General features: G+C 68.2%; 54 protein-coding genes and 1 pseudogene (1 of these 55 only partly in view). 20 read left to right on the top strand and 35 right to left on the bottom strand.

Annotation, left to right across the window (positions count from 1 at the left end; translation table 11 throughout):
* Nucleotides 1–182 (bottom strand): transposase (locus AC1DYD_RS23785; protein ID WP_478175218.1); only part of this gene is annotated, 182 nt, incomplete at its 3' end.
* A gap of 283 nt (nt 183–465) precedes the next feature.
* Between AC1DYD_RS23785 and AC1DYD_RS23790 the strand changes: the two genes are divergently transcribed.
* On the top strand, nt 466–1,029 hold the full coding sequence (locus AC1DYD_RS23790) for a methyltransferase family protein (protein ID WP_478175219.1): 564 nt from the start codon (nt 466–468) through the stop codon (nt 1,027–1,029).
* Between the two features lie 221 nt (nt 1,030–1,250).
* Here the strand turns inward: AC1DYD_RS23790 and AC1DYD_RS23795 are convergent, their stop codons facing one another.
* A complete protein-coding gene (locus tag AC1DYD_RS23795) occupies nt 1,251–1,829 on the bottom strand; it encodes an NnrU family protein (protein ID WP_478175220.1) in 579 nt (192 codons plus the stop codon).
* Between the two features lie 161 nt (nt 1,830–1,990).
* Between AC1DYD_RS23795 and AC1DYD_RS23800 the strand changes: the two genes are divergently transcribed.
* On the top strand, nt 1,991–2,944 hold the full coding sequence (locus AC1DYD_RS23800) for a nucleoside hydrolase (protein WP_478175221.1): 954 nt from the start codon (nt 1,991–1,993) through the stop codon (nt 2,942–2,944).
* Here AC1DYD_RS23800 and AC1DYD_RS23805 read toward each other — a convergent pair whose 3' ends face one another.
* The 6 genes from AC1DYD_RS23805 to AC1DYD_RS23830 all read right to left on the bottom strand — a co-directional run bounded on the left by AC1DYD_RS23805 (nt 2,945) and on the right by AC1DYD_RS23830 (nt 9,025).
* On the bottom strand, nt 2,945–3,640 hold the full coding sequence (locus AC1DYD_RS23805) for a phosphoribosyltransferase (RefSeq protein WP_478175222.1): 696 nt from the start codon (nt 3,638–3,640) through the stop codon (nt 2,945–2,947).
* A 2-nt stretch (nt 3,641–3,642) separates the two neighbouring features.
* Complete coding sequence (locus AC1DYD_RS23810; RefSeq protein ID WP_478175223.1) at nt 3,643–4,482, bottom strand: ATP-binding cassette domain-containing protein; 840 nt, start codon at nt 4,480–4,482, stop codon at nt 3,643–3,645.
* Nucleotides 4,479–5,495, bottom strand: coding sequence for an ABC transporter ATP-binding protein (locus tag AC1DYD_RS23815; RefSeq protein WP_478175224.1), 1,017 nt, complete (start codon nt 5,493–5,495; stop codon nt 4,479–4,481). Before AC1DYD_RS23815 ends, AC1DYD_RS23810 begins: the two co-directional genes overlap by 4 nt.
* On the bottom strand, nt 5,492–6,376 hold the full coding sequence (locus AC1DYD_RS23820) for an ABC transporter permease (protein ID WP_478175225.1): 885 nt from the start codon (nt 6,374–6,376) through the stop codon (nt 5,492–5,494). Before AC1DYD_RS23820 ends, AC1DYD_RS23815 begins: the two co-directional genes overlap by 4 nt.
* Nucleotides 6,377–6,437: 61 nt before the next feature.
* The gene (locus AC1DYD_RS23825; protein ID WP_478175226.1) at nt 6,438–7,415 is read right to left on the bottom strand and encodes an ABC transporter permease; all 978 of its coding nucleotides are present in this window, start codon (nt 7,413–7,415) and stop codon (nt 6,438–6,440) included.
* A gap of 5 nt (nt 7,416–7,420) precedes the next feature.
* A complete protein-coding gene (locus AC1DYD_RS23830) occupies nt 7,421–9,025 on the bottom strand; it encodes an ABC transporter substrate-binding protein (protein WP_478175227.1) in 1,605 nt (534 codons plus the stop codon).
* A 113-nt stretch (nt 9,026–9,138) separates the two neighbouring features.
* Here AC1DYD_RS23830 and AC1DYD_RS23835 point away from each other — a divergent pair, with 113 nt between their 5' ends.
* A complete protein-coding gene (locus tag AC1DYD_RS23835; protein WP_478175228.1) occupies nt 9,139–10,323 on the top strand; it encodes a M20 aminoacylase family protein in 1,185 nt (394 codons plus the stop codon).
* A 128-nt stretch (nt 10,324–10,451) separates the two neighbouring features.
* Here AC1DYD_RS23835 and AC1DYD_RS23840 read toward each other — a convergent pair whose 3' ends face one another.
* The gene (locus AC1DYD_RS23840; RefSeq protein ID WP_478175229.1) at nt 10,452–10,964 is read right to left on the bottom strand and encodes a DUF2306 domain-containing protein; all 513 of its coding nucleotides are present in this window, start codon (nt 10,962–10,964) and stop codon (nt 10,452–10,454) included.
* A 190-nt stretch (nt 10,965–11,154) separates the two neighbouring features.
* Nucleotides 11,155–11,364 carry a putative periplasmic lipoprotein gene (locus AC1DYD_RS23845; protein WP_478175230.1) on the bottom strand — a complete coding sequence of 70 codons (210 nt, stop codon included), beginning with the start codon at nt 11,362–11,364 and terminating at the stop codon, nt 11,155–11,157.
* 84 nt (nt 11,365–11,448) lie between these two features.
* Between AC1DYD_RS23845 and AC1DYD_RS23850 the strand changes: the two genes are divergently transcribed.
* From AC1DYD_RS23850 to AC1DYD_RS23875, 6 genes are all read left to right on the top strand, one after another.
* Complete coding sequence (locus AC1DYD_RS23850) at nt 11,449–11,892, top strand: hypothetical protein (RefSeq protein WP_478175231.1); 444 nt, start codon at nt 11,449–11,451, stop codon at nt 11,890–11,892.
* Nucleotides 11,893–12,010: 118 nt separating this feature from the next.
* The gene (locus tag AC1DYD_RS23855) at nt 12,011–12,310 is read left to right on the top strand and encodes a hypothetical protein (protein ID WP_478175232.1); all 300 of its coding nucleotides are present in this window, start codon (nt 12,011–12,013) and stop codon (nt 12,308–12,310) included.
* Nucleotides 12,307–13,728: a TolC family protein gene (locus tag AC1DYD_RS23860; RefSeq protein ID WP_478175233.1), complete on the top strand. Its 1,422-nt coding sequence runs from the start codon at nt 12,307–12,309 to the stop codon at nt 13,726–13,728. Before AC1DYD_RS23855 ends, AC1DYD_RS23860 begins: the two co-directional genes overlap by 4 nt.
* 27 nt (nt 13,729–13,755) lie before the next feature.
* The gene (locus AC1DYD_RS23865; RefSeq protein ID WP_478175303.1) at nt 13,756–15,171 is read left to right on the top strand and encodes a multicopper oxidase family protein; all 1,416 of its coding nucleotides are present in this window, start codon (nt 13,756–13,758) and stop codon (nt 15,169–15,171) included.
* A 37-nt stretch (nt 15,172–15,208) separates the two neighbouring features.
* Entirely contained in the window at nt 15,209–15,712 is a 504-nt protein-coding gene (locus AC1DYD_RS23870) for a cupredoxin domain-containing protein (protein WP_478175234.1), read from the top strand.
* A complete protein-coding gene (locus AC1DYD_RS23875; protein ID WP_478175235.1) occupies nt 15,709–16,041 on the top strand; it encodes a copper-binding protein in 333 nt (110 codons plus the stop codon). The genes AC1DYD_RS23870 and AC1DYD_RS23875 overlap by 4 nt, the downstream gene beginning before the upstream one ends.
* A 35-nt stretch (nt 16,042–16,076) precedes the next feature.
* Here AC1DYD_RS23875 and AC1DYD_RS23880 read toward each other — a convergent pair whose 3' ends face one another.
* From AC1DYD_RS23880 to AC1DYD_RS23890, 3 genes are all read right to left on the bottom strand, one after another.
* A complete protein-coding gene (locus tag AC1DYD_RS23880; RefSeq protein ID WP_478175236.1) occupies nt 16,077–16,865 on the bottom strand; it encodes an L-iditol 2-dehydrogenase in 789 nt (262 codons plus the stop codon).
* Between the two features lie 409 nt (nt 16,866–17,274).
* A complete protein-coding gene (locus AC1DYD_RS23885; RefSeq protein ID WP_478175237.1) occupies nt 17,275–19,278 on the bottom strand; it encodes a 4-oxalomesaconate tautomerase in 2,004 nt (667 codons plus the stop codon).
* 22 nt (nt 19,279–19,300) lie between these two features.
* A complete protein-coding gene (locus AC1DYD_RS23890; RefSeq protein ID WP_478175238.1) occupies nt 19,301–20,272 on the bottom strand; it encodes a Bug family tripartite tricarboxylate transporter substrate binding protein in 972 nt (323 codons plus the stop codon).
* A 158-nt stretch (nt 20,273–20,430) separates the two neighbouring features.
* On the opposite strand from AC1DYD_RS23890, the gene AC1DYD_RS23895 reads away from it, so the two are divergent.
* A complete protein-coding gene (locus AC1DYD_RS23895) occupies nt 20,431–21,360 on the top strand; it encodes a LysR family transcriptional regulator (protein WP_478175239.1) in 930 nt (309 codons plus the stop codon).
* A gap of 41 nt (nt 21,361–21,401) precedes the next feature.
* Here AC1DYD_RS23895 and dctA read toward each other — a convergent pair whose 3' ends face one another.
* From dctA to AC1DYD_RS23920, 5 genes are all read right to left on the bottom strand, one after another.
* A complete protein-coding gene (gene dctA / locus AC1DYD_RS23900) occupies nt 21,402–22,736 on the bottom strand; it encodes a C4-dicarboxylate transporter DctA (RefSeq protein ID WP_478175240.1) in 1,335 nt (444 codons plus the stop codon).
* Between the two features lie 80 nt (nt 22,737–22,816).
* A complete protein-coding gene (locus AC1DYD_RS23905; protein WP_478175241.1) occupies nt 22,817–24,163 on the bottom strand; it encodes a class-II fumarase/aspartase family protein in 1,347 nt (448 codons plus the stop codon).
* A 40-nt stretch (nt 24,164–24,203) separates the two neighbouring features.
* Entirely contained in the window at nt 24,204–25,034 is an 831-nt protein-coding gene (locus tag AC1DYD_RS23910) for an HpcH/HpaI aldolase/citrate lyase family protein (RefSeq protein ID WP_478175242.1), read from the bottom strand.
* Between the two features lie 10 nt (nt 25,035–25,044).
* Nucleotides 25,045–26,235 carry a CaiB/BaiF CoA transferase family protein gene (locus tag AC1DYD_RS23915; protein WP_478175243.1) on the bottom strand — a complete coding sequence of 397 codons (1,191 nt, stop codon included), beginning with the start codon at nt 26,233–26,235 and terminating at the stop codon, nt 25,045–25,047.
* A gap of 33 nt (nt 26,236–26,268) precedes the next feature.
* Nucleotides 26,269–27,129: an HTD2 family dehydratase gene (locus AC1DYD_RS23920; RefSeq protein WP_478175244.1), complete on the bottom strand. Its 861-nt coding sequence runs from the start codon at nt 27,127–27,129 to the stop codon at nt 26,269–26,271.
* 300 nt (nt 27,130–27,429) lie between these two features.
* On the opposite strand from AC1DYD_RS23920, the gene AC1DYD_RS23925 reads away from it, so the two are divergent.
* Together AC1DYD_RS23925 and AC1DYD_RS23930 are read left to right on the top strand one after the other, a co-directional pair.
* Entirely contained in the window at nt 27,430–27,921 is a 492-nt protein-coding gene (locus AC1DYD_RS23925; RefSeq protein WP_478175245.1) for a helix-turn-helix domain-containing protein, read from the top strand.
* Nucleotides 27,918–28,325: a VOC family protein gene (locus AC1DYD_RS23930; RefSeq protein ID WP_478175246.1), complete on the top strand. Its 408-nt coding sequence runs from the start codon at nt 27,918–27,920 to the stop codon at nt 28,323–28,325. The genes AC1DYD_RS23925 and AC1DYD_RS23930 overlap by 4 nt, the downstream gene beginning before the upstream one ends.
* Nucleotides 28,326–28,348: 23 nt before the next feature.
* Here the strand turns inward: AC1DYD_RS23930 and AC1DYD_RS23935 are convergent, their stop codons facing one another.
* On the bottom strand, nt 28,349–29,272 hold the full coding sequence (locus AC1DYD_RS23935) for a LysR substrate-binding domain-containing protein (protein ID WP_478175247.1): 924 nt from the start codon (nt 29,270–29,272) through the stop codon (nt 28,349–28,351).
* 135 nt (nt 29,273–29,407) lie between these two features.
* Between AC1DYD_RS23935 and AC1DYD_RS23940 the strand changes: the two genes are divergently transcribed.
* Nucleotides 29,408–30,874, top strand: coding sequence for a lyase family protein (locus AC1DYD_RS23940; RefSeq protein ID WP_478175248.1), 1,467 nt, complete (start codon nt 29,408–29,410; stop codon nt 30,872–30,874).
* Nucleotides 30,871–31,830 carry a Bug family tripartite tricarboxylate transporter substrate binding protein gene (locus AC1DYD_RS23945; protein ID WP_478175249.1) on the top strand — a complete coding sequence of 320 codons (960 nt, stop codon included), beginning with the start codon at nt 30,871–30,873 and terminating at the stop codon, nt 31,828–31,830. Before AC1DYD_RS23940 ends, AC1DYD_RS23945 begins: the two co-directional genes overlap by 4 nt.
* A gap of 40 nt (nt 31,831–31,870) precedes the next feature.
* Here the strand turns inward: AC1DYD_RS23945 and AC1DYD_RS23950 are convergent, their stop codons facing one another.
* From AC1DYD_RS23950 to AC1DYD_RS24020, 15 genes and pseudogenes are all read right to left on the bottom strand, one after another.
* Nucleotides 31,871–32,278: a VOC family protein gene (locus AC1DYD_RS23950; RefSeq protein WP_478175250.1), complete on the bottom strand. Its 408-nt coding sequence runs from the start codon at nt 32,276–32,278 to the stop codon at nt 31,871–31,873.
* Complete coding sequence (locus AC1DYD_RS23955; protein WP_478175251.1) at nt 32,275–33,750, bottom strand: SRPBCC family protein; 1,476 nt, start codon at nt 33,748–33,750, stop codon at nt 32,275–32,277. Before AC1DYD_RS23955 ends, AC1DYD_RS23950 begins: the two co-directional genes overlap by 4 nt.
* Before the next feature lie 3 nt (nt 33,751–33,753).
* A complete protein-coding gene (locus AC1DYD_RS23960; RefSeq protein ID WP_478175252.1) occupies nt 33,754–34,191 on the bottom strand; it encodes an SRPBCC family protein in 438 nt (145 codons plus the stop codon).
* A 3-nt stretch (nt 34,192–34,194) separates the two neighbouring features.
* Complete coding sequence (locus tag AC1DYD_RS23965) at nt 34,195–35,883, bottom strand: flotillin family protein (RefSeq protein WP_478175253.1); 1,689 nt, start codon at nt 35,881–35,883, stop codon at nt 34,195–34,197.
* A gap of 13 nt (nt 35,884–35,896) precedes the next feature.
* On the bottom strand, nt 35,897–36,727 hold the full coding sequence (locus AC1DYD_RS23970; RefSeq protein ID WP_478175254.1) for a phosphoenolpyruvate hydrolase family protein: 831 nt from the start codon (nt 36,725–36,727) through the stop codon (nt 35,897–35,899).
* Nucleotides 36,728–36,755: 28 nt separating this feature from the next.
* On the bottom strand, nt 36,756–38,003 hold the full coding sequence (locus AC1DYD_RS23975) for a Tm-1-like ATP-binding domain-containing protein (protein WP_478175304.1): 1,248 nt from the start codon (nt 38,001–38,003) through the stop codon (nt 36,756–36,758).
* Nucleotides 38,004–38,498: 495 nt separating this feature from the next.
* A pseudogene (locus AC1DYD_RS23980) lies at nt 38,499–38,996 on the bottom strand (ABC transporter ATP-binding protein); the annotation flags it as partial.
* Nucleotides 38,996–39,814 (bottom strand): ABC transporter ATP-binding protein, encoded by an 819-nt coding sequence (locus AC1DYD_RS23985; protein ID WP_478175255.1) that lies wholly within the window; start codon nt 39,812–39,814, stop codon nt 38,996–38,998. The pseudogene AC1DYD_RS23980 and the gene AC1DYD_RS23985, both read right to left, overlap by 1 nt.
* A 124-nt stretch (nt 39,815–39,938) precedes the next feature.
* On the bottom strand, nt 39,939–41,192 hold the full coding sequence (locus AC1DYD_RS23990; RefSeq protein WP_478175256.1) for an ABC transporter substrate-binding protein: 1,254 nt from the start codon (nt 41,190–41,192) through the stop codon (nt 39,939–39,941).
* A gap of 16 nt (nt 41,193–41,208) precedes the next feature.
* Nucleotides 41,209–42,333, bottom strand: a complete 1,125-nt coding sequence (locus AC1DYD_RS23995; protein WP_478175257.1) for a branched-chain amino acid ABC transporter permease — start codon at nt 42,331–42,333, stop codon at nt 41,209–41,211.
* An 88-nt stretch (nt 42,334–42,421) separates the two neighbouring features.
* The gene (locus AC1DYD_RS24000) at nt 42,422–43,363 is read right to left on the bottom strand and encodes a branched-chain amino acid ABC transporter permease (protein ID WP_478175258.1); all 942 of its coding nucleotides are present in this window, start codon (nt 43,361–43,363) and stop codon (nt 42,422–42,424) included.
* A 55-nt stretch (nt 43,364–43,418) separates the two neighbouring features.
* Nucleotides 43,419–44,702 carry a metal-dependent hydrolase family protein gene (locus tag AC1DYD_RS24005; RefSeq protein WP_478175259.1) on the bottom strand — a complete coding sequence of 428 codons (1,284 nt, stop codon included), beginning with the start codon at nt 44,700–44,702 and terminating at the stop codon, nt 43,419–43,421.
* A gap of 10 nt (nt 44,703–44,712) precedes the next feature.
* Nucleotides 44,713–46,002, bottom strand: a complete 1,290-nt coding sequence (locus AC1DYD_RS24010) for a metal-dependent hydrolase family protein (protein WP_478175260.1) — start codon at nt 46,000–46,002, stop codon at nt 44,713–44,715.
* Nucleotides 45,990–46,802, bottom strand: a complete 813-nt coding sequence (locus AC1DYD_RS24015; RefSeq protein ID WP_478175261.1) for an alpha/beta fold hydrolase — start codon at nt 46,800–46,802, stop codon at nt 45,990–45,992. Before AC1DYD_RS24015 ends, AC1DYD_RS24010 begins: the two co-directional genes overlap by 13 nt.
* 3 nt (nt 46,803–46,805) lie before the next feature.
* Nucleotides 46,806–47,672, bottom strand: a complete 867-nt coding sequence (locus AC1DYD_RS24020; protein WP_478175262.1) for a fumarylacetoacetate hydrolase family protein — start codon at nt 47,670–47,672, stop codon at nt 46,806–46,808.
* A gap of 169 nt (nt 47,673–47,841) precedes the next feature.
* Between AC1DYD_RS24020 and AC1DYD_RS24025 the strand changes: the two genes are divergently transcribed.
* Together AC1DYD_RS24025 and AC1DYD_RS24030 are read left to right on the top strand one after the other, a co-directional pair.
* Nucleotides 47,842–48,549 (top strand): TetR/AcrR family transcriptional regulator, encoded by a 708-nt coding sequence (locus AC1DYD_RS24025; protein WP_478175263.1) that lies wholly within the window; start codon nt 47,842–47,844, stop codon nt 48,547–48,549.
* Between the two features lie 112 nt (nt 48,550–48,661).
* Nucleotides 48,662–50,293 carry a long-chain fatty acid--CoA ligase gene (locus AC1DYD_RS24030; RefSeq protein WP_478175264.1) on the top strand — a complete coding sequence of 544 codons (1,632 nt, stop codon included), beginning with the start codon at nt 48,662–48,664 and terminating at the stop codon, nt 50,291–50,293.
* Nucleotides 50,294–50,446: 153 nt separating this feature from the next.
* On the opposite strand, the gene AC1DYD_RS24035 is transcribed toward AC1DYD_RS24030, so the two are convergent.
* Nucleotides 50,447–50,950, bottom strand: coding sequence for a MarR family winged helix-turn-helix transcriptional regulator (locus AC1DYD_RS24035; RefSeq protein WP_478175265.1), 504 nt, complete (start codon nt 50,948–50,950; stop codon nt 50,447–50,449).
* A 139-nt stretch (nt 50,951–51,089) separates the two neighbouring features.
* On the opposite strand from AC1DYD_RS24035, the gene badH reads away from it, so the two are divergent.
* From badH to aliA, 4 genes are all read left to right on the top strand, one after another.
* Nucleotides 51,090–51,857, top strand: coding sequence for a 2-hydroxycyclohexanecarboxyl-CoA dehydrogenase (gene badH, locus AC1DYD_RS24040; RefSeq protein WP_478175266.1), 768 nt, complete (start codon nt 51,090–51,092; stop codon nt 51,855–51,857).
* 40 nt (nt 51,858–51,897) lie between these two features.
* Nucleotides 51,898–52,680 carry a 2-ketocyclohexanecarboxyl-CoA hydrolase gene (badI, locus tag AC1DYD_RS24045; protein WP_478175267.1) on the top strand — a complete coding sequence of 261 codons (783 nt, stop codon included), beginning with the start codon at nt 51,898–51,900 and terminating at the stop codon, nt 52,678–52,680.
* Nucleotides 52,681–52,767: 87 nt separating this feature from the next.
* On the top strand, nt 52,768–53,919 hold the full coding sequence (aliB, locus tag AC1DYD_RS24050) for a cyclohexanecarboxyl-CoA dehydrogenase (RefSeq protein ID WP_478175268.1): 1,152 nt from the start codon (nt 52,768–52,770) through the stop codon (nt 53,917–53,919).
* Between the two features lie 41 nt (nt 53,920–53,960).
* A protein-coding gene (aliA, locus tag AC1DYD_RS24055; RefSeq protein WP_478175269.1) for a cyclohexanecarboxylate-CoA ligase crosses the window boundary here: on the top strand, nt 53,961–55,602 show its 5' portion. Its footprint extends 2 nt past the window's final position; the window shows 1,642 of its 1,644 coding nt (coding positions 1–1,642); it begins with the start codon at nt 53,961–53,963; only part of the stop codon is in view: it crosses the right edge, with 1 base visible at nt 55,602.

Genomic DNA, 55,602 nt, shown 5'->3' on the forward strand with positions numbered 1-55,602 from the left:
GCCTGATGCCGGGCGCTGGCGTGCAGCGGGTCCACCCGAGCGGCCATCGGCTCCACGCTCTTGCGCGACAGCGGCAGCATCAGTCCGGTGCAGTAGCCCTTGAGCCCCGCGTGACGATCTGAGTGACCCAGCCCTTCCGCCAGATGGTGCATGTACTGGTCGAACCGTTGACTCATACCCATGGCTCTTCACCCATCAGTTGAGGAAGTGCACATAATGCCTTGTTTTTATTGACACAGTAAGACTAGGGAGCCTCGGAATTACCCTGCGGCTGCCGCTCCTCTGGACATGACGTTCGTGGCAAGGGCACGAACGGCCATCATGACCGAGCATTCCCGCGTCTGATTTGCCCTTCCACCGGGCGCCGTCGTGGGCACGGCTGTGGCGCGTCCTGGACTCTCACGCTCCACCTGTGAGTTCATCAGACCCCGAAGTTGCCGCGGCGCTCCGTGTAAATTCCGCAAAATGCTTCTCCCCCTCGCGGCCTACCCCCCAACCTTCGTCATCGCGAGTTCGGTGCTCCTTTACGTCTCGCGTGGAGCGATGAGGCGTCCGCGATCTCACGGCTTCTCGCGGTTCTTTGCTTGGGAGTGCATCCTGGGGCTCATCTGGCTCAACTTGCCCGTCTGGGGTGATGGCCCGCTCGCGCCGCATAAATTGGTGGCGCAGGCGCTGTTCGTCGCCTCGATCTGGCTCCCGCTGCATGCGGTGTACCAATTGAGGCGATTCGGCCATCCCAGCGCCTCGCGCGAGGACGAGGCCCTGATCGGATTCGAGAAGACGACCACGCTGGTGACGGCCGGCGCGTTTCGCTACATTCGGCATCCGATGTACGCGGCGCTGATCTTCCTGGCCTGGGGCATCTTCCTCCAGCAGTTCACGTGGTTGGGGCTGGCGCTGGTGCTGACGGCGACGGCGCTGCTGGTCGTCACCGCGTTTCGCGAAGAGCACGAATGCCTCGCGCATTTCGGCAAGGCGTACCAGGATTACATGAGCCGTACGCATCGATTCGTGCCGTTCTTGTTGTAGTTCCGGGCGACGTCCGTGTCGCAGTGCCGTAGGCGCGCAGGATTCCTGGCGCAAGGCGCTCGTCAAAGCCAAGAAGCTGCACGGACGTCGCCGGAGGAACTCATCTGCTTCGGCGCGCTTTCAGCCCTGCCGGTTCCAGCCGCTTTGGCCCAGGCGCCATGGTCCGAGGAGCGCGAAGCTCCGGAAGGCGCCGATGCAGCAGTGGCTTGACGGGGGGCGACTCACTGGCCGAGCGGCGACACCCCGGTCATCCGGACGTGGATCCAGAACAGGAATGCGACATAGACCATCAGCCCGCCAACGACCGCGACGACATCATTGAGAGGACTCGGCGGCGCACCGGGGACGTGTCGGGGATTGGCGCGGCGCTTGACGGAAATCAGGTCCGCCACTGCCCAGACAAGGAAGGCCCCGAAGAGAAGCACGTCGGCCATCGTGCCATTCGCCAGCAGGTGCGCCGTTGCCCAGAACTTCACTGCGAGCAGCATCGGGTGCTGGGCCGTCCTTTGGAGGCGGCCTGGCAGGTAGGCCGCGAACAGAAGCGGAAACACCGGAACCATCAGCAGCAGCGCGACTTGCCTCAGTGCAACCGGTGGCGCGTAGAGCACCCACGGCGTCTGACGGGCCACGCCGTAGCCGTGAATCAGCAACAGCAGGCCGGCCAGCGAGGCCAGCGCGTACACGCCCTTCCAGACGCGCTCCCCGTGCCGTGCGATTTGCGCCTCGCGCCAGGCAGGGGCGACGATGGATATCGAGTGAATGCCAAGGAATAGGATCAGGCCTGCTACGAGAAGTGTCATGGAATCTCCTTCGGCGATGCCGGTGAACGCACTGTCACGCCAGGCGCGCCGGCGCTATCTTCCTCCATCTTCCCGCAGCGCTCGACGCGAGGCGCGAGCGCTTTCCATCTACGCGAAGCAATGAGGCCTTCCGCGGAGAATCTGGCGACACAATATCCCGCATGGATTCTTCAAGAAGCGCGCTGACTTCCGCCTGGGTCGACACCGACCTGGGCTTCGACGATCTCGCCGCCGTGCTGACCGTCACGCAGACGCCGCCGTGGCGGGTCGACGGCATGTCGCTGGTCGCGGGCAACGCCCCGCTCGACGTGGTGGTCGACAACGCCTTGCGGTCGGCTGCGTTCTTCGGCTGGGATTTTCCGATCCACGCGGGCAGCGCCCGGCCGCTCGCCGGCGAACTGGTCACGGCGCAGAACATCCTCGGCGCGGATGCCATGGTGTCGGCCGGCCGCAGCCTGCCGCGGGCGCGCGGATCGCTGGCATCGAGCGATGCGGCGGCTGCGCTCATCGACTACCTCGCGGCCGCCACCGAACCGGCCACGGTGCTCGCACTGGGGCCGCTCACCAACATCGCGATCGTGCTGCAGGCACGGCCCGACCTCGCGGCGCGCATCGGTCGGCTCCTATGGATGGGCGGCAGCGCGGGGCCGGGCAATCACACGGCGGCGGCGGAGTTCAACGCGGCGGTCGACCCGGAAGCGATCAACGTGGTCCTCGACGCCGGGGCGCCGCTGTGGATGGTCGGCCTCGATGCCTGCCGGCAGGTGCGTGTGCACGCGAGCGATGCTGAAGCGCTGCGTGCGCTCGGCTCCGACAAGGCGCAAGTGCTTGCCGACCTTCTGCTCGGCTACGTGCGCATCGCGAGCCCGGCCGGTGCGCTGCCGATGCCGCTCTACGACCCGACGGCCGCGGCCGCGCTCGTGGCGCCCGAAGGGCTGAGCTTCAGGCCGGCGCACGTGGTGGCCGAATGCAAGGGCGAGTACACCCGCGGCATGACGGTGGTCGAGTGGCGGGTGCCGAAGCGCGCCGAGGCCAACGCGCAGGTGGCCAGCGTGGCCGACGAGTCCCGGCTGCGCCGCGTGGTGCTGGACGCGCTCGCCCGCGCCGCGAGTTGATCAGTCCCGCAGCACCCAGCCTTCGGGCACGGCCTTCAGCAAGGGGCTCTCGAACACGCCGATGACACGCGCCGCGCGTTCGGCGCCCAGTCGCTCGACCCATCGCCGGCCCTGCAGCATCGCGACGCCGCAGGCGATCACGTCGCCGCCGAGCGACTCGATCAGCTCCCACGCCGCGAGCAGCGTGGTGCCGGTGCTGATCGCGTCGTCGACCAGCACCAGGCGCTGGCCTTCGATCAGCGGGCGGAGGTGGGGGTCGAGGTAGATGCGCTTGCCCGGCGTCGGCGAGGTGATCGAATGCACCGGCGCGGAGAGCGCCTCGTCGTACCAGAACTTGCGCGAGTAGCCCATCGGCAGGTAGCGCGCGTGGCCCAATGCGCGTGCAACCACCGGTGCCAGCGCAAGGCCCAGGGTGGGCAAGCCGATCACCCGCTCGGGGGCCTGTGCGGACAGACGCCGCGCCAGCATGGCGCCCAGCGTGTCGACCACGTCGAGCGAGGCCTGATTGACCAGCAGCGAGGCCACGGCATGCGCCGGTTCGCTCGCGAGCTGCCGGATCGGCAGCATGAGCACGCGCCCGTCGGGCAGGCGCGCCGGGTAGCCGAACCGCCAGGGCGCTTCGGGCCGCTCGACCGCAGCGGCTTCGATGATGCGCTGCCAGTAGCCCGTGGTGGGTTCCGTGAAATGAGCTGTCATCTTCAGGATCCGTTCGGCGCGAGCTGGCGCGAGGGATCGGGAACCGGGGTGGCAGCCAGCAGCCGCTGGGTGTAGGGATCGCGCGGCGCATTCAGCACGGCGTCCGCATCGCCGCTTTCCACCACGCGGCCCTGGTGCATCACCATCACGCGGTCGGCCATCGCCCGCACCACGCCGAGGTCGTGCGTGATGAAGAGGTAGGAGAGCTTTCTTTCCCGCTGCAGGTCGAACATCAGCTTGAGGATCTGCGCGCGCACCGAGACGTCGAGCGCCGAGACCGGCTCGTCGGCCACGATCAGCGCCGGATTCGATGCCAGTGCGCGCGCGATGCCCACGCGCTGCCGCTGGCCACCCGAGAGCTCGTGCGGCAGCCGGTCGCGGAAATGCGCGGGCGGCAGGCCGACCTGTTCGAGCAGCGCATCGACTTCGGCCGATGCCGCGGCCCGATCGAGTCCGCGGTGCCAGGTCAGCGGAAGGGCGACGCTCTGGCCGATGCTGCGGCGCGGATTCAGCGAGCCGCCGGTGTCCTGGAACACCACCTGCACTTCGCGGCGGAAAGTGCGTGCGGCTTCGCCGGAGCGCGTCGTGAGGTCCATGCCCTTGTAGAGGATGGTGCCTTCGCTCGGCGCCGTGAGTCCCAGCAGCATGCGGCCCAGCGTGGTCTTGCCGCTGCCGCTTTCGCCGACCAGGGCCAGCACTTCGCCGGCACGGATCGACAGCGAGACGCGATCGACCGCGCGCTGCATCTGCCGCGCGCGAAACAGCCCGCCGCTCGCGCGCACGGGGAACAGCCGGCTCAGGTCGCGCGCTTCGAGCAGCGGCGGGGTCGTGGCCGCGTTCATGGCGAGGTGGCCTCGTTGCGCTGCCAGGCGTCGGCAGCGATCGGCTCGTCGCTCAGGTGGCAGCGGTCGGCGCCAGGGCCGCGGACCCGCAGCGCCGGCGCCAGGCTGTCGCAGACGCCGGCGCGGGCGATCGGGCAGCGCGGGTGAAAGCGGCAGCCTTCGGGCCAGTGCCCGGCGATCGGCACGCCGCCCGGAATCGAGAACAGCGAATGCGCGCGCGACTGCGGACTGAGGATGCTCGCCAGCAGGCCCTGCGTGTACGGATGGCGCGGCGCGGCGAAGAGCGGCGCCACCTCGCTGGATTCGACCACCTGGCCGGCATACATCACGTTGACCCGCTGGCAGGTCTCGGCCACCACTGCGAGGTCGTGGGTGATCAGCAGGATGCCGAGGTCGAGTTCCTTGCGCAGGCGCATCAGCAGCTTCAGGATGCCCGCCTGGACGGTGACGTCGAGGGCCGTCGTCGGCTCGTCGGCGATCAGGAGCGCGGGCCGCATCGCGAGCGCCGCCGCGATCAGGATGCGCTGGCGCATGCCGCCCGAGAGTTCGTGCGGGTACTGGCGCGCCACGCGTGTGGCGTTGGGCAGCTCCATCAGGTCGAGCAGTTCGAGCACGCGCGCTTCGAGGCCCTCGGTGCGGCCGTGCGCGCGCAGCGGCTCCGCGATCTGCCGGCCGACCGGCATCAGCGGATCGAGGTAGCTCGTGGGGTCCTGGAAGACCATGCCCACGCGGGCGCCGCGCATCGCGCGCAGTTCGGCGGGCGCGAGCCGCGCCAGGTCCCGGCCTTCGAGCAGGATCTGCCCCTCGGCCACGCGCGCCAGGGGCGAGGGGAAGAGCTTCATGATCGCGAAGGCCGTCATCGACTTGCCCGAGCCCGATTCGCCGACCAGGCCCACCGCCTCGCCGCGGCGCACCGTGAGCGAGAGGTCGTTCACCACCCGCAGCGCGGTCGCGCCCTGGCGGATATCGACCGACAGGCCGCGCACGTCCAGCAAGAGTTCACTGTGGCTCACTTCGCGTGCCCTCGCGGATTGAGCGCATCGTTGAGCGCATCGCCGACGACGTTGAACGACAGCACCGTGAGCGCGATCGCGAGTCCCGGAAAGGCCGACATCCACCACGCGCTGCGCAGGTACTGCTGCGCGTCGTTCAGCATCGCGCCCCATGACACATGATTGGGATCGCCGAGTCCGAAGAAGCTCAGGCTGGCCTCGATCAGGATCGCCATCGCGATGTCGAGCGAGCCCAGCACGATGATCGGCGCCGCCACGTTGGGCAGGATCTCGCGCACGATGATCGCGCCGTGGCCCATGCCGGCCACGCGCGCCGCGTCGACGAACTGCGATTGCGCGAGCGTCGCGACCGAGGCGCGCACCACCCGCGCGAGCTGCGGCCAGGCGAGCGCGGCGATCACCACGATCATCTTGAACACGCTGGTGCCGAACAGCGCGATCACGATCAGTGCCACGACGAAGCGCGGCAGCGTCTGGAAGAACTCGGCGATCCGCATCAGCAGCGTGTCGAGCCAGCCGCCGAAGTAGCCCGCCAGCGCGCCGACGATCACGCCCACGACCACCGCGAACAGCGCGCTCAGCACGCCGACGGTGAGAGAGATGCGCGTGCCGAAGACCACCCGCGTCCAGATGTCGCGGCCCAGGTCGTCGGTGCCGAGCCAGTGGCCGGGAGCGAGCGGTTCGAGCAGCGCGCTGTCGCCGCCGCCGAGCGGGTCGTACGCGCTGACCAGCGGCGCGAAGACTGCCAGCGCGAAGAGCAGCGCGAGGAAGGCCAGCGCGAGGATCGTCGTCGGCCGCCGCAGCAGTCGGCGCCGGAAGCCGGCCTTGCGCAAGGGCGTGCCCACCGGGGGCACGATCGGAGTCAGCGTCGCGTCACTCATAAGGCAACCTCCGTGCTTCGCACTGCGGTGCGAGCTTGCTTGGAGCGGTCCGGCGCGGCGCTCATGCGCGTTCGATCCGCGGATCGATCAGTCGGTGAATGATGTCGGTGACCAGGTTCGCGACGACCACCGTGACCGACACCATCAGCAGGATCGCGAGCATCACCGGATAGTCCCGCTTGGAGATCGATTCATAGAGCAGCCGCCCGATGCCGGGCCACGCGAACACGGCCTCGATCAGCGCCGAGCCCGCCAGCACGAAGCCCACGTTGTAGCCGATGACCGTGAGCACCGGCGCCGCGGCATTGCGCAGTGCGTGCACGACGACCACGGTCCACTCGGACGCGCCGCGCGAGCGCGAGGCCAGGATGAAGTCGGCGTTCATCACCTCGAGCATCGCCGCGCGCGTGATGCGCGTGATCAGCGTGAGGTAGCGCAGCGACAGCGCGAAGGCCGGAAGCACCAGGTACGACAGGTGCTGCAGGGTGCCTGCGAAACCGGGCTCGGTGCCGCGCACCGGGTTGTTGCCTTGCGAGGGCAGCCAGCCCAGCCAGATCGCAAATACCAGGATCAGCAGCTGCCCGAGCCAGAAATCCGGGATCGCGTAGCCCGCCGACGAAGCGCCCTGGATCGCCGAGTCGGCCAGTCCCCGGCCCGAGCCGGAGGCGGAGCGGGCCGCGATGACACCGAACACGATCCCCATCACGCTCGCGAAGGCGAGCGCGCTCAGGGTGAGTTCCAGCGTGGCGCCGAGCCGATCGAGAATCAGCGCGGCCACCGGCTGCTGGTTCGCGAACGAATAGCCGAAGTCGCCCTGGACCACCTTGCCCAGGTAGCGCAGCAACTGGATCCACACCGGCTGATCGAGCCCGAACTCGCGGCGCATCTGGTCGAGGTATTCGGGCGGCGCGGGAAAGTCGCCCACCAGCAGCGTGATCGGATCGCCCGGCGTGAAGGCGATCAGCAGGAAGTTGAGCACCACCACCGCGAGCAGCAGCGGCACCGCGTGCAGCAGGCGACGCAGGATGAAGGAGGGCATCGAATCTAGTCGGTACGCCTGACGCCGGCCCACTGGTCGCGCGCATCGAGCGCGGGGAACACGCCGGTCAGCTTCCTGCTCGCCGTGTCCACCGTCTCCTCGTCGAACAGCACCAGCGTCGGCAGGTCCTCGTTGAGGATCACCTGCAGCTCCTTGTAGAGCCTGGCGCGCACTTCGCGATCGGTGGCGGTGGCGGCCCGGCTCAGCAGATCGTCGACCTTCGGGTTCGAATAGCCGCTCGCGTTGGTGTTCGGCGCGGTGCCCGTGTAGGTGTTGTAGAGGCGCGTGTAGCCGATGGCCGGGTCGCCGGCCGAGAAGTACGATCCCAGCATCATGTCGTAGTCGCGCTTGGCGAACACGCGGTCGTAGTACACCGAGCGTTCGAGCGGCTCGAGCTTCACTTCGAGGCCGATCTGCCGCAAGTTGTCCTGGATGATCTGCGATTGCGCGCGCATCTGCGCCCGGCTGACGTCGAAGGGCATGCGCACTGTCGTGCTGCCGGGCTTGACGCCGGCCTTCTCGAACAGGGCCTTGGCGCGTGCCGGATCGAGGGGGTACTTCTTCGCGTAGCTCACCTCGTCGTTGAAGAGCCATTTGAAGCCGTCGCCGAAGGCACCCGCGCCCGGTCGGGCGATGCCGTTCATGGCCTGCTTGACGAGCCGCTGCCGGTCGATCGCCAGGGCCGCTGCATGGCGAGCTTCCAGCTTCGAGAACAACGGCGACTGCGTGTTGAACATCAGGAAGTAGACCGCCGGGATGTTCACGCCACGGCGCGGCGCCAGATTCTTGTCCGCGAGGATCCGCGGGACGTCGGGCTTGGGCGTGTAGAAGTCGAGGAGTTCGTCGATCTCGCCGGTCTGCAAGGCGGGCACGCGGTTGGCCGCCTGCGGGATCACCTGGAAGATGATCGATTCGAGAAAAGGCTTGTCGCCGTCCCAGTACTGGTCGTTGCGCACGAGCTTGATGCTCGCCCCGCGCTTCCACTCGCCGAACTTGAAAGGGCCGGTACCCACCGGCTTCTGGTTGGCCGGGTTGGTGCCGATGTTGCTGCCTTCGTAGAGGTGGCGCGGGAGCATCGGGGCGTCGAACACCGTCATCTGCGAGAGGAAGGGGGCGTAGGGCTTCTGCAGCCGGACCACCGCGGTCAGGGGATCGGGCGTGTCGACCTCGAGGCCGAGACCCTTGAACACCGGCGCCGCACGCGGGTGCAGCTTGCCCACGACCTCGGTCAGCGTGAACTTGACGTCGGCGCTCGTGAAGTCCTTGCCGTCATGCCACTTGACGCCGCTGCGCAGCGTGAAACGGTAGGTCTTGCCGTCGGGCGAGACGGTCCAGGCGGTGGCCAGCGAAGGCTTCGGGTTGTACTGCGGGTCGAGCCACACCAGGCCCTCGAGGATCTTGGCCGAGACGTCGCCGGCCGCGAAGTCGGTGGTCGTGCCGAGGTTCAGCGTTGGCGGATCGGCGTCGATGGCGAGCACGGCGGTGCCCTTGCCGGTGGCCGCGTGGCCGTAGCGCGAAGTGGCCAGGCTGCCGGCGATCGCGAGGGCGCCGAGGCTCAACTGGCGCCGGCTCAGGAAGAGGGGCGGGGGGGTGTGGGTGCTGTGGGTCATTGTCGGAGAAGGGCCCGGGGGCGGGCGATTTTCGAAGCAATTTCAGGGCCATCGGACAGCCGCCATTATTGGCGTGGAAAATGCACGCTCACTGCAGCGTCAAGGCGGCCCCGATGATTTCAGTTCCCATCCACCCCGGCATCCAGGCCACGACCGAGGAAATGGTCGGCTTGCGCCGGCAGATCCATGCCAATCCCGAACTGGGCTATGAAGAGTTCCAGACCAGCGATCTGGTGGCGGAACGACTGGCGCGCTGGGGCTATGCCGTGCATCGCGGCCTGGGCGGGACCGGCGTGGTCGCAACGCTCAAGGTCGGCGACGGCAGCCGGCGGCTGGGCCTGCGCGCCGACATGGACGCGCTGCCGATGACGGAAACCACCGGCCTCTCGTGGGCCAGCCGAAAACCCGGCGCCATGCACGCTTGCGGCCATGACGGCCACACCGCCACGCTGCTCGCCGCGGCGCAATTGCTGGCGGTCGCCAAGGGCTTCAACGGAACGCTCCACCTGATCTTCCAGCCCGCCGAGGAGGGCTTGATGGGCGCGAAGAAGATGGTCGAGGACGGTCTCTTCGAGCGCTTCCCCTGCGACGCGGTGTATGCCTTCCACAACGAGCCCGGTTTCCCGGCCGGGCAGTTCGGCTTTCTTCCGGGCGTGATCTACAGCTCGTCGGACACGGCCGTCATCACCATTGAAGGCAAGGGCGGCCATGGCGCGATGCCGCACACCACGGTCGATCCGATCATGGTCGCGGCGCACCTGATCCTGGCGTTGCAGACCCTGGTGTCGCGCGAGGTCGACCCCAACGACATGGCGGTCGTCACGGTGGGTGCGATGAGCGCCGGCAAGGCGCCCAACGTGATTCCGACCAGCGCCGAACTCAAGCTGTCGGTGCGCGCGCGAAAGCCCGAGGTGCGCGCTTTCCTGCGCGAGCGCATCGTCGCCATGGCGCAAGCCCAGGCGGCCGTGCATGGCGCGACCGCGACGGTCGACTACCAGTGGAAGATGCCGCCCTGCGTCAACGACGAGGCGGCCACCGCCTTCGCGCGAGAGGTGGCGCTGGCGTCGATGGGCGAGAAGGCGCTGATCCCCGACATGGCGCCGCTGCAGGCCAGCGACGATTTCGCGTTCATGCTGAACGCGGTGCCGGGCAGCTACTTCATCGTCGGCAACGGCGACGGCAAGCCCGGCAGCGGTCCGGGCTGCATGGTGCACAACACCGGCTACGACTTCAACGACGAGATCCTGCCCAGCACCGCGAGTTATTGGGTCGCGCTGGCGCAGGCCTACCTGCGTTGAGTGCTGTTGCCCTCTCGAGCGAAATCGCTGCCTGAGCTTGTTCGCCGAGGGCTCTCAAGTCGTCACTCCGGCCCTGGCATCTGCCCGGTTGCGCGCCGTGTCGCCCGCCGACACCGGCCGTTGAGCCCCTATCCGCCCACGCTGTCAGGCAGCCCCGCCGATGAACGCTTCGCGAGGCCGCGCACTTGCAGCACGCAGCCGATCACCAGCACGACGAAGAAGAAGCCCACCGCCTTCTGCAGGCTCGGATCGTCGGGCCCGCTGAACCAGGGCGCCCCGGCGGGCAGCCGCGTGAAGGTCTCGGTCAGCCCGGGGATCATGTGGAAGAAGAGCGTGGTCGAGTAGGCGATCATCTCGACCGCGCGCGAGGCGCGGCCGAAGACCTTCCGGCGCCCGGCCAGCGCCGCGATGCCGAGCACCACCAGCGTCAGGACCCCCAGCGCGTGCGGTGCGCCGAAGCCGCCGTGCCGGAAGATGCCGAAGCCGGTCAGGCAGGTCAGGACCGTGGCCCAGACATAGGTGCGGCCGAGCGGATGCCCGGCCGCGATTTCGCCGAAGCGGATCATCGACGCAAAGCCCGCGGCCAGCGCCACCAGGCTGATGGCGGTGTGGACGATGCCCAGCGGTGTCAGTCCGAACATGGAGAGCTCCTTCGATGTGCTTGGGTCGGCGCGGCCTGCCTGCGAAGCGCCGTGGCGCCGGAAGGGCCACCGGCTTCCGGCCCGACCGGATCGCACAAGCAAGAGTCGGACCGCCGAGTCGGCGGTCCGGCGCGTTTCATCGCTCTTTTGAAGGCCGCAGTCGCGCGGTGGCCAGGGGTCCGTCGGGCGATCAGGGTTCGCATCGGAACAGGACGCCGGTCTCGGCGGGCGCCTTGCCGATGACCTGCAGGGTCAAACGGTCCTTCCGGCAGTACGAGGCGGCCTCGGCGGAGGTGGTGGCGCGCATCACGCCGTCCTTCATCCGGACGACTTCGTTGGAAGGGGCGCCGCAGCCTGCCAGCGCCATCGCAAGGAGGAGGAATGAGAGTCGTCGGTTCATGAGGCCGACTCTAGCGCCTCGGCGCGCAACGCACGACCCCGGCCGGGTCGAAGCCGTCGCGGCACCTCATCTACAATGCGCGGCATGCACCGGGTTCGCCTGTTTGTCCTTTGGATCATGATGTTCGCCGTTCCCTTCCAGGGGTACGCGGCGGCAGCCATGGTCCTTTGCGGGCCCGGGCATTCGGGTGCGACGAGCACGATGACCGCGACGAGCACGATGGCCGCGGTCACAGCCGGAACTTCCGAAGCACACGATTCCGCGGTGCATCGGCACGGCGACGGGCACGCCGGCCAGCACCACCACGAGGCCAAGCAGTCGTCCAAGGCCGACCCAGGCAAGACCGCCGGCCTCGAGGTCGACACCCTGCACAAGTGCGGCACCTGCGGCGCGTGCCACGGCACCGCGCTGGTCAGCGAGCTGCAGCTGGCCGTCCTCCAGGACCTGCCCCCCGCTGAACTGGCGGAACCCACCTTCGCGCTGGCCGCGCTGGTGCCCCGCCTCCTCGACAAACCCCCTCGCCGCTGACACGTTCGCGCCGCCGTGACACGCGTCACGGCCACGCCGCGAACGCTCATGCATCGCCTGCGTCATGCCCTTTTCGGGCGGCTCGACGCACTCCGTTCATGAACTTGCGAGGACTTCCATGTTCGCTTCATTGCCGGCCCGTTGGCTGGCCCTTGCCCCTGCCGTGGGCGCGCTGAGCGCCATCGCCCAGCCCACGCCGCCTCCTGCAGAACCGCGCGCGACGCCCCCGGTCGCCACCTACCCGTCCGCGCTCGAGGGCTACCGCCCCTTCGCCGACGAAAAGCCGATCCCCTGGAAGGCCGCCAACGACACCGTGCACCGCCGCGGCGGCTGGCGGGCCTACGCCAAGGAGGCGGCGAAGGGCGCCGCCGGCGACGGCCCCGCCACAGCGGCGCCGCCGGGCAAGGAACGGCCATGAGGCCCGCCTTGCGTCTGGCGGCCATCGCTGCCGCCATCGGCGTGCTGGCCGGCTGCGCCTCGGTCGGCATCGACGATGCCCTCCAGGAGACGAACGCCAACGCGCAGGCCTTCACCCAGGGAAAGCTGGAACTGAGCCGCGACCCGGCGCAGCGCGACCGCCGCGCGGCCCTGGCGCAGGACCTTCTGGCGCAGCCGCTGACGCAGAACGATGCGGTGCAGCTCGCCCTGGCCAACAGCCCGGCCGTGCAGGCCCTGGTCGCCCAGAGCTGGGCCGACATCGCCGCCGCCGACCAGACCGGCCGGCTCCCGAACCCGATCTTCAAGTTCGATCGCCTGCGCATCGACAGCGAACTCGAGCTGGGCCGTCTGCTGTCCTTCGGCCTCGTGGACCTGATCCTGCTGCCGCGGCGGCTGGCCATTTCGAAAAGCCAGTCGGACCAGGCCAAGGTGCAGCTGACCGGCACCGTGGTCGACCAGGTCACGCAGGTCCGGCAGGCCTGGGTTCGCGCGGTCGCGGCCCAGCAGACGCTGACGTACGCCGAACAGGTCCATCGCTCGGCGCAGGCCAGCGCGGAGCTGGCGCGCCGGATGCAGCAGGTCGGCAACTTCAGCAAGCTCCAGCGCGCGCGCCAGCAGGTCTTCTACGCCGACGCAACCACCCGGCTGGCCCTGGCGCGACAGGCCGCCACCGCCGCGCGCGAGGAGCTGAATCGCGCCCTGGGGCTGGACGACGCCCAGGCGGCCCGGATGCGCCTGCCGGACCGGCTGCCCGATCTGCCGAAGGCGCCCCGCGATGCGAAGGAAGTCGCAGCCACCGCGACCGCGCAGCGCCTCGACGTCCGGATCGCGCGGGCCCGGCTGGAGGCGGCGGGCCAGTCGCAGGGGATCAACCTGCTGTCGACCTTCACCGACATCGAGGTCGGCGGCCGCCATGACACCGTGTTCGACGATGCCACCGGGACCCAGAGCACGCGCCGCGGCTACGAGATCGACATCCGGCTGCCCCTGTTCGACTGGGGAACGGCGCAGCGCGATGCGCTGGATGCCCAGTCGCTGGCCGCGGCCAACCGCTACGACGCCACCGTGCGCGGCGCGTCCTCGCAACTGCGCGAGAGCTATTCGGCCTACCGCACGGCCCATGACATCGCCCGGCACTACCGGGACGAGATCGTCCCGCTGCGCCAGGCCATGACCGACGAGAACGTGCTTCGCTACAACGGCATGCTGATCGGCGTCTTCGAACTGCTGGCCGAGGCGCGCGACCAGATCGCGAGCGTCAGCAACGCCATCGACGCCCAGCAGCAATTCTGGCTCGCCGACGCCGCGCTGGCGGCCTCGATCCTCGGCCGACCGACAGTGGCCGCGACGCCCATGGCCGGCGCCGGTCCCGCGGCGGCTGCCGCAGCCGCGCACTGAAGCCCCCGCACCGAACCCATGAACGACATGACGAACCGACGCAATTTTCTCGGCGCTGCGAGCGCCATCACCGGGGCCGTCGCTGCTGCGGGCGTGAGCAAGGTGGCGATGGCCGCCTTGCCGGAGCCCGCCTTCCAGACCCGGCCCGACACCATGCCGCCACTGGCGCCTTCCAGCGGAAGGCCCTACGACCCCGTGGTCACGCTCAACGGCTGGAGCCTTCCCTGGCGGATGAACAAGGGCGTCAAGGAGTTCCACCTGGTGGCCGAACCCGTGGTGCGCGAGATGGCGCCGGGCTTCAAGGCCAATCTCTGGGGCTACAACGGCCAGTCGCCCGGGCCCACGATCGAGGTCGTCGAAGGCGACCGGGTGCGCATCTTCGTGACCAACAAGCTGCCCGAGCACACCAGCGTCCACTGGCACGGCCAGCGCCTGCCCAATGGCATGGACGGGGTCTCGGGGCTGACGCAGCCCCCGATCCGGCCCGGCAAGACCTTCGTCTACGAGTTCGTCGCACGCCGGCCGGGCACCTTCATGTACCACCCGCATGCGGACGAGATGGTGCAGATGGCGATGGGCATGATGGGCTTCTGGGTGACGCACCCGAAGGGCGAGCATCCGCTGATCGACAAGGTCGACCGCGACTTCGTCTTCCTGCTCAATGCCTACGACGTGGAGCCGGGGAGCGCCACGCCCAGGATCATGACCATGCTCGACTTCAACCTCTGGTCGTGGAACAGCCGGATCTTTCCGGGCATCGACTCGCTCAACGTGCGCTTGAACGACAAGGTCCGGATCCGCGTCGGCAACCTCACGATGACCAACCATCCGATGCACCTCCACGGCCATGAGTTCGAGGTCACGGGAACCGACGGTGGGCCGACGCCGCGGGGCGCACGCTGGCCCGAGGTGACGACGGACGTCGCGGTCGGCCAGATGCGCCAGTTCGAGTTCGTCGCCGATGCGGAGGGTGACTGGGCCTTCCACTGCCACAAGAGCCACCACACCATGAACGCCATGGGCCACGACGTCCCGACCATGATCGGCGTCGACCACCAGGACATCACCCGCCAGATCACGGACCTCGTGCCCGACTACATGGTCATGGGCGAGCGCGGCATGGCCGACATGGCGGAAATGGACATGCCGATCCCCGACAACACGGCGCCGATGATGACCGGCGAAGGCCCCTTCGGCTCGGTCGAGATGGGCGGCATGTTCAGCGTCCTCAAGGTCCGCAAGGGCCAGAAGGCCGGTGACTACGCGAACCCGGGCTGGTTCAGGCACCCCAAGGGCACCGTGGCGTACGAGCTGGACGGCCCCGCGCCCGACGCCCCGCGACAGCGCGGCGCCGGTGCCGCCGCGATGCCCGTGCGGAACATGCCCGCCAGGGACATCGAGGTCCAGGTTCGCAAGCCTGCCGGCGGCCACGCCGGCCACTGACGTTTTTTCCCCACCTCTCCCAACGCAAAGGAAACCCATGAAGCACGCAATCCAACACACCGCGCTCGCTGCGCTGCTGGCCCTGGCGGCCGCAGGCGCCTCGGCGTCCGGCACCCATGCCGGCGGCCACGCGCACGGCGACAGCCACGGCCACGACGTGGACAGCGCGATCGGCCAGCCCGGCGTCGCCGGCAAGGCCACCCGCACGATCCGCATCGACATGAACGACAGCATGCGCTTCGTGCCGGCCGACGTCCGCGTCAAGCAGGGCGAGACCGTGCGCTTCGTCATCAAGAACTCCGGCCAGCTGAAGCACGAGCTCGTGCTCGGGACCCGGAAGGCGCTCGAGGCGCACTACGAAGTCATGAAGAAGAACCCGGAAATGGAACATGCCGACCCGAGCATGGTGACGCTGGCGCCCGGCCAGAGCGGTGAAGTCGTCTGGCAGTTCACCCGGGCCGGCCAGGTCGATTTCGCCTGCCTTCAGCCCGGCCACTATGACGCCGGCATGAAGGGCGTCGTGAAGGTGGCACGGCCATGATCGACCGCCGCATCGCACTGCTGGCATTCGTTGCCGCGCTCGCCCTCTCCGGCGCCGCGAGCGCCCAGTCCGGCGCCTCGGGAACGGCCGCCGCGGACGAGCTCTCCGACGGGGAGGTTCGCAAGATCGACACCGACAACAAGAAGCTCACGCTCAGGCACGGTCCGCTCAAGAACCTCGACATGCCCGGCATGACGATGGTCTTCCAGGTCACCGACCCTGCCATGCTCGAGAAGCTTCAGGTCGGCGAGAAAGTCCGGTTCCAGGCCGAGAAGATCGACGGCAAGTTCACGGTGACCCGGATCGAGGCCCTGGGCCGGGCCCCATGACGCCAGAGAGGCTCTGGTGACGGCAGAAGCCCGGCTCAACTCATTACATTGCCACCGTCGACGTTGAGCGTCTGCGCCGTGATGTAGCGCGCCTCGTCGCTGGCCAGGAACACCGCCGCGCCGGCGACGTCGTCGGGCGTGCCCATGCGGCCCAGGGGTACCTCGAGTCCGACGCGGCGCTTCTTCTCGCCCTTGGGAAGGCCCTCGTACTTCGCGAACAGGTCGTCGACGTGCTCCCACATCGGGGTGTCGACCACGCCTGGAGAAATACCGTTGACGCGGATGCCATGCGGCGCCATGGCGAGCGCTGCGCTCTGCGTATAGCTGATCACCGCCGCTTTGGTGGCGCAGTAGTGCGACACGAGGGCTTCGCCGCGCCGCCCGGCCTGCGAGGCCATGTTGATGATCGACGCGCCGGGGGTCTTCGCCCCGACCATGTGCTTGAGGACGGCCTGCATCACGAAGAACATGCCCTTCACGTTCACCGCGAACAGCAAGTCGTAAGAGGCCTCGCTGCTCTCCAGCAAGGGTGCCATGTCGAACACCGCCGCGTTGTTGAACAAGGTATGAACCGGCCCGAAGCGCTGCACCGCCTCGGCGAGCATGCGTTGGATGGCGGCGCTGTCGGTGACGTCGGCGCCGATGTAGTGCAGCGCATCCGGATGCTTGCGCTGCAATTCGGCCACCTCGGCCGGCGCGGCGGGCGCGCGGTCGACGACGCTGCAGAGGGCGCCTTCGGCGATGCAGGCTTCGGCGACGGCCAGGCCGATGCCGCCGCCGGCACCGGTGAGCAGGATATGACTTTGGGCGAGACGGCGGGTCATGCTGGTTCTCCTTGAACAATGATGGAAACGCGTTGGCTTGCGACCAGACCAGCCTTGAGGATTCGCTTCATGAGGATGTCTCCGGGTCCGGCGTCGGGGGGGTGGCGCCGTGGGACGAATTCTGGAGAAGGGTGGTTGTGCTTTTGGTACTTTGGGCGCCCAGAACAATACTTCTTTGCGCCATATGACCAGGAATTTCCCTGATCCATGCAAGAAGCATTTGCCCGATGTGGATGCAGGCAGCTTGTCCTGTACGGCGCACGCAATGTGTCGGACGCCGCCGATTTGCCTGGCGGATTCCGCCGGGCAGGACCCGTGCCCGGAGTCAAATCGATTCGCTGCGCTCCAGCCCTCGGTCCGTGTCGAACCCTCGGGGAGCCGCCAGCACCCGTCTGTAGCGGGCGACGCGTCAATCCAGCGCGAGTTGGCGCGACTCTTTCGGCGCAATCTCGGCCTGAGCCACGACCTGGCGCCAGCGGGCCAGATCCGTCTGCATCCTCCGCGCAAGCGCATCGGCGCCTCCCGGCTCAGCGCGCGCACCATGGCTCTCGAAGCGTTCGACGACCTCTGGATCGGCCAGTACCTCGTTGAGCGCCCGATTGAGGCGATCAATGGCTGTCGCGGGCGTACGGGCCGGCGCAAAAAGCCCATACCATTGCACGACATCCACCCCCGTGACGCCCAGCTCCGCGAGCGTCGGCACGGCAGGAAGGGCCACCAGGCGCTTCGGTCCAGCCACCGCCAAGGCGCGCAGCTGTCCCGCACGGATGAAAGGGTATGCCGTGAACAGGCTCGGAAACATGATCTGCGACAGTCCGTTGACCGTGTCGGCAATCGCAGGTGCGGCCCCCTCACTGGTCGTGCTCGCCATCGACGTTCCGCTGCTGAGCTGAAACAGTTCGGCGGCGAAATGCGGTGGCGTCCCATCGCCGGCGGATGCGTAGCTGAAACAGCGAGGCGCGTCTTTCAGCCGAGCGATGAGCGTGTGCAGGTCGGGGGCGCCTCTTGTCGGATGGCTGACCATCAAGGTCGGCGAAGAACCGACGAGCCCGACCGGCTCGAAATCGCTCACCGGGTCGTAGCCCAGCCTTTGCAGGGCCGGGTTCATCGCGTGCGTACCGACGTAGCCGAACATCAAGGTGTGGCCGTCCGGCGCGGCGCCGGCCACGTACTCGCTGGCGATCGCGCCGTTCGCCCCGGCCCGGTTGTCGACCCGCACTTCCCGGCCGAGCAGCGGGCCCAACTTGCCGGCAATGATGCGGGCCATCGTGTCGTTGCCGCCGCCGGCGCGCGTCGGCACGATGAGGGTCAGGGCTCTGTGCGGGAAGTTCGACGGCTCCGCGTCTGCTGCTTCGGGACGTGAAAACACGTAGTCGGGCAGATGCAGTTCGCCCTGCATGATCTTTCGCGCCGTGCGAACGAGGGCGGCGCGCTCCACGGTCGCGGCGTCTGCGCCGCCCTTCAACTCGACTTCGACATCGATCTGGCCGGCGGGATGAAGCACGACCAGGTTGTGGCGTCCCGGTTCGCGCGCCGCCCCGCTCGCGACCGTTCCCGGCAGGGCAAACGCGCTCGCGACGCCGATAGCGCCCGTCACGGCATGCGATGCATGGCATTTGCGCGGCGTGAAGTAGCGTGAGGTGATGCTGTCATTCGACTCACCCGTGCTGACCAGCACCGGCTTTGGAATGACGCTGTTGGAGACGTCGCCGAGGCCCATCCTGCGTCCGGCCTCCAGGCGCAGGCTTTCCAGCCGCTCGAGGAGCGCAGTGTTCGCGTCGAGCACTGCCGGTTTCTCGCGCCCCGTGACACCGAGATCACCGGCACGCACGATCATCAGCGGCATGGCCGCATCGATGCAGCTCACCTGGATGCCGTCGATCGTGTCGATTCGCTGGCCGGTCGGGAAGACCTGCCCGGTGACTGCCCCCCACGCATCGAGGAAGTTGAGCAGGATCGGCGCCGCCGTGCCGGCCACGCCATCGATGCGCGCGTCGCCTTCGTAGGTCACGCGGCCACCGGGCGTTCGCACCGTCACGTCGATGCGCGACCCGGTGTTGACGTTGTAGACGCGAACGCTGGTGGTGCCGTCCGTCGCAGCAATCAAACCCTGCTCGATCGCGAAAGGCGCGACGCCCGAGAGCATGTTGCCGCAGTTCGGCCGCGTGTCGACCGACCGGTGGCCCACGCCCACCTGCGCGAAGAGATAGTCGATGTCGCAGCCCGGCTGCGACGAGCGCGACACGATGGCGACCTTGCTGTTCAACGTGCTGCCGCCGCCCACGCCATCGAGCTGCAGCGGGTCGGAGGCACCGATCGCGCCGATCAGCGCCTGGTCACGGGCCTCGTCGCCTTCGGGCAGCCACTCGCGCAGGAAGAAAGGGCCGCGCGATGTTCCGGCGCGCATCAGCACGCAAGGGATGGAGCGGTTCATCTCAATCCGCGGTGATCTTGGCGGCCTGGACCACCTTCTTCCACTTGACCTGCTCCTGCGCCACATAGGTGCGCATCTGCTCGGTCGTCATGGTCGAGACTTCGGCACCGTGGTCCTCGAGGCGCTTGATCACGCTCTTGTCGGCCAGCACCTCGTTGAGCACCTTGTTGAGCTGTTCGATCACCGGCTTGGGCGTCTTCGCCGGCGCAAAGATGCCGTACCACTGCGAGACGTCGACGTCGGCGATGCCCTGCTCCTGCAGTGTGGGTACGTCCGGCATGAGCGTCGAGCGCTTGGTGCCTGCAACACCCACTGCCTTCAGCTTGCCGGCCTTGACGTACGGCATGGCCGTGAAGAGGCTGGGAAACATCACCTGCGTCTGGCCACCGAGGGTGTCGGTGATGGCCGGCGCGGAGCCCTTGTAGGGCACGTGCAGCATGCTGGTGCCCGTCGAAAGCTTGAACATCTCGGCCGCGAAGTGCGGCGCTGTGCCATTGCCGGCCGAGGCGTAGCTGGTCTTGTCCGGCGCGGCCTTGAGCATCGCCACGACCTCCTTCGCGTTGCCGGCCTTGACGGCGGGATTGACCACCATCAGCGTCGCCGACGATCCGACCATGCCGACGGGCTCGAAGTCCTTGACGGGGTCGTAGCGAAGCTTTTGCAGTGCCGGATTCATCGCATGGGTTGCGATGTAACCCAGCATGAGCGTGTAGCCGTCGGGCGCCGCGCGCATCACATACTCGCTGGCGATGGCGCCGTTGGCGCCGGCCTTGTTGTCGACGATGACGGGCTGTTTGAGGATGGCCGACATGGCCTGGCCGATGACGCGCGCCATGGCGTCGTTGGCACCCCCTGCCGCCGTGGGGACCACGAGGGTGATCGACTTTTCAGGAAAGGCGGCGGCTGCGCTGCCGCAGGCCAGGGACGCCGCCAGCGCGACAGCGCCGACGAGGCGAATTTTCTGGATCTTCAATTTGTCTACTCCGGTGGATGGTCGAGAACTGGCTGCCTGGGAGGCTCTTTCTTGGCCTGGATCGAATGTTCCGCTCCTGGAAGCGTTCTGTGAATTGCATGTTTAGGATCGATTGATGCACACTGTCGATCAGTGACACTGTTCGGGAGCCCTGCGCCATGGCCATCAACTTCAATCTCAACGATCTGCAGGCGTTCCGGGCGGTGGCCGAGCTCAACAGCTTCCGAAAGGCCGCCGAGGCGCTGCATGTGTCGCAGCCGGCCTTCAGCCGACGCATCGAAAAGCTCGAGGAGGCGCTCGGCGTGCGGCTGCTCGACCGCACCACCCGGCGCGTGAGCCTGACCTCGGTCGGACGCGACTTCGATCGCAAGGTGCAGCAGCTCCTGGACGACCTCGACCACACGCTGTTGGGCATCCGCGGTGTGGCGGCCACGCGCATGGGCGAGGTGACGATCGCCTGCGTGCCATCGACCGTCTACTACTTCCTGTCGCAGGTGATCTCGCGCTACCACGAGCGCTACCCGAAGATCCGGGTCAAGGTCTTCGACGCCAGCGCCAACGAGGTGCTGTCGGCCGTGTCGCGAGGCGAAGCTGACTTCGGGCTCAACTTCGTCGGCGGCAAGGAGCCGGACATCGAATTCAAGCCCTTGCTGGAGGAGCGTTTCGTCGCGGCTTGCAGGCGCGACCACCCACTCGCCAAGAAGCGCCGCGTGAGCTGGACCGAACTGGGCCAGTACGACTACATCTCGGTCAGCAAGGCGTCGGGCAACCGGTTGCTGCTGGATCAGGCGCTTTCGGGCCTGCCCGGGCGTCCGCAGAGCATCTACGAGACCCAGCACGTCACGACGATGCTCGGCCTGGTGGAGGCGGGCCTCGGCGTGGCTGCGGTGCCTTCGATCGCCATGCCGGACGCGGACCATCCGCTGCTCGTGAGCGTTCCGCTCTACGACCCGGTGATCACCCGCAAGATCGGCCTCATCCGGCGCAAGGGCCGGACCCTGTCCCCGGCCGCGCAGCAGCTCTACGCCTTCTTCTCCGAGATGAAGGCGAAGCGCGGCAAGCCGGAAGGCCGCCGCGCGGTGAGCTGAAGATCTTGAGGCGGGCCGGGCGCTGAGCCCGGCGCTCGGTGTCAGTGCGCCGGGCCGGCGTGGCCGAGCGGCGCAGGGAGGTCGCCGGAACCCTCTTCGAGATCGTGCTCGGTGTTGGCGTAGTTCGCGGCCAACTCGCGCCGCAGCACCTCCCGGTCGCACGCGTTCTCCCAGATCGAGACCACGATGCAGGCCACCGCGTTGCTGATGGTACTGGTGAGCGCCCGCGCCTCCGACATGAAGCGATCGATCCCGACGATCAGCGCCACGCCGGCCACGGGCAGGTCAGGCATGACCGTGAGCGTGGCCACCAGGGCGACGAAGCCACTGCCCGTGACGCCTGCTGCGCCCTTGGACGTGAGCAGCATGATGCCCAGCATCGAGGCGATCTGCAGCCAGGACAGCTGGATGTCGCAGGCCTGGGCAATGAACATCGACGCCAGCGTCAGGTAGATGGCCGTGCCGTCGAGGTTGAACGAATAGCCTGTGGGAAGCACGAGGCCGACCACACCCTTCTTGCACCCGAGTCGTTCGAGCTTGAGCAGGAGACGCGGGAGCACCGGCTCGCTGGACGAGGTGCCGAGCACGACCAGCAACTCTTCCTTGATGTAGCGCATCAGCTGCCACAGCTTGAAACCGTGCAGGCGCGACAGCACACCGAGCACCACGACGACGAAGAAGATGCAGGCCAGGTAGAAAGTCCCGATCAGCAGGCCGAGCGAGCCGATCGACTTGATGCCGTAACGCCCGACGGTGAATGCCATCGCGCCGAAGGCGCCGATCGGCGCCAGCCGCATGATGATGCCGAAGGCCGCGAAAAGCATGTGCGAGAAGCCGTCGATGCCGTCGAGCACCGGCTTGGCCGCCGTGCCAATGCGCGTCAGGCCGAAGCCGCACAGCACCGCCAGCAGCAGCACCGGCAATACTTCGCCGTCGGCAAACGCACCAAAGAAGGCGTTGGGGATGATGTGAAGCACGAAGTCGGTAAAGCCATGAATGTGAATCTCGTTTGCGAACCGTGTCGCCACCGAGGCGTCCAGGTTCTTCGGATCGATGTGCATGCCGGCGCCCGGTTGCATCACGAACACGGTGACGAGGCCCGTGATCAACGCCAGGATCGTCAGCGCGTAGAACAGGCCCATCGCCTTCAGCAGCGTTTTGCCGATTTCCTTCGAATCACCTAGCGAAGTGATGCCGGTGACGATGGTGCAGAACACCACCGGGGCGATCATCATCTTGACCAGCTTGACGAAGCCATCACCGAGCGGCTTGAGGCTGGCGCCGAAGTCCGGCCAATAGTGGCCTACGGTGATGCCGAGGATCAGGCCGATCAGGACCTGGACGTAGAGGAGCTTCAAGAGCTTGCGGATGTTCACGACGTTGTCTCCAAATTCAGGGCGTACAGATGCATACCGGTCTGCGCCGGTTTGGTCGGTGATGAAAGGCCGGAGTCGGCTCAGCGGCGCGCGCTGAGCACGCGATCGACCATGACGCCGGCTTGGCCGAGGTTGTTGGCCGGGTCGCACATCGCATCGAGTTGGGCTCGCGTCACGTGCTTGTTGATCTCCGGGTGGGCGACCAGGATCTCGACCAGCGGGCGGTTCTCGGCCAGCGCCTGGCGGCACAGGTCGTACACCAGGTCGTGCGCGTATTCGCGGCCGATGTAGGGGCCCAGGCCCATCATCACGGCCTCGGACATCACGAGGCCGTTCGTGAGGTCGATGTTGGCGCGCATGCGGGTAGCGTCGACCTCCAGGCCCTTGAGGATGAACTTGGTCTGCTTCAACGCGCCGGACATCAGGCAGAAGATCTCCGGCAGCGACACCCACTCGATCTCCCAGGGCCCGGTCGAGCGCTCGTGGTCGGCCACCATCGCATCCATCAGCGCGGCGGCATGCTGGCGCGCGACCGAGATGTTGGCGTGGATGTAGAGGCAGGAGATCGGGTTGCGCTTCTGCGGCATGGTCGACGACGAGCCGCGGCCCGGCGCGAAGGGCTCGAAGACCTCCGCCACTTCGGTCTGCATCATCAGCTTGACGTCCATCGCGATCTTGCCGAGCGAGCCGCCCACCAGCCCGAGGAAGGCTCCGACCTCCGCGATGGTGTCGCGCACCGTGTGCCACGAGATCAGAGGCTGAGCGAGGCCCAGCTCCTTCATCAGCCCGGCCTGGGTTTCCATGGCGCCCTTCTCGAGCGAGGACAAGGTGCCCGACGCGCCGCCGAACTCGCCCATCAGGACGCGCGGCTTGAGTTGCTGCAGGCGCTCGCGGTGACGATCGATGCCGGCCAGGATGCTCGCCATCTTGTAGCCGAAGGTGATCGGCGTGGCCTGCTGCAGATTGGAACGGCCGATCACCGGTGTGTCGCGGTACTTCTTCGCCAGCGCGGCGAGCGCATCTCCGATTTCGTCCAGATCCTGCTCGACCAGCGCGAGGCCTTCGCGCATCTGCAGCACGGCGGCCGTGTCGGTGATGTCCTGCGTGGTGGCGCCCCAGTGGCAATACTCGCCGAGCTTGTCTCGGCAGTTGGCATTGATCTGGTTGACCACGGCAATGATGGGGTAGCCGATCTGCTCGGTCTTGGCCTTCAACCTGGCCCAGTCGATCTGCGACAGGTTGCAGTTGCGGACGATCTCATCTGCCGCTTCCTTCGGGATGATGCCCAGTTCGCCCTGGACCTTTGCGAGGGCGCGCTCGATGTCCAGGTACTTGGCGGTGCGGTTCTCGTCGGACCAGACCTCGCGCATGCGTGCGTCGCTGAACATGTCGCCGAAGATGCGCGAGTCGATGATGGTGGAGGCCATGGTGCTTGTCTCTTTCTGCGGTGGAAGTGGGTGAATGAGCTCAGTTGCGGGCTAGGGCCAGCGTGCGTTGCGCCTGCAGCACCACGGGCCGGTCGACCATGCGGCCGTCGAGCCGGGCCGCGCCGGGTGATGCGGCATCGGCAACCAGGACGCGCCGGGCCCAGTCCAGCGCCTCCGCGCTCGGATGCAGCGCGGCGTGGATCGGCTGTACCTGGCGCGGGTGGATACACAGCTTGGCGCCGAAGCCAAACCGTCGCGCATCGGCCAGGTCCGACAGCAGGCGTGCCTCGTCGTCCAATTGCGGCGTAACGCCTGCCACCGGTGCCGGCAGGCCGGCCAGGCGCGAGGCGATCGCGATGCGGCTGGCCGCATAGCCGAGACCGGAGGCGTCCGTCGAGATGTCCATGTCGAGGTCGAATGCGAAATCGAGCGTTCCGAACACCAGGCGCTGCGCGCCGGCGGCCGCGATGCGGTCCACTTCAAACACACCGCGTGCGCTTTCGATGAGCGCGAGGATGCCGGCCTCCGGCAACGCAGCCTGGGTTTCGGCGATCTGCGCGGCCGACTCGGCCTTGGGCAGGAGCGCACCGATCTCGGGCGCGTCGCGCAACGCCGCAAGGTCGGCGGCAAACCAGGGCGAGCCGGCGTCGTTGATTCGCACCACGATGCGCGCCCGGTCTGCGGGCATTGCACTCTGCAGCCACGTCGCGATCGCGCTGCGTGCATTGGCCTTGTCGTCGATGGCCACGGCATCCTCGAGGTCGAGCACGACCTTGTCGGCACCGCTGGCCAGCGCTTTGTCGAAACGTTCCGGGCGCGTGCCGGGCACGAAGAGGTAGGTCCGGGCAGGAGGCAGCAATTCGGCGGGCATGACAGCGAGCTCAGACGGCGTTGGACGTGTGCAGGCCGGCGATCTCGGCCGCGCTGTAGCCGAGCTCGGACAGGATCGCGTCGGTGTGCTCGCCGAGTGCAGGCACCGGATCCATCCGCGGGCCGGTGTCCCAGGTGCCGGGCGGCAGCAGGGCGGGCACCGGCCCCATGACCGTTCCGACCTCGGTCCAGCGGCCGCGCGCGGCGAGCTGCGGATGCGCCCACACCTCCTTCATGGTGTTGACCTGGGCGTTGGCGATCTGCGCGAGCTCGAGCCGCTCGACCACCTGCGCGCCGGTCAGAGGCTCGAAGGCGTCCACGATGATCTGGCGCAATGCAGTTCGTTCCGCCACGCGCTTGAAGTTGGCGGTGAAGCGCGGATCCTTCGCGAGATCGGGCTGCTGCAGCACCTTGTCGCAGAAGCTGACCCATTCGCGCTCGTTCTGCAGGCCCAGCATCACGGTGGCGCCGTCGCCGGCCGGGAACGGGCCGTACGGATAGATCGTCGCGTGGCTGGCGCCGGTGCGCGGCGGTGGCGCGGCGCCTTCGAAGGCGTAGTAGAGCGGGTAGCTGGTCCACTCGGCCAGCGACTCCAGCATCGAGATGTCGATGCGTTGACCCTTGCCGGTCTGGCCGCGCTGCAGCAGCGCCGCGAGAATGTTGCTGTAGGCGTACATGCCGGCGGCGATGTCCGCGATCGAGGGGCCCGCCTTGCAGGGCTCTTCGGGCGTCCCCGTGACCGAGACGAAGCCGGCCTCGCTCTGAATCAACAGGTCGTAGGCCTTCTTGTCGCGGTAGGGTCCGGGATTGTGCGGGTCGTCCCCGTAGCCGGAAATATCGCAAACGATCAGGCCCGGCTTGGCGCCGGAAAGCGTGTCGTAGCCAAGGCCGAGGCGCGCTGCCGCCCCCGGTGCCAGGTTCTGCACGACAACGTCGGCCTTCTCCATGACCAGCCGCTCGAGCACCTGGGCTGCATCGGGGTGCTTCACGTCGAGCGTCAGGCTTTCCTTGGATCGGTTGGTCCAGACGAAGTGCGAGGCCAGGCCACGAACGCGTTCGTCGTAGCCGCGGGCGAAGTCGCCCGAACCGGGGCGTTCGATCTTGATGATGCGAGCGCCGAGGTCGGCCAACTGGCGGGTGGCGAAGGGCGCGGCGATCGCGTGCTCCAGCGTGACGACGGTGATGCCCTTGAGTGGCTGCATGTCTTCGTCTCTCTTGATGTTCGTGGGTTGGAATCAGCGCAGCACTGCGGTGGCGTCCATCGTCAGCCAACCCTCGTGGTCGGAGGCCCAGAGACGGACCGTCTTGCCGTCGGCCTGCGGTTGGCCGCTGACGTGAAAGGCGTTCAGGTCGAAAGTCGGGCGCACAGCCTTGAAGCGGAAGCTCGCGACGTCGGCATCGGGCAGCTGGCGGCGCAGCAGGTCCATCAGCAGTGTCGCGATCAGCGGACCGTGTACGACCAGGCCCGGGTAGCCCTCGACCTGTGTCACGTACTGTCGGTCGTAGTGGATGCGGTGGCCATTGAAGGTCAGCGCCGAGTAGCGGAACAGCAGCACGTCGTCCGGGACGATCTGGCGCCGCCATGCGGCCTCGGCCGGAGCGTCTTGGGGCGGTGGCACGACATCGTTTGGCCCCTGGGCTTCGCGGTAGACGATGTCGTGGAACTCGACCAGCGCCGGCTCGGCGGCCTCGTTGCAGCGCAGCTCGTGGCGCACCTTCACGAACACGAGCTTGCCGGTGCGGCCTTCCTTGGTCGTGACGTCATCGATGGTCGAGGTTCGCGCAACGCGGTCGCCCACCCGGATCGGGGAACGGAACTCGAACTGGCTGCCGGCCCACATGCGCCGAGGCAGGGGAACCGGCGGAAGGAAGCCGCCGCGCCTGGCATGGCCGTCGGCGCCGATTTCGCTCTGCCGATGCATCGGCAGGAAGTAGAGCCAATGCCAGAGTGGCGGAAGCGGGGTGCCGGCCCTTGCCGGCGCCGCCGGATGGTCCAGGGTCGCCGTCAGTGCTACGACGGGCGTGGGGTAGATGGTGTCTTCGAAGCTCTCGCTGCGCCCGACCCACGATTGCAGCTGATCTCGCTGTGCGTCCACTTTGTCTCCTTCGTCGGCTGCACCAAACGGCAGCAGTTGTGGGGAGCGAGTGTGCGACGCGGGCCAGCATAGGGGAATTGCAATGTTTGGACTTATTGATGCATCTAGCGCAATAAACTGCGTGTTTCCGATGGACCCAGGAAGCGCGAGCGCAGGTCAGGCGCTGCGACCGTGCATCCTTGATAATTTTGCGATGGTCACCAACTTTCCGACTGTCGACAGGAAGCGTCTGATCCGTTCCGCATCCAAGGCGCAACGCCAAGAGGCCCGAATGCTTCTCGACGTGCGTCCGGAGGCGGCATGAGTGGAGGCCCGGCAAACCAGGATCCCGAGCTGTTGCGCCGATTGCTGCGCGCGAAGGACCGGATGGACGCCGCATCGCACGAGGAATGGCCCGTCCGGCGGCTGGCGCAGGTGAGCGGCGTCTCCGAGGCCCACTTCGCGCGATCGTTCAAGCAGGCCTTCGGCATCCCGCCGCACCGGTACCTGCTCACGCGGCGCATCGAGCGGGCGATGACGCTGCTGCGCGACACCGATCTGTCCATCACAGACATTGCCTTCGATACGGGCTGGGCGAGCCTGGGCACCTTCGGGCGCACCTTCCGCGACATCACCGGCGACAGTCCGAGCGCGATCCGGACGCGCGGGAGGGCGACGGCGCACGAACTCGGCCGCGTGCCCGTCTGCATCATCAGCGCCGCGCACCGGCCCGGGCTCACGACCGCAGTTTCGGAGAAGCGGCGCCAGGCCATGGACGGTACAAACGAGCCCGAACAACAGGAGATCCCATGAATCAGGGTATTGGAGTGGTCGGTCTGTACGTGCGCGATCAAGACGAGGCGCTCGCGTTCTATGTAGCAAAGCTCGGGTTCCGCGTCCACACGGACGTGGGAAACGGCGACTATCGCTGGCTCACGGTGCAGCACCCGGACCAGCCGTCGTTCCAGCTCGGCCTGTTCACGCCCGGGCCGCCGGTGCTCGACGCGGCCACGGCGCAGACCGTGCGTGAGATCGTGGCCAAAGGCGCCATGCCGCCGCTCGTGCTGACCGTGGACGACTGCCGCGCCGCCTACGACCGGATGCTTGCCCAGGGGGTGGAGTTCACGCAGGAGCCGGTGGATCGCTACGGCACGGTGGACGCCGGCTTTCGCGACCCGTCGGGGAACGGGTGGAAGATGATCCAGGGGCGCCGCTGAGCGAACTCGCCTTGGGAACGGTGTCAGTGAAGCTGGGCCTCGATGGCCTCGCGCGACCATTCGGGCGCGACCATCCGGATGAAGTCGAATGCGAACTTTTTCAAGAGATGGTCTCTTCGCAAGCTGATCATCGCGCTTGACGACGGAAACAGGTGGTCGACCGGCATCGAGCGCAAGTCCCTGTCCAGCGCCGCGTTGAACGCCATTTTCTGGAGCACGGCGACTCCTACGCCGGCAGCGACGTAGGCCTTGATGATGCTGGCGTCCATGGCTCGCATCACGACCCACGGGGTGATGCCCTGCCTTCGAAACTCGCTTTGGACCACGGATCCTGATGTGTAGCTGCTGTCGTAGGTGATGAGTGGCCACCGCGCGATCTGCTCGATCGTCACTTTCCCCATCTTCAACAGGGGGTGCCGCGGGGGCACGATGAGGCACCGTTCGATGTCGTAGGCCTTCACCGAAATGACGCCCTTGGGCATCGGATCCGGGAGGGTGCAAAGGCCGATGTCGATGGTCCCCGCTGTCACCCCCGCCAGGATCCGGGCCGGCGGGCCCACCGTGAACTCGAGCTTCACCTGCGGATAGACGGAAAGGAATTGCTTGGTCACTTCGATCAGCGAATAGCGGGCGTGGACGTGCGTCGTTCCCACACGCAAGGTGCCCTCGCTATCGGCCGGCACGTCCTGCTTCAGGCGCTTCAGGGCCTGGGCGTCCTGCAGAACCCGTGCGCACAGCGAAAGCGCTTCTTTGCCGGGCTCGGTCAGTCCGATCAGCCGGTTGCCGGATCGCACGAACAGTTCGATGCCGATCTCTTTTTCCAGCGCACGAATCATCTTGCTCACGCCGGGCTGCGTCGTATGCAGCGATTCGGCCGCGCGCGACACGCTGAAGCCGCTGTCGACGACCTGGCGCACGCACTGGAGTTGCTGGAAGGTGATCGGCACGGTTTCAGTATTCCTTTACGGCAATGATGGCGGCCTAAATATTCATTTTACACAATGGTCTGCAACGCGAAGAATCGCAGACACCCAAGCCATACCGATATGAAAAGCGTGCCAAACACAGCCGAGCCCCATGACGTGAATGCGAGTTTCCGGGGCGGCGGACGCTCCGTCGAGTTCCTCGATCAGATCAACAAGGCTTCCATCGTCGCGTTGGCCGATGCAGGAATCGTGTCGGAGGGCGTCGCCAGGCGGATCGCGTCCGGCATCCTGGCACTGATCCAGGACGAACGCACCCGGCCGCGGCAGTGGTCCGCGGACTACCTCGACTACGAACACAAGCTGCTCGCCGTGGTGGGCGCCGACGGTTCCCGCCTGCATTGCGGACGCAGCCGTCAGGACATCTCGGCGACCATCGCACGCATGAATCTTCGCGCGGGCCTGCTGGACGAATGCGATGCACTGATCCAGGCCCGGCAAGCCCTGCTCGCTCTTGCGGCGCAGCACAGGCACACCATCGTGCCGGCCTACACGCATGGCGTGCAGGCGCAGCCGACCACCCTGGCGCACTACCTGCTCGGCATGGCGGGCGCGCTGGCCCGCAGTACGTCCCGCCTGCGGGCCGCGTACGGACATGTGAACCAGGGCCCGCTGGGCTCGGCGGCCCTGACGACCTCGAGTTTCGCGCTCGACCGCCACCGGCTCGCATCGCTTCTGGGATTCGACGGCCTGGTCGAGAACGCCTACGACGCCAACCATCTCGCGCCTGTCGACACGAGCCTGGAGGTGGCGGCGGCACTCGGCATCGCGGCCGTCCAGATTGGGCAGTTCGCCCAGGATCTTCATGCGCAGTACGCGGCGCCGTCGCCCTGGATGACCTTGCAGCGGGGAGAACTCGTGGGGGTCAGCAGCATCATGCCGCAGAAGCGCAACCCGGCTGCGCTGGAGCAGCTGCGCGTGCAGAGCAGCATGCTGCTCGGCGAAATGCAGGCCGTGGCGCTGATGGCGCACAACGTGCGCACCGGGATGTTCGACTACCGGTCCTACGACCCGGTGCCGAGTGCCCGCGCCCTGGCTGTGTTCGGACTCCTGAGCAAGGTCCTCGGCGGGCTCGTCGTCGACAAGGGGCGCGCACTGGCCGAGGTCGACGGCGACTATTCGACGGCGACCGAAATCGCCGATGCCCTGCTGCAGCGCGCGGACGTCCCCTTCCGCATCGGCCATCATTTCGCCTCTGCACTGACGGACTTCGGCCGCTCGCGCAGGCTCAGCCTGCGCGAGATTCCCTACCGCGAGGCTGCGCGCATCTACGAATCCATGGCATCGAGTGCCTTCCCGTTGGACGAGAACGAGTTCGCCGAGGTGTCGAGCCCCGAATACATGGTCTTCGGCCGCAAGGGGGCAGGGGGTCCGCAGCTCGCCGAGGTGAACCGGATGCTCGCCCTTCAAGGGGAGCAACTCGCTGCCGATCGTGCATGGACGCAAGCCCGCCGGGCCCACCTGTCGCTTGCCGATGCGCAACTGGACGCCGCGGTCGCGGCGATCGCAGGGAACACGTCGGCCCCTTCATCAACCATTCCCTCGAACCCGGAGACAACATCATGAAAAGACTTCTCTCGCTGCTGGCGGTCCTGACCGTCTCACTGTCGGCCATGGCCGCGCCATACCCCGACAAGCCGGTACGCATCGTCGTGCCCTATTCGCCGGGCGGCGGCGGCGACGTGGTGGGCCGCCCGCTTTCGCAGGAATTGGGGAAACAGCTGGGAGGCTCGTTCTTCATCGACAACCGCGGCGGCGCGGGCGGCAACATCGGCATGGAGTATGTGGCCCAATCACCGGCCGACGGGTATTCGGTGGTGCTTGCCCTCACCTCGCAACTGGCCATCAACCAAGCCCTGTACCCCAAGCTGCGCTATGACGCGCTCAACGATTTCGTGCCGGTCACGCTGCTGGGGTCGGCGCCGTATTTCCTCGCGGTCAACGCATCGCTGCCTGTGAAGAACCTGGCCGAATTCATCAAGCTCGCGAAGGCGAAGCCCGGCACCATGTCCTACGCATCGACGGGCAACGGCAGCGGACTGCACCTGTCGATGGAGTTGCTCAAGTCGATGGCGGGCATCGATCTCGTGCACGTGCCCTACAAGGGCGGTGGCGCGGCACTGACCGACCTTCTCTCGGGCAACGTGCAGGCGATGTTCGTGAGCTACGGGACCGGCAGCGCGCAGATCAAGGCGGGCAAGATCCGGGTTCTCGCCGTATCGTCGAGCCAGCGCTCGTCGGCGCTTCCCGACGTTCCGACGATCGCGCAAGCAGGGGTGCCGGGCTATGAGTCCGGGGTCTGGTATGCCCTGCTGGCCCCTCGCGGCACGCCCCCGGAAGTTGTCAAGCGCCTGCACGACGGTTCGGTGGCCGCACTTCAATCGAAGGATTTGCGCGAGCGCTTCGCGTCCGACGGAATCAAGCCGATCGGCTCGACGCCGGAGGAACTCGCGAAATATATTCAGTCCGAACGCGTCAAGTGGGCCGAGGTCGTGAAGCGGTCGGGAGCGACGGTCGAGTGAGGGATTGACATCCGCATCCGCGCCGCCGAGCCGCTTGCGTCTACACCATCTCCGATGCGTCGAAATCGAGCTCGACCTTGGCCCCGCTGGGGTCGTGGCAGAACAGCTGCCAGGTGCCCGCGCCGGCCTGTTGCCGCAGTTCGTACCGGATGCCGCTCTGGTCGAAGCGGGCCTTGACGGCGCGCAGGTCCTGCGCCGTGAACGCCATGTGGTCGATGACCCCAGTGCGCTGCGCCGGCACCGGCCTGCCGAAGTACAGGTGCAGCACGGCCTGCGGTCCGCTGCCGTAAAGCCAGGCGCCCGGAAAGCCGAGGTCCGGCCGGTGGCCGACGCGCAGGCCGAGCAGGCCGCAGTAGAAGGCCAGCGTCTTGTCTTCGTCCTCCGCGGTGACGGTGAAATGGTTCATGCCGACGATCATGGCGTGTGCTCCTTCCTGTTCGGGTGTCATGGCAGCAGCACCAGCGCGCCGATGCTGCTGCGCGATTCGAGCCGTTCATGCGCCTGCGCCGCCGCGTCGAGCGTGAAGCGCTCGATCGGCGGCAGCTGGATCGCGCCATCGGCGAGCGCGCTCCAGACCCGCTGCGCACGTTCGGCGAGTTGCGCCGGGGTCGACACGTAGTCGAACACCACGGGCCGCGAGAAGCTCAGCGACTTGGCCACCAGCGCGTCGGGCGCCAGCGGCTGCAGCGGGCCGCTGGCCTGGCCCAGGCTGATCCAGTGGCCGCGGCGTGCAAGGGCGGCCAGGTTCTCGTCGCGCGCCGCGTCGCCGAGGCCGTCAATCAGCACGTCGGCACCGCCGCAGACACGCTGCACCGCATCGGCGAAGCGGTAGTCGCGGGTCACGATCACGTGCTCGCAGCCGTGCGCGCGCGCCACCCGCGCCTTGTCCTCGCTCGATACCGTGCCGATCACCACGGCACCGAGACGTCGTGCCCAGGCGCAGACCAGCAGGCCGACGCCGCCGGCCGCCGCATGCACCAGCAGCCGGGTGCCGCGCTGCACATGGCCGAGGTCGTGCAGCAGGTAGTCGGCCGTGATGCCCTTGAGCAGCAGGGCGGCCGCCGTCTCGTCCTCGATCTCGGGCGGCAGCCGCACCACCCAGTCGGCCGGCACGCTGCGCACCCCGCAGTAGGCGCCCGGCACGGGGCCGAGGTAGGCCACGCGATCCCCGGGCAGGAAGCCGCTGACTCCGGGCCCGAGGTCGAGCACACCGCCGGCCGCCTCCATGCCGAGCACGCCCGGCGACTCCGCGGAGACCGGCAGCATGGCCGGCACCCAGCCGCGCCGCAGGTAGACGTCGATGAAGTTGACCCCGACCGCACGCTGGCGGATACGGATTTCGCCGGCGCCGGGCGCGGCGGCCTCGGCGTCCTGCGGCCGCAGCACGTCCGGGCCGCCATAGCGCGCCAGCGCGATCCGCCGCGTCGGCACCGGGAGCGCCGTCGGCATCGCGGCAACGGCCGAAGCGCGCCGGTCGACGCCGCCGCGCAGGTAGCGCCGCATGTCCTCGAACCCGGTCTCGTAGACGCCCTGCGCCACGGCATCGCGCAGCTCGCGCTCCATGCCCGGCGGGGTCGCGAAGCTCGACTCCCAATGCCAGAAGGTCCGGTTGCCGTCGGTCACCGGCTTCAAGGCCACGGTGGCCACGTAGCGCTGCAGCGGCAGGCTGGCCTCGACGATGCAGTAGGTGCTCTTGTGCTCGCTGTCCGACAGGGTCAGCAGCTGCTCGCGGAGGTGGTTGCCGTCCTTGAGCCTGAAGTTGCGCACGCAGCCGACCTGGTCGCTGCGCTCGCCGCCCTCGATGTGGCTGTCCGCGATCGCGCTGTGCCACTGGTCGTGGCTGTTGAAGTCGCGCAGCACCGCCCAGACACGTTCGATGGGCGCGTCGATGATCGCGGAGCGGACAAGCCTCTGGCGCATGGCTCAACGCAGCGAGCGCCGCTTCAGCGCATCGAAGCCGGCCTGGAAGACCCCATTGCCGATGGACTCCGTCAGCTCGCGCTCGCGGCCGGCCTCGCACTCGAACTCGGCGCTCCATTCGGCGAAGCAGCGCCCGCCGTCGGTCACCGGCGTGAGCTTGAGGGTGGCGACATAGTTCGAGACTTCCATCGGGCTCTCGAGGATCTCGTAGGTGCAGCTGTAGTCGTAGTCGGAGAGCGCCAGCAGCTTCTCGCGGATCATGCCGCCGTCCTTCAGGTGGAAGTGGCGGATGCAGCCGACGCGGTCGGCCGGCTGGCCGTTCTCGATCCGGCTGTCGGCGATGGCCGGATGCCATTGCGGCAGGCCGTTGAAGTCGCGCACGCGGCTCCACACGCTGTCGGCGCTGGCGTCGATCACGCTGGAGACGTAGACATTCACCATGCGCTATTCCTTCGGCGCGGTCGAGGGCAGGGCGGCATGCGAGCCGCTCACGTCGCCGACCAGGCGCTGGATGTCGCCGCCCTCGATGCCGATCTCGCGCAGCAACTGGTCGACCAGCGGCGCCTGGGCGCGGAAGCGCAGCGCCGAGTTGACCAGGCCGTCGGCGAAGCCGCCGCCGTCGCCGCTGCGCGCGCCGTCGCCCGACGAACCGCCGAGCCCGTCCACGTGCAGGATCTTGATGCCCTCGATGCGCTCCAGCGGCCGCACCGACTCGCGGATGATGGCCTCGGCCTTCTCGACCAGCTTCATGCGCAGCGCCGACATGCGGGCCTCGGGCGTCAGCATGTTGTGCGACTCGTTCATCATGCGCGCGGCATCGGCCTCGATCTCGGCACGCACCCGCATCGCCATCGAGCGGATCTTGTCGGCGTCGGCGTCGGCTTCGGCCTGCGCGCGCACCGCGGCGCCGCGGGCGGCACTGGCGTCGCTCTCGGCCTGTGCGGCCGACGTGAGCCGCAGGGCGTCGCGCTCGGCGATCTGCTGGGCGCCGATCAGCTCGATCGCCTTCTTGCGCTCGGCCATCTCGACCTCGCGCGCGGTGAACACCTTCTCCTCGGCCGACACGGCCAGCGCCCGCGCGATCTCGGCCTCGGCCTGGGCCTCGCTCTGGGCCTTGCTCTCGCGCGCGACCGAGATTGCGCGCTGCTGCTCGGCCAGTTCGAGCGACATGCGGCGCTCGATCTCGGCACCCTGGATCGCGCGCTCCTTGCCGATGCGCTCTTCCTCCAGCGTCTGCTCGGCGCGAATGCGGGCCTGGTCGATGCTCTGCTTGGCGGCGATCTGCGCCGCCTCGGCGTCCTGCTCGCGCAGCGCCCGCTCGGCCGACACCTCGGCCCGCTGTCGGGCCCGCGCGATCTCGAGCTCGCGCTGCTGGGCCAGCCGGGCGTGCTCGCCTTCGCGGTCGATGTCGAGCGACAGCTTCTCGGCCTCGAGGTTCTTGTTGCGGATCGCGATCAGGGTGTCCTGCTCGACGTCGTTGCGCTGCTTCTTGCGGTGCTCGATCTGCTCGGTGAGCCGGGTCAGGCCCTCGGCGTCGAAGGCGTTGCTGGGGTTGAAGAACTCCATGCCGGTCTGGTCGAGCTGGGTCAGCGAGGCGGCTTCGAGCTCGAGGCCGTTCTTGGTCAGGTCCTCGGAGACGGCATCGCGCACCCGCTTCACGTAGGCGCCGCGCTTCTCGTGCAGCTCTTCCATCGTCATCTCGGCGGCCGCGGTGCGCAGCGCGTCGACGAACTTGCCCTCCACCAGTTCCTTGAGCTGCTCGGGCTCCATGGTCCGCAGGCCCAGCGTCTGCGCTGCCGCCGCGACCGCTTCCTCGCTGGTCGCCACCCGGACGTAGAACTCGGCGATCACGTCGACCCGCATCCGGTCCTTGGTGATCAGCGCCTTGTCGCGGCCGCGGTTGACTTCGAGGCGCAGCGTGTTCATGTTGACCGGGATGACGTCGTGCACGATCGGCAGCACGAAGGCGCCGCCGCCCAGCACCACCTTCTGCCCGCCCAGGCCGGTGCGGACGAAGGAGCGCTCCTTGGAACTGCGCAGGTACAGCCAGTGCAGCAGCCAGACCGCGATCGCGACGACGATCGCGACGACGATCAGGCCGAGGATGAAGTTGCCGAATTGAGCGCCTGACATGGATCTGGTCTCCTTATCGCGTGATCTGAACGAAGCGTCGCGTGGTCTCTGTGAGCGCCACCTCGGTCGGTAGCCGCTCCATCGAACTCGCGCCATAGAAACCGTGGCATGCGGGGCAGCGCGCAAGCACGTGCTGCGCGTCCTCCGGCGTGGCGATCGGGCCGCCGTGGCACAGCACGATCGCCTCGGGGTTGATTTCGTGCGCCGCCGCCGCCCAGGCATTGATGCGCGGCACGCAGTCGGCCAGCGTGAGCGCGGTGCCGGCGCCGATGGCACCGCCGGTGGTGAGGCCGAGGTGGCAGACGACGACGTCGGCACCGGCCGCCGCCATGGCGCGGGCGTCGGCCTCGCAGAACACGTAGGGCGTGGTCAGCAGGTCGAGCGCGCGGGCGCGGGCGATCAGTTCCACCTCGAGCCCATAGCCCATGCCGGTCTCTTCGAGATTGGCGCGGAAGACGCCGTCGATCAGGCCGACGGTCGGGAAGTTCTGCACGCCCGAGAAGCCCAGCGACACCAGCCGGCCGAGGAATTCATCGGGAATCATGAACGGGTCGGTGCCGTTGACGCCGGCCAGCACCGGCGTGTGCTTGACGACCGGCAGCACCTCGCGCGCCATCTCGCAGACGATCTCGTTGGCATTGCCGTAGGCCATCAGGCCCGCCAGCGAGCCGCGACCGGCCATGCGGTAGCGGCCCGAGTTGTAGATCACGATCAGGTCGATGCCGCCGGCCTCCTCGCACTTGGCCGACAGGCCGGTGCCGGCGCCGCCGCCGATGATCGGCCGGCCGGCGTCGATCTTGGCGCGCAGCCGCGCCAGCAGGGTCGAGCGGGAGATGCGGGCCATTGTTCGATCCTCCTCGTATCGCTTTCGTTCAGGCCCGCCGCGCGCCGACCGGCGTCCGCGAGACCTCGTGCCAGGCCGAGACCAGGGCCTCGGCGAAGGCCTCGTCGTTGATGTGCAGCGGCAGCCGGATCAGCTTGCGGTCCGGGCCGGCACGGAAGGCGCGCTCGATGCTGCCGAAGAGCTGCCGGTCGGCCTCCGGGTCGTGGAAGGGCTGGCCTGGGCGGTCGATCGCCGAGACGCCGCCCTCGGGGATCAGGAAGCGCACCGGGCCGCGCATCGCATTGAGCTTCGTGGCGATGAACTCGCCGATCGCCCGGCACTCGTCGGCCGAGGTCCGCATCAGCGTGACGGTCGGGTTGTGGCGATAGAGCCGCCGGCCCTTGAAGCGTTCGGGCACGGTGTCCCAGGCGCCGAAGTTGACCATGTCGAGGGCGCCGCAGGAGCCCACGTAGGGCAGCGCATGGCGGGCGAACACATCGAGCCGGGTCGGACCGGCCGACAGCACGCCGCCGACGATCTGGTCCGCGATCTCGGTGGTCGAGACATCGATCGCGCCGGCGATCAGGCCCGACTCGGCCAGCTTCTCCATCGACTGGCCGCCGACGCCGGTGGCGTGGAACACCAGGCAGTCCCAGTGGTCTTCGAGCCGGTGCGTGACCGCCTGGACGCAAGGCGTGGTGACGCCGAACATGGTCAGCCCGATCGCCGCCTTGGTGACGGCGGATGCCGCCGGCGGATGCGCGATCATCCCGGCCAGCGCGTGGGCCGCATTGGCCAGCACCAGCTCGCTGATGCGATGGATGCCCTGCACGTCGGTGACCGAGTACATCATGCAGATGTCGCTCGGTCCGACATAGGGCCGCGTGTCGCCGCTGGCCATGGTCGAGACCATCATCTTGGGCAGGCCGATCGGCAGCGCGCGCATGCCCTGCGTCGCCATCGAGGTGCCGCCCGAACCGCCGGCCGAGATGAGGCCGCCGAGGTCGCGGCGCGTGCCGAGGAAGGCCTCGAAGGCCAGCGCCATGGCCGCCATGGCACTTCCCCGGTCGTTGCTGAACACCGCCGACTCGCCCTGCGGATGATGGCGCGCCACTTCGCGCGGGTGCACGCTGGCCGGCGAGGGCTTGCCCGAGGTCGACAGGTCGACCGTGACCACGCGCAGGCCCAGCTTCTCGAGGCACTGGCGCAGGTAGGCCAGCTCGCGGCCCTTGGTGTCGAAGGTGCCGGCCACGTAGGCAGAACGCTCGCTGCTGGCGGCGACCGGGAACTCGAACACGCGCGGCGAGTCGGCGGCCGGTGGGGCGGCTGCCGCTTCGGACGCGATCGGTGCCGCAGCGATGCGGACGATGTCGGCCACCGGCGCCGCGGCGCCCCCGGCATTCCAGCGCGTGAAGCCGCGCACCGTGCTCGGCGCCAGGTCGTCGAGCGAGGGGGCGCCGTCGCCGTGCGCGCGGCGCACCGTGAAGACCTGCGTGGCCGCCGGGCGATCGTCGTCCACGGGCGCCGCCTCGTCTTCCTCCTCGCCGTGGCCGCCCGAGCGCACGCCGAGCAGCCGCTCCTGCAGCGCGCGGTCGGCCGCCAGCTCGGCCGCCGGCATCTGCCGCGCGATGCGGCCGTTGACCATCAGGCCGATGCGGTCGGCCACCGAGATCGCGACGCCGAGGTTCTGTTCGATCAGCAGCACCGCGATGCGGCCTTCGGCCGCCAGCTCGCGCAGCGACTGCGCCACCTGCTCGACGATCATCGGCGCCAGGCCCTCGGTGGGCTCGTCCATCACGAGCAGCTTCGGGTTCAGCAGCAGGGCGCGCCCGATCGCCAGCATCTGCTGCTCGCCGCCCGACAGCTGTGCGCCGCCATGGCCGCGGCGTTCGGCCAACCGCGGAAACATCGCATAGACGCGGTCGACCTCGCGCCGCCGGCTGGCCACTAGCCGCAAGGTCTCGTCGACCGACAGCGAGGGCCAGACCCGGCGGCCCTGGGGCACGTAGGCGATGCCGCGCTTCGTGATCTCGTTCGGCGCCAGGCCGAGGATCTCCTCGCCCGCGAGCCGGATGCTGCCGCGCGCCGGCACCAGGCCGGTGATCGCATTGCACAGCGTGGTCTTGCCCATGCCGTTGCGCCCGACGATGCCCAGCACGCCGCGTTCGAGCGTCAAGCCGACGCCTTGCAGCGCGTGGGCACCGCCGTAGTACACATCGAGCGAATCGATGGCGAGGATGGGTGCGCCGCCGGGCGCGGCGTCTTCGCGGTCGGTGCCGAACCATGCCATCAGTGCCTGCTCCCCATGTAGATCGCCTGCACCTGCGCGTCGGTCTCGATCTCGGCCGGCGTGCCGGTGCGCAGCACCCGGCCGTTGTGCATCACGGTGACCCGGTCGACCACGCGCAGCGCGATGTCGAGGTCGTGCTCGATCAGCACGAAGCTCATGTGCGCCGGCAGCGAACCCAGCAGCGCGACCAGTTCGCGCCGCTCGACCGGCGACAGGCCCGCGGCCGGCTCGTCGAACAGGATCAGGCGCGGCGCGCCGGCCAGCGCCATGCCGATCTCCAGCTGCCGCTGTTGACCGTGCGCCAGGTTGGCGACGCGTTCATCCGCAATATGGCTCAGGCGAGAGCGCTCGAGCAGGTCGTGGGTCGCTCGCGTCGAGGCATGGCCGGCCCGCGCGCGCATGAAACTGAAGCGGCCGCTGGCGACACCGCGCACCGCCAGGAACAGGTTGTCGCGCACCGTCAGGTCGCGAAACAGCAGCGAGGACTGGTAGGTGCGGCGCAGGCCCTTGCGAATGCGGTCGTGCGGCGGCAGCTCGGTGATGTCCTCGCCGAAGAAATGGATGCGCCCCGCGGTCGGCGGGAAGTCGCCCGTGATGGCGTTGAAGAGCGTGGTCTTGCCGGCCCCGTTGGAGCCGAGGATCGCGTACTTCTGCCCGGCCGTGACGGTGAGCGAAACCTCGTCGACCGCCCGCAGCGCGCCGAAGGCACGCGTCACCCCGTCCAGCCGCAGCGCGTCGCCCGAGAGCAGCTGCGCGCCGTCGCCGGCAGACGTGCCGCCGCGCGCCGCGGCCGGCCTGAGCGGGGTGATCGTGGCCATTCTCAGGTTTCCGGCGATGCCAGGCCCCTTCGGGAAACACCGCGGAACCGGCTTTGCCGGGCCGCCGGTGCTGCCCCCTCGAGGGGGGAGGCGGCTACACGCAGTGAGCAAGCAACGGGGGGGGTCATTTCCTGCAGTCGGGGACGTCGCGCGAGCCCAGGCCCATCTTCTTGAATTCCGCCTCGGGCAGTCCCAGCGTCTGCGTGATGTTCGGCACCGACTTCACGACCTTGTTGTAGAAGGAGCCGTCGGGCGCCTTCGCCACCTCGGTGATGTAGGTGGTGCCGACGCCGTTGCGGTTGGCGTCGATTCTGACCTCGCCGGCCGGGCCCTTGAAGCTGGTCTTCTGCAGCGCCTCGCGGTAGGCCTTCTGGCCGTTCGAGAGGTCGCCCTTGACCGCATCGAGGCCGTCGAGCGCCGCCTTGGTGTTGATGTAGTACAGGTAGGCGAACAGCGACGGACTCGGGAAGCCGTCCTTGAAGGTGGCCTTGTAGTCGGCCACGAACTTCTTCCACTCGGGCGTGTCGATCGAGTCGGCCATCGGCCCGGCCGAGGCGGTGCCGAGCAGTGATTCACGCCGCTTGCCCTTGAAGTTCAGCACCGTCTGGTCGACCGTGATCGAGCCGCCGACCATCGGCTTGTCGCCGCCGGCCTGCTCGTACTGGGTCAGGAAGTTGACCGCGTCGGAGCCGCCCAGCACCACCACCAGCGCATCGACGTCCTTCGGGATCTTGGCGATCACCGAGGCGTAGTCCTTGGTGCCCAGCGGCACCCAGGCCTTGTCGACCACCTTGCCGCCCTTGGCGCAATAGCTGGCCATGAAGCCCTGCACTTGCGAGTACGGGAAGCCGTAGTCCTCGGCGATCAGGAAGGTCTTCTTGTAGCCCTTCGAGAGCGCATGTTCGCCCAGGCCGACCATCCACTGCGCGCCCTCGGTGTTGAAGCGGTAGAAGTTCGGCGCCGGGTCCGAAAGCGTCGTCGCCTGCGCGCCGGACGAGCCGTTGACGAAGGTGATGTTCGGCTGCGTCTTCGCGTAGTTCTTGACCGCGATGCCTTCGTCGCCCGACAGCGGGCCGATCATGATCTGCACCTTGTCCTGCTCGACGGCCTTGCGCGTGGCATTGACCGCCTTGTCCGGCGTGGCGTCGGACGAGACCTTGACGAACTCGATCTTCTTGCCTCCGGCCATGCCGTTCTTTTCCTTCAGCGCGAGATCCGCGCCGCGCATGCTGTCCTGGCCGGGCGCCGCGAACGGGCCCTCCAGCGTGGCCAGCAGGCCGATCTTCAAGGTCTCCTGGGCCTGCGCCAGGCCGCCCATCGCGACCAGTGCCGCGCCAGCCAGGATGCTGCGACCGAAAATTCCGTTGCCTCTGCTCATGTCTCGCTCCTTCTTGTCATCGATGAAAGCGGCCACGGCCGCGGGGGGTGAAAGAGGCGCCCAGACGGTGGCGCAGGCTCTGCCAGAGGCCCAGCAAGCCGTCCGGGGAAAACAGCACGATCGCGAGGAAGACGCCGCCGATCACGAGATTGAAGCGTTCGCGGTCGACCAGGTCGATGGCGAAGTTCTGCAGCAGCACGAACACGATGGCGCCGACGAAGGCGCCGATCGGGTGCTTCATGCCGCCGAGCACGGCGATGATGAGAATGTTGATCATCGCGCCGGTACCGACGGTCCCGGGCGAGATCCGGCCGTTGTACCAGACCATCAGCACGCCGCCCACCGCGGCCAGGAAACCGGCCACCGCATAGGCGGCGACCCGGTGCGCGGTCACGTTGTAGCCCAGCGCCTGCATGCGGCGCGGGTTGTCGCGGATGCCCTGCAACGCGATGCCGAAAGGTGCCCGGACCAGGTGCTTGACGAAGAAATAGCCGCCGAGCGCACAGGCCAGCACCAGGAAGTAGAAGGGCATGGGCTCGTGCAGGTCGAGCGCGAACACGGTCGGCGGCGCGATGCGGCTGAAGCCCTGGAAGCCGTTGAAGAGCGTGTAGTTCTGCTGCGCCAGGTAGAAGAAGGCCACGCCCACCGCGAGCGTGATCATGATGGTGTAGATGCCCTCGGTGCGCACCGACAGCCAGCCGATGCCCGCCGCCACGACGGTCGCCAGCGAGACCGCCACGACCAGCGCCAGCCACCAGGGCCAGCCCAGGCTGATCGCGAGATTGCTGCTGGTGCCGAAGATCGCCAGCATGTAGGCGGCGAAGCCCGCGACCGTCATCTGTGCCAGCGACACCATGCCGCCATAGCCGCCGAGGAAGGTCAGCGACAGCGCGATCAGCCCGAGCGCCAGCGACTGGGCGCCGATCTGGAAGGTGAAGAAGGGCGTGGCGAAGAAGGGGTAGGCCAGCACGAAGGCGATGACCAGCAGGTGGCGCAGCCTGACGGCGCGCAGTGCGGAGCGCCACCCCGACCAGACCGCCGCCTGCGCATCGGAACGGCCGGATGCCGCGGCCGGGTGCAGCAGCAGCGGCGCGCGCGTGTCGCGTCCGCCGCGCGCGGCCGCGGCCGCGGAACCATTCATGGCCCGCCGCCAGCGCGCGGCGCTCACTCGGAAACCTCCGCGCTTCGCACTGCGGTGCGAGCTTGCTTGGGGCGGCCCGGCGCGGCGCTCATGTGCTCTTCCCCATCAGGCCGCGCGGCTTGAAGGCCAGCGCCACCACCATGATCACGAAGGTGAAGACCACGCTGTAGGTCGGGGCGTAGGCCAGGCCGAACTGCTCGGCCAGGCCGATCAGCAGGGCGCCGATGGCGGCCCCGACCACGCTGCCCATGCCGCCGACGATCACCACCACCAGCGAGGCCAGCAGGTAGCGGATGTCCTCGCCGGGCGAGATCGACAGCGCGGTGCCGCCCACCACGCCGGCCAGCCCGGCCAGGCCGGCGCCGATCGCGAAGGTCAGCGCGAAAACCCGCTGCACGTTGACGCCGGAGGCCGCCAGCATGGCGCGGTCGTCGACGCCGGCGCGGATCATCATGCCGATGCGCGTGCGGGCCAGCAGCAGCCAGAGCCCGACGCCGATCGCGATCGAGGCCAGCAGCACGAAGAGGCGATAGGTCGGGAACTTGGCGACCAGGGGCAGGGTGGTCGAACCGTAGATCCAGGCCGGCGGGTCGAAGGTATAGATCTCGGCGCCCCAGATCCAGAGCATCAGGTCGGCCAGCACGATCGACAGGCCGATCGTGACCAGCGTCTGCCGCAGGTCCTGGCCCTGCATGTGGCGGAACACCAGCAGTTGCATCAGCAGGCCCATCGCCGCGGCGGCGAGGAAGCCGGCGACGACCGCCAGCACCCAGGAGCCGGTGCGCTCGCCGACGAACCAGCCAACGTAGGCACCGAACAGGTAGAGCGAGCCGTGCGCGAGATTGACGTTGCGCATCAGGCCGAAGACCAGCGTGAAGCCGCTGGCGACCAGGAAGTACAGCGACGCCAGCGTCATGCCGTTGAGCAGGGTCTTGAAGAACAGCGTCGCGTTGTCGGCGACTGCCCAGACCACGAAGGCCGCGATCGGCAGGCCGAACAGCAGCCACAGCGCCAGGCTCTTTCGGCTCATCGGAGCACCTCCGCGCGACGCGCTTCGGTATTCGCCTTGGGAGCGGCCCGGCGGCTCATGCAGCGCGCCCCCAGGCCCGCTGCGAGGCGATCTCGGGCGCCTTGGCGAACTCGCCGTCCTTCATCACCGCGAGGATGCGCTTCGGGTCGCGCAGGATCGACAGGTTGGCCAGCGGATCGCCGTCGACCAGCATCAGGTCGGCGAGATAGCCTTCCTTGATGCAGCCGAGTTCGTCGGGCCGCATCATGATCTGGCCGCCATACAGCGTGGTCGCTCGGATCGCCTCCATCGGCGTGAAGCCCAGGTACTTGACGAAGAACTCGAGGTCCCGCGCGTTCTGGCAATGGGGCGTGAAGGCGAAGCCGTAGTCGCCGCCGGGCAGCACGCGGATGCCGCGCTTGTGCATCTTCGCGAGCGACACGATGGCCGCCTCCCATTCGGTCTCGTAGCCCATGCCGACCGCCATGTCGTGCGTGATGCCGTAGGGCTCGGCCTCGTACAGCATGGCGTAGAGGATCGCGATACCGGGAGCGACGAAGACCCGGTCCTTGGCGGCCTCGAGCATGTCGAGCGCCTCGTTGTCGGCGAAGCTCGCGTGGTAGATCAGGTCGATGCCGTGCCGCAGCGCCTGCTTGACGCTCTCGGACGAGCGCGCATGGGCGATGCCGCGCTTGCCGCGGATGCGCACCTCGCGCATCGCGGCCTCGACTTCCTCGTCCATCATCCAGGAGGTCTCGGACGGCGACTGGGGCGTGAAGTTGTCGCCCGAGAGGTTGAGCTTGATCGAGTCGACACCGTACTTGAGGAACAGCCGCACCGCCTTGCGCATCTCCTCGGGCCCCGAGATGTTGACGCCGAAGCTGAACTCGGGGAAGGGCAGGTGCGGCAGGGTCTCGTCGCCGAGGCCGCCGAGCACCGTGATCTCCTGGCTGGCCGCGAGGTAGCGCGGGCCGGGGATCTGGCCGGCGTTGATCGCGTTGCGGATCACGACGTCGAGCCGCGGCTTGGCGCAGGCGGCGCCGACGCAGGAAGTGAAGCCGGCCTCGAGGTAGCGCCGCGCGACCTTGGCGCACCACAGCACGTGCTCCTCGAGCGGCAGGGTCTGGATCTCGGCCAGTGTGGCGGCGTCGTTCCACGAGAAGTGCGTATGGGCCTCGCACATGCCGGGCATCAAGGTGGCGCCGGCGCCGTCGATCACGGCGGCGCCGCCGGGCGCGATCGGCGCCGTGCTGCGGCCGACCTGGCGGATGCGGTTGCCGCGCACCAGCACGCTGCCGCCGTAGGGGTTCTGCCCCGTGCCGTCGAGGATGCGGACGTTGGTGAAGACGACATCGGCCATGGCGGTTCTCCTAGGCGGCCCAGCGCGTGGTGCGCGCCGCGCGCAGCGGGGGCGCGCGATGGAACTCGCCGTCCTTCATGACGGCCAGGATGCGGGCCTTGTCCTGCAGCACCGTGATGTCGGCCAGCGGATCGCCGTCGATCAGCAGGATGTCGGCCAGGCAGCCCTCGCGGATGTAGCCGAGCACCTTGCCCATGCGCATCATCGGGCCGCCCCAGGCGGTGGCCGACAGCAGCGCCTCCATGGTGCTCATGCCGACGTACTTGACGAAGTACTCGAGGTCCTTCGCGTTGGTGCCGTGCGGCGTCCAGGCGAAGCCGTAGTCGCCGCCCGGCAGGATGCGGATGCCGCGCTTGCGCAGCGCGCGCATGCTCTCGATCGCCGCCTCGAGCTCGCGGTGGTAACCCATCTTCCGCGTCACCTCCTCGGTGAGGCCCCATCGGCTCGCGTGATGGCAGGTGTTGATCAGCCAGGCCAGGCCCGGCGCGATGAAGTGCTCGGTCTTGTGGGCCTCGAGCATGTCGAGCGCCTCGCTGTCGGTGAAGCTGGCGTGGTAGATCACCTCGATGCCCTGCTTGACGCACTGCTTGATCGACCAGGTGGAGCGCGCATGCGCCGCCACGCGCTTGCCCCAGGCCTTGGCCTCCTGCACGCAGACCGTGATCTCCTCCTCGGTGAACTGGCTCATCTCGCTCGGCATGCCGGTGATCGACTCGCCCGAGAGATTGATCTTCACGGAGTCGACGCCGTACTTGGCGAACATCCGCACGCAGCGGCGCATCTCTTCGGCACCGCTGACGATCGCGCCGAAGGCGAACTCGGGCTGCGGCAGGTGCGGCCGCGTGGTGTCGCCGAGGCCGCCGGGCACCGTGATCTCCTGGCTGGCCGCGAGGTAGCGCGGGCCGACGATGGTGCCGTCGTTGATGGCGTTGCGGATCACGACGTCGAGCCGCGGCTTGGCGGTGGCGGCGCCGACGCAGCTGGTCCAGCCCATGTCGAGGTAGCGCTTCGCGACCTCGGCGCACCACAGGATGTGCTCCTCGGGCGGCATGCGCTGGATCGCGTCGAGACTCGGCTGGTCGTTCCACGAGAAATGCGTGTGGGCCTCGACCATGCCCGGCATCAGGAAGGCGCCGGCGCCGTCGATCACCTGCGCGCCGGACACCGGCGCCGGGCGCGCGCCGTAGCCGGTCTTGACGACGCGCGCGATGCGGTTGCCCTGCACCAGCACATCGCCGCTGAAGGGCGCCTCGCCGCCGCCGTCGAAGATCCGCACGTTGGTGAACATCACGTCGGCCATGTCAGGCTCCTTGCATGGGTCGCGAGGAAGTCGCGCAGCTCGCGCTGGCACTCGTCGGGGCGCTCGATCGGGGTCCAGTGGCCGCAGCGTGGCAGCACCACCACGCGCTTGCTTTCTGCGCGGTGCAGCCGCTCGGCCATCGCGCGCACGGCCTGCGGCGGCGCCACGCCGTCTTCATCTCCGGTCACCAGCAACACCGGTGCTTCGATCTGCTCGACCGCGGCGGCCTGGGCGCCGGCCAGGGCTTCGCAGCTGCGTGCATAGGCCTCGCCCTCCTGGCGCATCAGGCTTTCTCGGACATAGGCCACGGCCACGGGCAGCCGCTGGCGGGTATCGGCCGAGATGGCGCCCTGCAGCAGCGCCTGGGTGATCTCCTGCATGCCGGCCGCGCCCTCGCGCGCCTTGGCGGCCCGCGCAGTCATCGCGGTGCGCGCCGCATCGGGCGGCGCGATCAGCGGACCGAACAGCGCCACGCTCGCGACCCGCTTCGGATGCAAGGCAGCGACGTGCTGGCAGACGATGGTGCCCATCGAATGGCCGATCCAGTGCGCGCGGGTGACCTTGAGGCGATCGCAGACGTCGAGCATCGTCGCGACATAGCGCTCGATCGACAACGCACCCTCGGCGCGCTGCGAGCGGCCGCTGCCCGGCAGGTCGACCCGGATCACCCGATGCCGCGCCAGCACCGGCATCAGCGGCGTGTAGGTGTTGGAGCTGCCGCCGAGCCCGTGCACGCAAACGACGGCCGGGCCTTCGCCTTCTTCTTCCACCGCGATGCGGTCGATCCACTGGAAGCCCATGGCCTACTCGAAACGGTTCTCGATGACGCCGATGCCGTCGACCTCGATACGCACCACGTCGCCCGAGCGCAGCCATTGCGGCGGCTTCAGGCCCATGCCCACGCCGGAGGGCGTGCCGGTGGCGATCACGTCGCCCGGGTACAGCGTGATGCCGCGCGAACAGGTCTCGATCAAGGTCGGGATGTCGAAGATCATGTCGCGCGTCTGGCCGTCCTGGCGCGGCGCGCCGTTGACCCAGCCGCGCACGCGTGTCGCGCGTCCGTCCATTTCGTCGGCAGTGACGATCCAGGGGCCCATCGGACAGAAGGTGTCGAAGCTCTTGCCCAGGTCCCACTGCTGGTGGCGCATCTGGACGTCGCGCGCCGTGACGTCGTTGACCACCGTGTAGCCGAACACATGGTCCATCGCGTGGGCGGCGAGGATGTCGCGCCCGCCGCGGCCGATGACGACCGCGAGCTCGGATTCGTAGTCGATCTGGATCGATGCGGCCGGCGAGGGCAGGCGCACCGTATCGTGCGGCCCGACGACGCATTCGCCGAGCTTGCCGAAGACGATCGGCCAGGGATCGGTCTCGGGCATCGCGGCGCGGAACACCGAGCCGGCCAGCTCGGCCGCATGCGCACGGTAGTTGCGCCCGACGCAGAAGAGGCTGCGCAGCGGACGCGGCAGCGGCGCGCGCAGCGTGACCACCTCGACCGGCAGCCGCGTCCCCGAAGGCTGCGGCAGCGGCTCGCCGCGTGCCAGCGCCTGGATCAGCGGCAAGGTCCCGAGCGATGGGTCGCGAACGCCCAGCGGCGTGGCCTCCCGCCCGTCCGGCGAGATCGTGCCCACGTGGTCGCGTCCACCCCAACTCCAGCTTGCCAGGCGCATCGACTTTGTCTCCATATCGCCTCGCGGTCCGGCCGGTGTGCACCGGCGGCCTCGAAGTCCAGGAAGTCATGTTTGAGACTTGCGTCTCAAATCGGGATGGCTGCATCATACGATCCGGCATCCGCTGTTCACAATAGACCGCAGGCACCTCAAGGCCCGTACAAACCCGATGGCGAGACTGAAACACAAGCTGAGCGAACCGCCGACGCCTCCTGAGCGCGGCGTCCGGGCCGCCACCTTCCGGCTGCTGCTCGACACCGCCATGACCATCATCCAGGAGAGCGGTCACATTCCCTCGGTGGCCGAGGCGGCGGCGCGCTCGAAGGTGTCGCGGGCCACGGCCTACCGCTATTTCCCGAGCCGCAGCGCGCTGGTCACCGCGGTGATCGACAGCTCGCTCGGGCCGGTGCGCAAGCTGGCGTCCGCCAACCCCAACGGCCGCGACCGCGTGCACGAGCTGTTCCTGCAGACCTTCCCGCGCTTCAAGGAGTTCGAGGCACAGCTGCGTGCCGCCGCCCAGCTCTCGCTGGAGCAGTGGGGGCTCGAGCGCGCCGGGCTGCTGGAGGAGGAGCCCTATCGGCGCGGCCATCGCGTGCGGATCCTCGAGCACGCGATCGAGCCGCTGGCGCCCTTGATGAGCCCGGCCGTGCGCGACCGGCTGCACCACGCGCTGTCGGTGGTCTACGGCATCGAGCCCTACGTGATCCTCAAGGACATCTGGGGCCTGGGCGATCGGGAGGTCGAACGCACGGCGCTGTGGATGGCCGACGCCCTGATCGATGCGGCGCTGCGCGACGCCGAGCAGAAGCCGGTCCGTCCGCGCCCGCCCAGGCCCAGGACCGCCAAGACGGGCGCCTCGGCCGCGAAGCGCAGTTGAGGCAGGAAGACTGCTCGAAATCCCTGGCGCCCCTGGCGGCCGAGGCCGGCCTCGTCCTATCATGCGGCGCGGTCCGGATTCGATTGCGACAAGCAGCCACGGAGACACCCCGATGAAGTCCACCATGATGCCGGTGCAGCTCAGCACCAACATGATCCTCGAACGTGCCGGAACCTACTTCGGCGACCGTGGCGTGCTGGGACGCCTGCCCGACAAGTCGACCTACCGGCGCAGCTACGGCGAGATCCGGCGCCGGGCCCGGCAGCTGGCGCAGGCCTTGCGCGCCAAGGCCGGCATCGCGCGGGGCGAAGCGGTCGCGACGATGAGCTGGAACCACGCCTGGCACCTGGAGTGCTACTTCGGCATCCCGGCGGCGGGCGCGGTGCTCCATACCCTCAACCTGCGGCTCTCGCCCGAGGACATCGCCTACATCATGGAAGACGCCGGCGACCGGGTGCTGGTCGTCGACGACGTGCTGCTGCCGATCTGGGAGCGCGTGTCGCCCCTGCTCAAGCAGCAGCCGCGCGTCGTCGTCGTGCCCTTCGGCGGCGCCGCATTGCCCGCCGGCATGCAGAGCTACGAGGACTTCATCGAGGGCGACGCCAGCGCCTACCAATACCCGGAGCAGGACGAGAACGAGGCCGTCGGCATGTGCTACACCTCGGGCACCACCGGACGGCCGAAGGGCGTCGTCTACTCGCACCGCTCGATGGTGCTGCATGCCATCACCGGCTGCATCCCCGACCTGTTCGCGCTGTCGGTGCGCGACCAGGTCATGATGGTCACGCCGATGTTCCATGCCAATGCCTGGGCCGTTCCCTTCTCGGCCATGATGGTCGGCGCCGGCCAGATCCTGCCCGGCCCGCATCTCGGCGGCGAGGACCTGCTCGACCTGATGGAGGAGGGGCAGGCCACCATGGCGCTCGGCGTGCCCACCATCTGGATGATGATCTGGCAATCGCTCGTGAATCCAACGCGCGAACGCAAGCTCGTGAAAGGCATGCGGATGCTGGTCGGCGGCGCGGCGGTGCCGACCTCGATGATCGCCAACTTCGCGCAGCATGACATGCGCATCGTGCAGGGCTGGGGCATGACCGAGACCTCGCCGCTGGGCAGCGTGCCGGTCATCCGGCCCGAGCACCTGGCGCTGCCGCCCGAAGAGCAGCATGCGGTGCGCGCGATGCAGGGCATCGCGACGCCGCTGGTCGAGATGCGCATCGTCGACGAAGCCGAGGGCCTGCAGCCCTGGGACGGCAAGTCGGCCGGCGAAGTCCAGGTGCGCGGACCGTGGGTCACGGGGTCCTACCACGCGACGCCGAACGATCCGGGCAAGTTCACCCCCGACGGCTGGCTGCGCACCGGCGACATCGGGACCATCGACCCCAAGGGCTACATGCACCTGGTCGACCGCAGCAAGGACATGATCAAGTCGGGCGGCGAATGGATCAGTTCGGTCGAGCTCGAGAACCTGGCCATGGGCCATCCCGCGGTCGCCGAGGCCGCGGTGGTCGCGATCCCGCATCCGAAGTGGGGCGAGCGGCCGCTGGTGGTGGTGGTGCGGCGTCCAGGCGCGGAACTCGACGCGGCGGGGCTGCGCGAATTCCTGCGGCCGAAGCTGGCGCGCTTCCAGCTGCCCGACGACTTCGAGTGGGTCGAGGCGATCCCCAAGACCGCCACCGGCAAGTTCCTGAAGACCCGGCTGCGCGAGATGTACCGCGAGCGGTTGTCGCAGTCGCCGGACTGAAGCCCCGGGTGCCGCGCCTGCCTGCCGGCCGGTGCCGTGGTGCGCATGGGACCACGGCGGCACCTTGTTCCTCGACGAGGCGGGCGCCCTGGGTTCATGGCTCCATGGGACCACGGCGGCACCTTGTTCCTCGACGAGGCGGGCGCCCTGGGTTCATGGCTCCGGCACGCCACCCTGTTCATCGTCCACCCGCTGCATGTTCTCGAGGATCTTGAGCAGGTAGTGCAGGGTGTGCGTGACGTCGTTGACGGAAAAGCCGTCGAGGACTTTCTCGTAGTAGCCGTGGATCTTCGGCTGGGCTTCCACCAGCCACACATGCCGTCCTGATTCGGTCATGGTGACCAGGCGCGAGCGCCGGTCGCGTCCGTCGGGCGCGGTGCCGATGTGGCCGTCGCGCTCCATCCGGCTCAGCAGCCCGGAAAGATTCTGCCGGCTCACCTTGAGATAGCGCGCGAGATCTCCCACGCTCATCCCATCGCTCACCGCCGGCCTGGACAGCGCTCCGAGCACCGCCCACTGCTGCGTGGTCAGCCCTTCGGCCTCGACCGCTCGGGTCCCTGTTTTGTGCAACATATTGGCACATTGATACAGTCTGAAGAAAACGCGATTGGCAAGCTCCATCCGGGCTGTTTCGCTGTTTTCATTAGGGGTAACCATGATATTTCTCGTTGAAAAATTGCTATGCAAGCGCCAGACCGGCATCCTACAATAGGTAAACACATTGACGTAAAAGCAATCCGAACCAAGGATGCAGCCGTCAGACGATAGCAAGCTTGAAACCTGATTGGAGAACCTCATGCAAAGATTCGAAGGCAAGACAGTGGTGGTCACCGGCGGCGGTGGCGGGATCGGCGGCGCGACCTGCCGCCGCTTCGGACGCGAAGGCGCCAAGGTGGCGGTGTTCGACCTGAACCTCGACACGGCGGAGCAGGTCGCGGCCCGGATTCGCGCCGATGGCGGGCAGGCCGAGGCCTTCCGCTGCGACATCACCGAGCGCGCCGGCGTCGATGCCGCGGTGGCCGCCGTGGCGCAGCGTTTCGGTCCGATCGACGTGCTGGTCAACAACGCCGGCTGGGACGTGTTCAAGCCCTTCACCAAGACCGAGCCGGCGCAGTGGGACAAGCTGATCGCCATCAACCTCACCGGCGCCTTGCACATGCACCACGCGGTGCTGCCCGGCATGGCGGCGCGCAAGGCCGGCCGCATCGTCAACATCGCGTCCGACGCGGCGCGCGTCGGCTCCTCCGGCGAAGCGGTGTACGCCGCCTGCAAGGGCGGGCTGGTGGCCTTCTCGAAAACCATCGCCCGCGAGCATTCGCGCCACGGCATCACCGTCAACGTCGTGTGCCCGGGGCCGACCGACACGGCCTTGTTCGCCGAATACAAGGAAGGCGCGGGCAATCCCGAGAAGCTGATGGAGGCCTTCACGCGCTCGATTCCGCTGGGCCGCATCGGCCAGCCGGACGACCTGCCGGGCGCCATCCTCTTCTTCGCGAGCGATGACGCGGCCTTCGTCACCGGCCAGGTGCTGAGCGTCTCCGGCGGCCTGACCATGAACGGCTGAGCCCCGGCCTGAACCCCCTTCAACCCACAGAGAGAACATCATGGAATTCGAAGACATCCTCTACGAAGTACGCAACGCCGTGGCCTGGATCACCATCAACCGGCCCGAGAAGATGAACTCGTTTCGCGGCCAGACCTGCGACGAACTCATCAAGGCGCTGAACCGCGCCGGCTACGACCGCGGCGTGGGCGCCATCGTGCTGGCCGGCGCCGGTGACCGGGCCTTTTGCACCGGCGGCGACCAGTCCGCCCACGACGGCAACTATGACGGACGCGGCACCATCGGCCTGCCGATGGAAGAACTGCACGACGCGATCCGCAATGTGCCCAAGCCGGTGATCGCCCGCGTGCAGGGCTATGCGATCGGCGGCGGCAACGTGCTGTGCACGATCTGCGACCTGACGATCGCGTCCGAGAAGGCCATCTTCGGCCAGGTCGGCCCCAAGATGGGCTCGGTCGATCCGGGCTACGGGACCGCCTTCCTGGCCCGCGTGGTCGGCGAGAAGAAGGCGCGCGAGATCTGGTATCTCAATCGCCGCTACAGCGGCGCCGAGGCCGTGGCCATGGGCCTGGCCAACGCGGTGGTGCCGCACGACCAGCTCGACGCCGAGGTGCAGAAGTGGGCCGAGGAGATCTGCGAGCGCAGCCCCACGGCGATCGCCATCGCCAAGCGCAGCTTCAACATGGACACGGCGCATCAGAGCGGTATCGCCGGCATGGGCATGTACGCGCTCAAGCTCTATTACGACACCGAGGAATCGCGTGAAGGCGTCAACGCCCTGAAGGAAAAGCGCAAGCCCGACTTCCGCAAGTACGCCAAGTAAAGCCCCGTCCACCGCCTTTCGAAACCCCCGCAACGCCCGGCGCATCGCGTATCGCGCCGCGGCGCAGCGCACCCATGGAGACATGTCATGAACCCGTACCTCGACGAAGACCTGACCACGCTCGGCGACCACGCGCGCCGCTTCGCGACCGAACGCATCGCGCCCGGATTCCTGGAGCGCGACAAGAACCGCGAACTGGATCGTCGCCTGATGCGCGAAATGGGCGAGATGGGATTCATCGCGCCAGAACTGTCCGAGGCACATGGCGGCCAGGGCATGGGTTGCCTGGCCGCCGGCGTGATCCACGAGGAGATCGCGCGCGCCGACCTGAGCATGTCCTACGTCAATCTGCTGGCCTCGCTCAACGGCCAGATCCTCTCGCAGCACGGCCAGACCGACATCGTCAACCCGTGGCTGCGCAAGCTGACACGCGGCGAGGCGCTGCTCGCGATCGCCCTGACCGAGCCGCGCGGAGGCTCCGACGCGGCGAACCTGCGCCTGCGCGTGGAGCGCGTGGGCGACGCGTACGTGATGAACGGCGAAAAGACCTCGATCTCGGCCGCCGACCAGGCCGACGCGGCGGTGGTGTTCGGCCGCACGGGTTCGGTGGAATCGGCGGCCCATGGCGTCACCGCACTGCTGGTGCCGATGGATCTGCCCGGCATCACGCGCAACCGCTTCGACTGCCACGGCCAGCGCGCGATCGGCCGCGGCTCGTTGTTCTTCGAGAACGTGCGCGTGCCGGTGAGCCACCGGCTCGGCGCCGAGAACAAGGGCTTCGTGCAGGTGATGCAAGGCTTCGACTACTCGCGCGCGCTCATCGGCCTGCAAGTCCTGGCCGTGGCCCGCGTGGCACTGGAGGAGACCTGGGCGTACGTCGCCCAGCGCGAGGCCTTCGGCAAGCCGCTGTCGGCCTTCCAGGGCGTGTCGCACCCGCTGGCGGATTTCGACACCCAGATCACCGCCGCCCGCCTGCTGTGCCTGCAGACGCTGTGGCTGAAAGACAAGGGCGCGCCGCACACGGCCGAGGCGGCCATGTGCAAGTGGTGGGCGCCCAAGCTGGCCTACGACGCGATCCACCAGTGCCTGCTGATGTTCGGCCACGGCGGCTATGACCGTGGCGCGATGGAGCAGCGCCTGCGCGACGTGCTGGGCTTCCAGATCGGCGACGGCACGGCCCAGATCATGAAGACCATCGTGGCGCGCACCCGCGCCGGCCGCGATGCGGTGCCCGCCTGATCCGTCGACAACGACGCCCACCACAACGAGGAGACAAGACCATGGAATTCGACGCCGTATTGCTGCCCCCGCGCCGCGCCCGGATGGTGGCGCAGGGCCTCTGGCATGACCGCACCATCAACGACGACCTCGACGCCTGCCTGGCGGACTGCCCCGACAAGCTCGCGCTGACGGCGCTCCGGGTGGAAGAGGGCGCCACGATGCGCTTCACCTACCGCGAAATGGCCCGCATGGCCGATCGCATCGCGGTCGGGCTTTCCCGCCTGGGCGTGGGCCGCGATGACGTGGTGGCTTGCCAGCTGCCGAACTGGTGGCAGTTCACGCTGACCTACCTCGCCTGCTCGCGCATCGGCGCGGTGATGAATCCGCTCATGCACATCTTCCGCGAGCGCGAGCTGTCGTTCATGCTCAAGCACGGCGAAGCCAAGGTCGTGATCGTGCCGAAGACCTTTCGCGGCTTCGACTTCGAGCGCATGCTGGTCGAGCTGCAACCGGCCTTGCCGGACCTCAAGCAGATCGTGGTGGTCGACGGCGCGGGCGCCGACAGCTTCGAGGCGCTGCTCAGCGGTCCGGCCTGGGAGAACGAGCCCGACGCGCACGACATCCTCACGCGCAGCCGGCCCGGCCCGGATGACGTGATGCAGCTGATCTACACCTCGGGCACCACCGGCGAACCCAAGGGCGTGATGCACTCGGCCAACACCACGATGGCGAACATCATTCCCTATGCGCAGCGCCTGCGCCTGGGCGCCGGCGACGTGGTGCTGATGGCTTCGCCGATGGCGCACCAGACCGGCTTCATGTACGGGCTGATGATGCCGATCATGCTCAAGGCCAGCGCGGCGCTGCAGGACATCTGGGAGCCGAAGCGGGCGATCGAATTGATCCGGGCCGAGGGAGCCAGCTTCACGATGGCCTCCACGCCGTTCCTCGCGGACCTTGCCAGGACCGTCGCCGAAACGGGCCAGGAGGTACCGAGCCTGCGGACCTTCCTGTGTGCCGGCGCGCCGATTCCGGGCCCGCTGGTGGAGCAGGCGCGCCAGGTCCTGGGCACCAAGATCGTGTCCGCCTGGGGCATGACCGAAAACGGCGCGGTCACCCTGATCCGGCTGGACGACGACGATCAACGCGCCGTCACGACCGATGGGCTTGCGCTGCCCGGCGTCGAGCTCAAGGTGGTCGACGAGCACGACAGGGTGCTGCCACCCGACCAGCCCGGACGGCTGCTGGTGCGCGCCTGCTCCAACTTCGGCGGCTATCTGCGGCGCTCGCATCTCAACGGCACCGACGCCGACGACTGGTTCGATACCGGCGACCTGGCACGCATCGATGCGCAGGGCTACATCCGCATCACCGGCCGCAGCAAGGACGTGATCATCCGCGGCGGCGAGAACATTCCGGTGGTCGAGATCGAGTCGCTGCTGTACCGGCACCCGGACATCGCCATGGCCGCCATCGTCGCCTACCCCGATGAGCGCCTGGGCGAGCGGGCCTGCGCGGTGGTGGTGCCCAGGCCGGGCCACAGCGTCGACCTGCCCTCGATCGTGCAGTTCCTGAAAGGGCAGAAGGTGGCGCTCCAGTACATCCCGGAACGTCTGGTCGTGCGCGACGCGATGCCTTCCACGCCGTCCGGAAAGATCCAGAAATTCAAGCTGCGCGAGCTGCTGCGCGAGAACGCAGCCT

The sequence above is a fragment of the Variovorax sp. P4_B11 genome (genome assembly GCF_056402355.1).

Bases quoted from the DNA above. Each gene is read 5' to 3' on its own strand.
- AC1DYD_RS23790 (WP_478175219.1), top strand. From the start codon at position 466: ATGCTTCTCCCCCTCGCGGCCTACCCCCCAACCTTCGTCATCGCGAGT.
- AC1DYD_RS23795 (WP_478175220.1), bottom strand. From the start codon at position 1,829: ATGACACTTCTCGTAGCAGGCCTGATCCTATTCCTTGGCATTCACTCG.
- AC1DYD_RS23800 (WP_478175221.1), top strand. From the start codon at position 1,991: ATGGATTCTTCAAGAAGCGCGCTGACTTCCGCCTGGGTCGACACCGAC.
- AC1DYD_RS23805 (WP_478175222.1), bottom strand. From the start codon at position 3,640: ATGACAGCTCATTTCACGGAACCCACCACGGGCTACTGGCAGCGCATC.
- AC1DYD_RS23810 (WP_478175223.1), bottom strand. From the start codon at position 4,482: ATGAACGCGGCCACGACCCCGCCGCTGCTCGAAGCGCGCGACCTGAGC.
- AC1DYD_RS23820 (WP_478175225.1), bottom strand. From the start codon at position 6,376: ATGAGTGACGCGACGCTGACTCCGATCGTGCCCCCGGTGGGCACGCCC.
- AC1DYD_RS23825 (WP_478175226.1), bottom strand. From the start codon at position 7,415: ATGCCCTCCTTCATCCTGCGTCGCCTGCTGCACGCGGTGCCGCTGCTG.
- AC1DYD_RS23830 (WP_478175227.1), bottom strand. From the start codon at position 9,025: ATGACCCACAGCACCCACACCCCCCCGCCCCTCTTCCTGAGCCGGCGC.
- AC1DYD_RS23835 (WP_478175228.1), top strand. From the start codon at position 9,139: ATGATTTCAGTTCCCATCCACCCCGGCATCCAGGCCACGACCGAGGAA.
- AC1DYD_RS23840 (WP_478175229.1), bottom strand. From the start codon at position 10,964: ATGTTCGGACTGACACCGCTGGGCATCGTCCACACCGCCATCAGCCTG.
- AC1DYD_RS23845 (WP_478175230.1), bottom strand. From the start codon at position 11,364: ATGAACCGACGACTCTCATTCCTCCTCCTTGCGATGGCGCTGGCAGGC.
- AC1DYD_RS23850 (WP_478175231.1), top strand. From the start codon at position 11,449: ATGCACCGGGTTCGCCTGTTTGTCCTTTGGATCATGATGTTCGCCGTT.
- AC1DYD_RS23855 (WP_478175232.1), top strand. From the start codon at position 12,011: ATGTTCGCTTCATTGCCGGCCCGTTGGCTGGCCCTTGCCCCTGCCGTG.
- AC1DYD_RS23860 (WP_478175233.1), top strand. From the start codon at position 12,307: ATGAGGCCCGCCTTGCGTCTGGCGGCCATCGCTGCCGCCATCGGCGTG.
- AC1DYD_RS23865 (WP_478175303.1), top strand. From the start codon at position 13,756: ATGACGAACCGACGCAATTTTCTCGGCGCTGCGAGCGCCATCACCGGG.
- AC1DYD_RS23870 (WP_478175234.1), top strand. From the start codon at position 15,209: ATGAAGCACGCAATCCAACACACCGCGCTCGCTGCGCTGCTGGCCCTG.
- AC1DYD_RS23875 (WP_478175235.1), top strand. From the start codon at position 15,709: ATGATCGACCGCCGCATCGCACTGCTGGCATTCGTTGCCGCGCTCGCC.
- AC1DYD_RS23880 (WP_478175236.1), bottom strand. From the start codon at position 16,865: ATGACCCGCCGTCTCGCCCAAAGTCATATCCTGCTCACCGGTGCCGGC.
- AC1DYD_RS23895 (WP_478175239.1), top strand. From the start codon at position 20,431: ATGGCCATCAACTTCAATCTCAACGATCTGCAGGCGTTCCGGGCGGTG.
- AC1DYD_RS23905 (WP_478175241.1), bottom strand. From the start codon at position 24,163: ATGGCCTCCACCATCATCGACTCGCGCATCTTCGGCGACATGTTCAGC.
- AC1DYD_RS23910 (WP_478175242.1), bottom strand. From the start codon at position 25,034: ATGCCCGCCGAATTGCTGCCTCCTGCCCGGACCTACCTCTTCGTGCCC.
- AC1DYD_RS23915 (WP_478175243.1), bottom strand. From the start codon at position 26,235: ATGCAGCCACTCAAGGGCATCACCGTCGTCACGCTGGAGCACGCGATC.
- AC1DYD_RS23925 (WP_478175245.1), top strand. From the start codon at position 27,430: ATGAGTGGAGGCCCGGCAAACCAGGATCCCGAGCTGTTGCGCCGATTG.
- AC1DYD_RS23930 (WP_478175246.1), top strand. From the start codon at position 27,918: ATGAATCAGGGTATTGGAGTGGTCGGTCTGTACGTGCGCGATCAAGAC.
- AC1DYD_RS23945 (WP_478175249.1), top strand. From the start codon at position 30,871: ATGAAAAGACTTCTCTCGCTGCTGGCGGTCCTGACCGTCTCACTGTCG.
- AC1DYD_RS23950 (WP_478175250.1), bottom strand. From the start codon at position 32,278: ATGACACCCGAACAGGAAGGAGCACACGCCATGATCGTCGGCATGAAC.
- AC1DYD_RS23955 (WP_478175251.1), bottom strand. From the start codon at position 33,750: ATGCGCCAGAGGCTTGTCCGCTCCGCGATCATCGACGCGCCCATCGAA.
- AC1DYD_RS23960 (WP_478175252.1), bottom strand. From the start codon at position 34,191: ATGGTGAATGTCTACGTCTCCAGCGTGATCGACGCCAGCGCCGACAGC.
- AC1DYD_RS23965 (WP_478175253.1), bottom strand. From the start codon at position 35,883: ATGTCAGGCGCTCAATTCGGCAACTTCATCCTCGGCCTGATCGTCGTC.
- AC1DYD_RS23970 (WP_478175254.1), bottom strand. From the start codon at position 36,727: ATGGCCCGCATCTCCCGCTCGACCCTGCTGGCGCGGCTGCGCGCCAAG.
- AC1DYD_RS23985 (WP_478175255.1), bottom strand. From the start codon at position 39,814: ATGGCCACGATCACCCCGCTCAGGCCGGCCGCGGCGCGCGGCGGCACG.
- AC1DYD_RS23990 (WP_478175256.1), bottom strand. From the start codon at position 41,192: ATGAGCAGAGGCAACGGAATTTTCGGTCGCAGCATCCTGGCTGGCGCG.
- AC1DYD_RS23995 (WP_478175257.1), bottom strand. From the start codon at position 42,333: ATGAATGGTTCCGCGGCCGCGGCCGCGCGCGGCGGACGCGACACGCGC.
- AC1DYD_RS24000 (WP_478175258.1), bottom strand. From the start codon at position 43,363: ATGAGCCGAAAGAGCCTGGCGCTGTGGCTGCTGTTCGGCCTGCCGATC.
- AC1DYD_RS24005 (WP_478175259.1), bottom strand. From the start codon at position 44,702: ATGGCCGATGTCGTCTTCACCAACGTCCGCATCCTCGACGGCACGGGG.
- AC1DYD_RS24010 (WP_478175260.1), bottom strand. From the start codon at position 46,002: ATGGCCGACGTGATGTTCACCAACGTGCGGATCTTCGACGGCGGCGGC.
- AC1DYD_RS24015 (WP_478175261.1), bottom strand. From the start codon at position 46,802: ATGGGCTTCCAGTGGATCGACCGCATCGCGGTGGAAGAAGAAGGCGAA.
- AC1DYD_RS24020 (WP_478175262.1), bottom strand. From the start codon at position 47,672: ATGCGCCTGGCAAGCTGGAGTTGGGGTGGACGCGACCACGTGGGCACG.
- AC1DYD_RS24025 (WP_478175263.1), top strand. From the start codon at position 47,842: ATGGCGAGACTGAAACACAAGCTGAGCGAACCGCCGACGCCTCCTGAG.
- AC1DYD_RS24030 (WP_478175264.1), top strand. From the start codon at position 48,662: ATGAAGTCCACCATGATGCCGGTGCAGCTCAGCACCAACATGATCCTC.
- AC1DYD_RS24035 (WP_478175265.1), bottom strand. From the start codon at position 50,950: ATGGTTACCCCTAATGAAAACAGCGAAACAGCCCGGATGGAGCTTGCC.
- badH (WP_478175266.1), top strand. From the start codon at position 51,090: ATGCAAAGATTCGAAGGCAAGACAGTGGTGGTCACCGGCGGCGGTGGC.
- badI (WP_478175267.1), top strand. From the start codon at position 51,898: ATGGAATTCGAAGACATCCTCTACGAAGTACGCAACGCCGTGGCCTGG.
- aliB (WP_478175268.1), top strand. From the start codon at position 52,768: ATGAACCCGTACCTCGACGAAGACCTGACCACGCTCGGCGACCACGCG.